Genomic DNA, 56819 nt, shown 5'->3' with positions numbered 1-56819 from the left:
GCCGGGCGCCGGCCCGGACGTACTCGCCGAGCCACTCGGCGCACTTCTCGGCGCTGCCCCAGGCGTAGGCCTGGATGGTCCGCATCTGGTCCAGGGAGCGGCCGTAGTAGTGGCTGATGTAGTGCTCCAGTTCGGCCCTGGCCGCCGACTCGTCGCTGTTCACGGTGACCGTGGCGTACAGCGCGGGGGTGACGGCACCGGCGCCGCGCCCGGCCTCCTCGGCGAGTTCGGCGATACGGCGGCGGGCGCGGCCGTAGGCCTCGACGTCGGGCAGGAACGGCAGCCAGCCGTCGTAGCGGGTGGCGGCGCGGGCGAGGACCTTCGGGGTGTCGCTGCCGGCCAGCCACAGCGGTGGGCCGCCGGCGACGGCCGGGGAGGGCAGCCGGTCGAGGCGCTCGGTCTGCCAGAACCTGCCTTGGAAGTCGTCCGGTTCACCGTCCTCACCGGAGCGCCAGGCGGTGCGCCACAGCGCGGTGATCTCGTCCAGGCGGCCCACCCGGCCCTGGAAGGAGGCGCCGACCGAGGCGAACTCCTCCTCGGTCTCCGGCATCGGGAAGCCCGAGCCGAGGCCGAGGATCAGCCGGTCCGCTGCGACATGGCTGAGACTCGCGACCATGTTGGCGCCGATCAGCGGGTGGCGCAGGGCGGGGGTGAGGGCGGCGGTGCCGACCGCGATGCGCTCGGTGGCCGCCGCGGCGGCGGACAGGACGACGAGCGGGTCCAGGCGGGGGCGGGCGGTGAGGGAGTCCCCGGCCCACAGCGAGTCGAAGCCGAGCGCTTCCGCCTGACGGGCGAAGTCCAGCAACGGGGCCGCCGCGTAAGTGCCGTTGATGGCCTGTTCCCGGGTGGGAAGGAGGATGCCGATCCGCAAGGGCTCGGTGCTCATGGTCAAGTCCCTTTCGGGCATGGGGTGCTGGGTCGGTGTCATACGGTGCTCGCGAGCGGGTTCCGGGCCGGTGCCGTGAGCTGTTCCCGTACCGCGCGGCGCAGGATCTTGCCCGAGGGGTTGCGGGGCAGGGACTCGGCGAAGTGGTAGGTGCCGGGGATCTTGTAGTCGGCGATCCGGCCGCGCAGGGACAGCAGGAGCTCGCGCGGGGTGGCCTTCGTCCCGGGCCGCAGGACGACCACCGCGTGCACGCTCTCGCCCCAGCGCTCGTCGGGCAGTCCGACCACGGCGGCGTCGGCGACGGCCGGGTGCGCGGCGAGCGCCTTCTCGACCTCGGCGGGGTAGATGTTCTGCCCGGCGACGATGATCGTGTCGTTGATCCGGTCGCACAGGTGGAGATAGCCGTCGTCGTCGAGGTAGCCGGCGTCGCCCATGAGCAGCCACTCCCCCACCAGGGTGCGGGCGGTGGCCTCGGGCAGGTTCCAGTAGCCGAGCATCCGGGAGGGGGCGCGGACACAGATCTGGCCGATGGCGCCGGGCGGGAGGGTCTCGCCGTCGGGTCCGATCACCTTGATCTCGTTGCCCGGGCAGGGCTTGCCGACCGAGGTGAGCACGGTGCTGCCGGGGTGGTGCGCCGAGGGCGGCAGGCAGACCGCCACGCTGCCGGTCTCGGTGCTGGCGTAGATCTGCGCGAACTCGCAGCCGAAGGTCTCCAGGCACTGCTTGAGCAACGTCTCGGACATCGGGGCCGCGCCGTACGCGATCTTGCGCAGGGAGGTGAACGCCTCGGGTCCCGCACCGCGTTCGGCCGCCATCGCCTGCAGCATGGCCGGGGCGGCGAAGGTGGTGGTCACCCGGTGGGTGCGGATGAGCCGTACCGCTTCCTGCGGGTCGAACTGCGGCATGATCACGTTGGTGCCGCCGGCGTTGAAGGTGTGCAGGAACCAGCCGATGCCCGCGACCCCGAAGCCCGGCAGGGAGATCAGGCCGACGTCCTCGGGCAGCCAGTCGATCCAGTCGACGCCGCGCTCCTGGCTGGCGTGCGGCAGGGTGAAGAAGCTGCGGTGGGCGAGGACGGCGCCCTTGGGCAGGCCGGTGGTGCCGCTGGTGTAGATCTGGATGACCGCGTCGTCGGGCCCGGTGCCCGGGGTGAGGTCGGTGTCCGGCTGGTTCGCGGCCCAGGCGGGCAGCCCGGCGCCGCGTGCGGGTTCGCCGTCGGCGTCGGTGCCGTCGACGCGGATCACCTTGCGCAGCCCGCGCAGCTGGTGGCGGACGGTGGCCACGGTGTCCCAGAACTCGTCGTCGACGAAGATCAGGGCGGCGCCTGAGTCGCGCAGGATGTGGTCCACTTCGCCGGGCGTGAGCCGCCAGTTGACCGGTACCAGGACCGCGCCCGCCTTGGCGCAGGCGATCATCACCAGGTAGTAGTTCTCCGACTCGCGGCCCAGGTAGGCGATCCGGTCGCCGCGCCGGACACCGCAGGCGCGCAGGGCGTGCGCGGCGCGGTTGCTGTCCCGGTGGAACTTCTCGTAGGTGGTGACGCGGTCCTCGCAGACGATCGCCGGATGGTCCGGGCGGCTGCCGGCGTGGGCGCGGGCGGAGTGGTGGAGCGTCCAGCGCTCCCTCGGTATGCCACTGGAGATGTCAGTCATGGTCGTCTGTCCTTGTCGTCCGTCACGCGGCCGGTGCCGGGACGATCCGCTCGCCGAGGAAGCCGGCGAGCTGCCGTACCGTCGGGTGGTCGTGGGTGAGTGAGGCCGGCAGGGGCAGCCGGAAGGCCTGCTCCAGACCGGACCTGACCTGCTGGGCCATCAGTGAGTCCAGGCCCAGCGACACGAACTCGGTGTTCGGATCCAGTTCGTCGCCCTCCTCGAGGTGCAGCACGGCGGCGACCTTCTCCCGGACCACGGCGGTGACGGCCGTGGCGCGTTCCTCCGGGGTGAGGGCGGCGAGCGCGGCGACGTCGAGGCCGTCGTCGTCCTCGGGGGCCCGGCGGGCCAGGCGGTCGAAGAACAGGTCGCCGGTGACCCGGCCCGCCATGTAGCGGTCCCAGTCGAAGTCGCCCACCACGCGCTGGCCGCGCGGCTGGTCCCAGAGGCTGACCAGGGTGTTCAGCGCCCGGGTCGGCGAGAACAGGTGGACGCCGCCGCGCTCCAACTCCTGGATGAGGACGTCGTTCATGCGGGAGGACATGCCGACCCTGGACCAGGAGCTCCAGTTGAGGGCGAGTCCGGGCAGGCCGCGGCGGGCACGCCAGTCGGCGAGGCCGTCGAGGGCGGCGTTGCCGGCGGCGTAGTGCCCCTGGGCGACGAAGCCGCCGAGCACCGAGGAGACCGAGGAGTAGACGACGAAGAACTCCAGGTCCGGGAAGGCCTGTTCGGTGGCCTCGTGCAGCAGCCAGCCGCCGTACGCCTTCGCCGCGAGCTGGTCCTCGATGGACTCCCAGGTCAGTTCGGAGATCAGCCGCTCGTCGTAGGAACCGCCGGCGGCGTGCACGATGCCGCCCAGGGGACGCGGTCCGGCCTCGATGTGGCGCACCAGCCGGGCGACGTCCTCGGCGCGGCCGAGGTCGGCGCGGACGATGTCGACCTCCGCCTCCTCGGCGAGGCCGGCGAGCAACTCCGCGGCCTCCGGGGCGGGCTTGCCGCCGCGGCTGACCAGCGTGAGGTGCCGGGCGCCGAGCTCGGCCAGTTTCCGGGCGGTGGCGAGGCCGAGGCCGCCCAGGCCGCCGGTGACGAGGTAGGTGCGGTCGTCGCGCAGGCCGGCCGGCTGCCGCTCGGCGGGTTCCTGCCGGGCGGCCGGGTCCTCGGGCAGGGTCACCCAGACCGGGCCGGCGGGGTCGGCGAGGGTGGTGCGCAGCGCCTCGCCGGTCTCGTCGAGTCCGAAGTGGGCCGCGCCGTCGCCGGGTCCGGGCGCCGGGGCGTGCACGACGGCCGTCGCCGGCACGGTGAGCGTGGAGCGGAAGGTGCCGTCGTGGCGGACGAGGACCTCGTCGCCCGGCGCGAAGCCGGTGCCCGCGGCGGCAGCCAGGACCGTGCCGTGGGCGGTGCGGCCGAGCACGGGCGGCGGCGCGGCCTCGCCGTCCTCCTCCTCGGACTCCTCGCGGTCGGCGCGGCCGGTGTCCAGCGCGGTGCGAGCGTCCTCGGCGGTCAGGCCCACCAGACGGACGCGCACCTGGACCTCGTCCTCGGCGGGCGCCCGGCCGGCGACCGGGGCGGGCGCCAGGTCGGACAGGTCGCCGGACTCGGCGGCGCGCAGCTCGAAATCGCCGCTCCAGTTCAGCGCCTCGTCGCCGGCGAGCAGCCGGCGGACGTAGCGGCGGCCGGACCGGTAGGCGATCTGGTACTCGCCGGCGGGCTCGGTGCGCCACTCCTCCAGCAGCGGGGTCAGGCCGCTGCCGGGGGCGAGGTCGACCAGGGTGGTGCGCAGTTGCGGGTACTCGGTGAGCAGCACCCGGCCGAAGCCCCACAGTGTGGCGGCGGCGAGGTGGCCGCCGTCGCCCGCCGGGTCGCCGGGCAGCGCCTGGGCGCCCTGGGTGACCAGCCACAGCCGCGGCGGCCGGGAGAGCCCGGCCGCGTCCAGGACGCCGACCGTGGCGAGCAGTTCGCGGTAGTTGTCCTCGGACTCGGCGCGCAGCCGGTCCACGGACATCTCGCCGGGCCGGGTGCGCCAGACGCGGACGATGTCGGTGACGGTCGGGTCGTCGAGCACGGACTTGAGCTCGGCGGGGTCGGCGAGCCAGGTGACCTTCAGGCCGGGCTCGCCGGCGAGTTCGGCGGCGCGGGCGGCGGCCGGGTCGAGCAGTACGGCGTGCCGCTCGGCGGGCGCGGCCTCGGTCGCGGGCAGGGCCCGGCGGATCCACTCGGGGCGGTGCAGGAAGCGCCGGCGGCCGGTGCGGTCCTCCGGGCGGGCCAGCCGGACGCCGAGGAGTTCGGCGACCGGGTCGCCGTTCTCCAGCAGCAGCACGTCGGCGAGGCGGCGGTCCTGCTCACCGCGGATCCTGGCGAGGACGCGCAGGTCGGCGCCGCGCGGCTTGCGGAAGTGCCGCACGGAGGCGATCTCGCGGGGCACGAACACCGGGCCCTCGGGGTCGAGGACGACCAGCGCCTGGGCGGCGGCCTCCAGCAGTTCCGCCGGGACGTGTTCGACGGCGGTGGCGTCGCGGCCGGTCAGCTCGCCGGAGACCACGCCGTCGCCGTGCCGGGTGACGTGCCGGAGCAGCCGCATGCGGGGGCCCGCGGGGCGGCCGACGGAGGCGAGGTCGGTGTAGATGTCCTCGTCGTCGATGCGCTGCGCGGCCGGGGCGAGGGCGGCGTCCAGCTCGGCCAGCTCCGAGACCGGGACGAGTGCCTCGCGATCGGCGGCGACCACGGCGGTGGCGTGCGGGTTCTCCTCGCCGCCGACGACGGTGAACACCTCGATGTCGGCGCCGCCCCCGGGGCGCGGCCGCCAGCGGGTGGTCAGGGTGAGGGTGGTCTCGGCGGGCAGCTCGAGCGGGGCGAGCAGCGCGAGGTCGCGGAGCGCGGACCGGGCGTGGCCCTGGACCGCGTCCTGCGCTGCGAACAGCAGGTCGACGTAGGCGCCGGCGGGCAGGGTGGCGCGGCCGCCGTCGGCGACGTCGGCGAGCGCGCCGAGTTCCTCGGCGGTGAACTCCGCGGTGAACTCCCGCACCCCGCTGGCGAACCGCTCCTCGGTGCCGAGCAGCAGGTGCCGGGCACTGCCGCCGCCGGCGGAGCGCCGGGGGGTGACGGAGGGCAGCCAGTAGCGCTTGCGCTGGAAGGCGTACGTGGGCAGGTCCACCTTGGTGGGGGTGGCGTGCCCGTCGTGGTAGCCGGCCCAGGAAACGCCGAGGCCGGCGGCGTAGTAGTCGGCGAGCGCGGTCAGGGTGGTGGCCGTCGTGGTGTCGCGGCGGCGCAGGCTGGCCAGCCACACGTGGTCCTCGACGGTGACGCCGCGGCGGGCGAGCGCGGTGAGCGCGGCCTGCGGGCCGATCTCGACCAGGGCGTGCCGGCCGCGCTTGGCGACGGCGCGGATGCCGTCGAGGAAGCGGACGGGTTCGCCGATGTGCCGCACCCAGTAGTCGGCGTTGCCGATCTCGCGGAGGCGGGCCAGGCGCCCGGTGACGTTGGAGATCAGGCTGATCTTCGGCTCGTGGAAGGTGATGCCGTCCAGGGCGGCCCGGAAGTCGTCGTAGACCTCGGCCATCAGCGGCGAGTGGAAGGCGTGCGACACGGTGAGCCGGTCCACCCGGAAGCCCCGGTCGGCGAGGATGCCGGTGACCTCGTCGAGAGCGGCGGTGGCGCCGGAGACGACGGTCTGGTCGGGGGCGTTGACCGCGGCGAGCGCCAGGTCGTCGCGTCCCTCCAGCAGCGGGGCGACCTCGTCGGCGGGCGCGGCGACGGCGGCCATGCCGCCCTCGGCGCGCACCGCCTGCATCAGCCGGGCGCGGGCGGCGACCAGCTTCACGGCGTCGGGCAGGGTGAACAGGCCGGCGACGGCTGCGGCGACGACCTCGCCGATGCTGTGCCCGATGAGCACGTTCGGGCGTACGCCCCAGGCCATCCACTGCTGGGCGAGGGCGTATTCGAGGGTGAACAGCGCGGGCTGGGTGTACTCGGTGCGGTCGATGGCCTCCGGGTCTGCGGCGGTGCCGAGCAGCAGCTCGCGCACGGAGCGGCCGAGGGGGCCGGCGAAGAGGCGGTCGCACTCGTCGACGTGGGCGCGGAAGACGGGCAGCGCCTTGTAGAGGGCGGCGCCCATGCCGGCGTACTGCGAGCCCTGCCCGGTGAACATGAAGGCGGTCTTGCGGATGCCGGTGGGGCCCTCGTGCTCGGCCTCGGCGGCCCGGTCCAGCAGCCGGGTGAGCGCGGCGCGGTCGGCGACCGGGGCGGCGACCCGGTAGGGGTGGTGGGTGCGCGCGACGTTGGAGGTGTAGGCGAGGGCGTCGACCGGCAGTCCGGGCTCGTCGTCGAGGAGCTGCCGGTAGCGGGCGGCCTGTTCGCGCAGGGCGCCGGCGCTCTTCGCGGACAGGGTGAACAGCGGGGCGGCGTACGGGAGTCCGGACTCCTCGCGCGCGGCCGGCTCTGGTGCCTCCTCCAGCACGACGGCGCCGATGGTGCCGGCGAAGCCGAAGCTGTTGACGACGGCCCGCTTCACCTCGGCCCGCCACGGCTCGCACTCGGTGGGCACGCGCAGCGGGTACAGGTCCCAGGGGATGCGTCCCGAGGGGGTGTTGAGGCCCACGTGCGGGTAGACCGTGCCGGAGCGCAGCTGCAGCACGGTCTTGATGACGCCGACGATGCCGGAGGCCGGCTCCATGTGACCGAGGTTGGTCTTCACCGAACCGACCAGCACCGGGCGGTCCTTGGTGTGGGAGTCGACGAACACGTCGCCGATGGCGCCGAACTCGATGGGGTCGCCGAGCGGGGTGCCGGTGCCGTGCGCCTCGACGTAGGAGATGTCCTCGGGGCCGAGGTGGGCGGTGGCCAGCGCGGCGCGGATGACCTTCTCCTGGGCGGGGCCGTTGGGCACGGTCAGGCCGGCGCTGTCGCCGTCCTGGCCGACGGCCGTGCCGCGCACCAGGGCGAGGACGCGGTCGCCGTCGCGCTGGGCGTCCGAGAGCCGCTTGAGGACGACGATGCCGCAGCCCTCGGCGCGCGCGTAGCCGTCGGCGGCCTCGTCGAAGGTCTTGCAGTGGCCGTCCGGGGACAGCATCTGGGCGTTGGAGAACATCACCGGGATGCGCGGGTGGTGCAGGGCGTTGACGCCGCCGCACAGCGCGATGTCGCTCTCGCCGGCACGCAGCGCCTGCACGGCCAGGTGCAGGGCGACCAGCGAGGAGGAGCAGGCGGTGTCGACGCTCATGCTCGGGCCGCGCCAGCCGAGGAAGTACGACAGCCGGCCGGACAGCGGGAACATGGTGATGCCGGAGGCGAGATGGCCGTCCAGTTCCTCGTACGGCAGGGAGTCCAGCTCGAGGGCGTAGTCGATGGAGCTGGCGCCGATGTACACGCCGCCGTTGCCGCGGCGCAGCGGCGCCGGGTCGATGCCCGCGTGCTCCAGGGCCTGCCAGGCGGTCTCCAGCAGCAGCCGCTGCTGGGGGTCCATGTAACGGGCTTCCTTCGGGCTGATGTTGAAGAAGCCGGCGTCGAACAGGTCGATGCGGTCGAGGAAACCGCCGGCCTTCGCGATGATCTTGCCCTTGTCGTCGGGCCCCTCGGGCGTGAACGCCTCGACGTCCCAGCGGTCCCGGGGGATCGGGCCGATTCCGCTGCGACCCTCCCGCAGGAAGGCGTCGAACTCGTCGGGCGAGCCGCTGCCGCCGGGGAACCGCAGACCGATTCCGACGATCGCGACCGGTTCGGGCGCCTGCTCTGATTCCTTACGCGGCATGGAACGACTCCTCAAGCGTCCTGGATTTCCTGGGTCAGGTGGTCCACGAGATGGGCGACCGTCGGCTCGTTGAAGAGCACGTTGACGTTGATCGACAGGTCCAGGAGCTGCTCCAGGCTCTGCCGTATCTCGGTCAGCCGCAGCGAAGTGAGGCCGAGATCGAAATAGCTGATGTCGAGGGGAAGGTCCTCGGACTCGTCCATGAGAAGGACCGCCCGGAATTTCTCCAGGACGATTGACTCGATTTCTTCGGCGAGTTCGCTGCGCGGCAGGTCGCGCAACCGCTGGATCGTGCTGTCGACAGGTGGCATGCGGTCATGCAAGCAGCGCCGGCTGACGCCCCACTGACAGGTCCCGGGGCCGGCGTTGGCCGGATCGGCGCGGTCAGTCGGGTGTCAGCGCCGGGTCAGATTCCGCTGTCAGGCTCGCATTGCTTCAAGAAATCCACACGCCATATCCGAAAGGCTGAAGATGCTTCGCGAAGCCGCGCAGGAGCAGGAGGAGAGTGCTGAGGCACCTTCCGGATTGAAGAGTTACGACCTCTACATCGCGGGCAAGGACGTGGCCGGCGACGGCTGGGTCTACACCGTCAGCGGGCGTTCGCTGCTGGAAGACGTTTTCACGAGCGTCAGCCTGAAGCGCTCCCTGGAACAGGACCCGGAGTCCGAGGCGGCCAAGCACCCCTACGTCGTCGGGCGCTGCGCGATCGCGGACGACTCCGCCATCGACCTGGCCACCCAGGCGGCGGCCGCCGCCGCCCCCGACTGGGCGGCCGTACCGCTGGAGCGGCGGATGCAGCTGGGCACCCGCTTCCGCGAGGAACTGATCAAGCACCAGGACGAGTTCCTGCGCATGCTGGTCGCAGAGTCCCACCCCGTGAAGCTCGCCCGGTGGGAGCTGAGCTGCCTGCTGCAGATCTACGCCCCGGGCTCCCTGCGCTGGTATCTGAAGCAGATGCGGGTGGAGAAGGAGTACAACGGCCGCAAGCTGATCCTGCACCGCCAGCCGGACGGCGTGGTCGCCTTCAACCCGCCGCAGAACGCCCCGCTGCCGAGCGCCGCCCTGTGCGTGCTGGCGCTGATGGCGGGCAACGCCGTGGTGGTGCGGGCGCCGCGCTCGATCGCACTGTCCACCATGTGGTTGCTTCGGGACATCGTCGCCCCGCTGCTGGAGGAGATCGACGCGCCGGCCGGTGTGCTGAACGCGGTGTGCTCCAACCCCAAGCAGACGATGGACCGCTGGATCGCCGACCCGCTGATCGACGACATCTTCTACATCGGCGGCAGCCAGGAGGGCCTGCGCTTCGAGCAGAGCTGCGTGGCGCACGGCAAGAAGCCGATCCTCGAACTCGCCGGCAACGACGGCATCGTGGTCTGGAAGGACGCCGACGTGAAGTGGGCGGCCGAGGCCATCACCGAGTCGTTCTACGGCTCCGGGCAGATCTGCATGGTGCCCAACTACGTCCTGGTCCACCCGGAGCTCGCCGAGACGCTGATCGCCGAGGTGAAGGAGCAGGTCAAGGGCATCAGGCCGGGCCTGCCCGAGGAGGAGGACGTGCTCTTGTCGCCGGTCAGGCGCAGCGAGCGCTTCTTCCGGCTGCTGCGCCAGGCGCTGGACAACGGCGCCGAGCTGGTCACCGGCGGCAACCGCACCGAGGTCGACGGCACGGTGTCGGAGACGGGTGTCTTCCTGCAGCCGACGGTGGTGCGGGTGGACGGCCTGGACCGGGCCCGGACGTACGACGTGGTCCGCGAGGAGACGTTCTTCCCGCTGATCCCGATCGTGGTCCCCGAACGCGACAACGACGACGCCCTGCTGGAGGCCTTCCTGCAGTTCGTCAACAGCAACGACTACGGGCTTCGCAACTCCCTGTGGTCGCGTTCGGACCACATCATCGAGACCTTCGTGCGCCGGGTGGTCAACGGCGGTCTGCTGAAGGTCAACGACTCCCACATCGGCTTCCTGCCGTACCTGCCGAGCCACGGCGGCACCGGCCGCACCGGCGGCGCCTTCGGCGAGGCCAACTACCCGATGCTCAAGACCTCCCACATCCAGGGAGTCAGCATCGCCCGCGACGTGAGCCCGTACGACGCGGTCTTCGGCGCCTGACCGCCTTCGCTTTCGACGTCTTCCGGAGGTTTCCGTTGCGTTCCCTCGATGCTGCCCGGACCGTGTGCGAGCGGTTCCATCCCGGACTGCTCAAGGAGCTGGAGCAGATCCCGTACGCCGAGCGGGAGCAGCCCGGCAGCCCGGTGATCGACCTGTTCCGCATCCACGGCGGGGTGGGCCTGCTCATACCCGAGAGCTACGGCGGCCACGGCGCCGCCCCGCTGGAGGCGCTGCGGGTGCAGCTCGCCCTCGGCGCGCTGTCCCCGTCGCTGGTCGCGGCCGTCTCCATGCACCACTTCACCGCCGCGATGCTGTACTCGCTGGCGGTCAAGTCGGGCCGGCTCACCGACGCGCAGACCGCACTGCTGCACCGGATCGTCCCGGACCAGCAGGTGATGGCCTCCGGCTGGGCCGAGGGCCGGACCGCGCAGAACATCCTGAAGCCGGCCGTGACCGCGCGGCCCGTGGAGGGCGGGTTCCTGCTGTCCGGTTCGAAGAAGCCGTGCAGCCTGGCCCGTTCGATGAGCCTGCTCACCGCGTCCATCGCCATCCACGGCGAGGACGGCGGCGAGCCGGAGCTGGCGCTCGCGCTGGTGCCGTCCGACGCGCCGGGGCTGTCCGTGCACGCGTTCTGGGGCAACGACCTGCTGGCCGGCGCCGAGAGCGACGAGGTCCGCCTGGAGGACGTGTTCGTCCCCGCGGACATGGTGGTCCGGGCCGGTGCCGACGACCCCACCCGCCTCGACGACCTGCAGTCGGCCGGGTTCGTCTGGTTCGAGATGCTGATCTCCGCCGGATACGCGGGCGGTGCCGCCGCCCTGGTCGAGCAGGTGCTGGAGCGGCGGCGGGGCAGTGCCGGGGAGCGCGCCGCGCTCGCCGTGGACATGGAGGCCGCCCTCGCCCTGCTGGAGGGCGTGGCCCGCGGCACCGGCCAGGAGCCCGGCGACGAGGAGTCGGTGGCCCGGGTGCTGGTCGCCCGGTACGCCGTGCAGAACGCGCTGCCGGACATCGTGGCGCGGGCGCTGGAGCTGCTCGGCGGCCTGGACTTCATCGTCAACTCGTCGAGCGCGCAGGTCGCCGCCGCGACGCGGGCCCTGGCCTTCCACCCGCCGTCCCGCATCGCCGCCGCGGAGCCGCTGCTCACGTACTTCGACGGGGGCCCGCTGGTACTGGCGTAGCGCCGCCGAATGCCTCCCGACCCACCCCCACACCCTTGGAGTGAGCGACACGTGACCGTCATCCAGGACTCCCCGGCGCCGGCGCCGGTCTCCGCCGCCGACTACGAGGCGGACATCCTCAACCTCTACCGGGCCCACCTCAGCAAGGGCCGGGCCACGCTGGCCGAGCTGTTCGGCAGCCACATGGAGACGGCGTCCGAGGGCGCCTGGCTCACCACCAGCGACGGCGAGCGCTTCCTGAACGCCGGCGGCTACGGCGTGTTCATCATGGGCGCCCGCCACCCGATCGTCATGGAGGAGGTGGAGCGCCAGCTGCGCACCCACCCCACCGCGACCCGCATCCTGCTGGAGCCGACGGTGGCCCGCGCCGCCGAGTCCCTGGTCTCCGTGATGCCGCCCGGTCTGGACCGCGTGCACTTCGCGCTGTCCGGCGCCGAGGCGGTGGAGACGGGCCTGAAGCTGGCCCGCGCGAACGGGTTCAAGCGGACCATCTCGATGCGCGGCGGCTACCACGGCAAGACCCTGGGCGCCCTCTCGGCGACCGCCAAGGACGTCTACCAGGCGCCGTTCCGCCCGCTCGTCCCCGACTTCCAGCACCTGCCGTTCGGCGACGCCGACGCCCTGGAGGAGGAGCTGAGGGCCCACCCCGGCGAGGTCTGCGTGATCCTCGAGCCGGTGCAGGGCGAGGGCGGTGTCATCATCCCGCCGAAGGGCTACCTCAAGCGGGTCGAGGAACTGGTCCGGGAGTACGAGGGCTTCCTGATCCTCGACGAGGTCCAGTCCGGCTTCGGGCGGCTCGGCGAGTGGTGGGGCGCCGACATCGAGGGCGTCGTCCCGGACGTCCTGCTCACCGGCAAGGCGCTCGGCGGCGGGGTGATGCCGGTGTCGGCGGCCGTCGCCACCCGCAAGGCGTTCCGACCCTTCGACAAGGACCCCTACGTCCACACCGCCACCTTCTCCGGCCAGCCGGTGCTGATGGCGGCGGTGCAGGGCGCGATCCGGGCGGTCAAGGAGGAGCGCCTGGTCACCCGCGCCATGGACCTCGGCGCCCGGCTGCTGCCGCGGATCACCGAGGTCGCCCAGCGCAACATCCCCGAGCTGGTCGTCGAGGTGCGCGGCCGGGGCCTGCTCATCGGCGTGGAGCTCGTCGAGGCCGGACTGGCCGGCGAGCTGCTGATCGAACTGTTCAACCACGGCGTGGTCGCCAACCACTCCATGAACGGCAGCTCGGTGGTGCGGTTCACCCCGCCCGCCGTGCTGGACGACACCGACGTGGACTTCCTCGTCAACTCCTTCGACCTGGCCACCCGCGACCTGATCAAGGGCGCGGCCAAAATGCCGGAAGGCGGTAACTGATCGTGCGGCACGTCGAACTCGATGCCCTGATACCCGCGGAGCAGGCCGAAACGGTCCTGCACGCCGTACGGCGCTGGGAGCGTTTCCCGGACCTGGCGCCCCACGTCAACGCGACCACCGTGCACGCCTCCTACCCCGACCCCAAGGCCTCCTCCAGCTGGGAGCTGCACTTCCGCAGCGGTCTGCTGCGCTGGACCGAGGACGACACGGTGCTGCCGGAGAGCGGCGAGATCCGCTTCGAGCAGTCCGACGGCGACTTCGACTCCTTCGCCGGGAGCTGGTCCGTCCAGCAGTCCGGGGACGACGTCACCGTCCGCTTCGACGCCGACTTCGACTTCGGCATCCCGAGCCTGGAGGGCATCCTCGACCCGATCGCCGAGCGGGTCATCAAGGAGACCGTCGCCTGGGCGCTGACCGGCCTGTTCCCGGGTGTGCGCATCCAGGGCGGCATCGAACTCACCGAACCCGCCGCGGTCGGCGCCTAGCACCCGCGCGAGGAGCTGACCATGGACCAGGCGAACCCCTTCGAGACACCGCGCACGTACTCGCTGCACCGCGCCGAGTACCTGGTGGGTCTCGCCGTCACCACCGGACTGATCGTCTACCACTTCGGCGACATCCGCTGGCTGCCGGCGATCGGACTGTTCCTCTACATCGACCTGATCGGCTACATCCCCGGCGCCATCGCGTTCAAGAAGAGCGGCGGCCGGCCGATCCACAAGGCCTACTACGTCCTCTACAACGTCATGCACAGCCTCATCACGCAGGGCGCGGTTGCCGCGCTGTGGTGCTGGCTGGTCAAGCCGGAGTGGGCACTGCTGGTGCTGCCGTTCCATCTCTTCGGCGACCGGGGCCTGTTCGGCAACTTCATGAAGTCCTTCGCGCTGCCCTTCGAGCCGGTGCGCCAGCAGGGCTACCTGCGGCTGCTGGACGACCTGGGCCTGCCCCACCCCAAGCCGGTCGGGCACGCCATGGACCCGGAGCCGGTCGGTCACGTCCCCGCGCGGCCGGTCGTCCGGGAGACGGAGGCCGTGTGATGACCACCGCGACCGATGTACGCGCCGCCCGGCCGGTCCGCCAGGACCCGGCCGAGCGCCGCCGGGCGCTGTACCACCTGGCGTCCCCGGTGTCGGTGCTGACCACCGGCCCCGAGGACCGGATGCACGGCACGACCGCCAGCACGGTCACCCTCGTGTCGCGCTCTCCGCTGCTGGTCGGCGTGGTGCTGCGGTCGGGTTCGTCGTTCGCCCGGCTGGCCGCCGCCGAGGGCCGGTTCGCGATCAACGTGCTCGCCGGCGACCAGGCCGACGTGGCCCGGCGGTTCGCCGACAGCGGCCGTCCGGACGGTGACGCGGCCTTCGCGGGCCTGGCCTGGACGGCGGACCGGTACGCGCACGCCCCGCTGATCGCGGGCGCGCTCGCCCACTACGTCTGCCGCTTCCACTCCGCGCACGCCGCGGGCGACAGCGAACTGCTGCTCGGCCATGTCGTACGCGCCACGGCCGACCCGGGTCTGCCGCTGTTCAGTTACGCCGGCGGGCTGTTCGCCGGCTCCCTGCGTCCGGCGAAGGAGGCCGCCGCATCATGACCGCACCCGTTGCCCCCGAGGCGGACTGGGACAAGGCGCCCGGTCTGCTCGACGGCGCGAAGGAACTCACCCTCGGCCCCGAGGAGTGCGACCTCGCCTACTGGTTCACCTCGGTGGCCCAGGGAACCCTGCGCGACCGCGGGGCGACCGGCCACCACGAGAACGCGATCACGCCCGACTTCCTGAAGGCGCCCGGCCCGCTGCGCGAGGCACTGGTGCTGGAGTTCGGCTTCCGCGCGCTGGCGGAGGAGCTGGCCACCCGGCTGCTCGGCCACTACGTGTCGATCGCGCCCGGCATCCCCGAGATGGAGTTCTACGCCACCCAGCTCATCGACGAGGCGCGGCACGCCCGGGTCTTCCGGCAGCACCTGGTGGACCTGGGCATCCCGGCGGGCACCCTGCTGAAGGACATCGAGGAGATGGCCCGCGACTACCGCAAGCGGGTCCTGGACCCGGTGGTGGACTTCACCCTGGACATCGTGCGCGACCAGGCCGACTTCCCCGGCGGCGTCGCGGTGTTCGCCATCATCATCGAGGGCGTGCTCGCCCCGGCCGCCGAGCTGAGCGAGCGCAAGTGGACCCCGCTGTCCCCGGCGACCGGCGAGATCTCGCGGGGCACCGCGATCGACGAGATCCGCCACCTCACCGTGGCCAGCACCATCCTGCGCGACCACGTGATCGCACACCCGGAGTACAAGCCGCGGCTGCTGGAGATCCTGCGCTCGGGCGTGAAGCTGTGGGACGAGATCCCGGACCGGGAGTTCGTCATCCACCGCGAGGAGCTGTTCCAGCAGGGCATGTTCGAGCACGCCGACCGGATCGGCGACTACGAGGTCTGGCCGGGCGTGCGGCTGCTCGACACCACCGCCGAGCAGCGCTACGACATGGCCGAGCGGTGGACCGACGAGATGGCCGAGGTCCGCATGAAGTACATGGGCCTGCCCGTCGAGGTCCTCGCCTCGGAGGCCGGCGCATGAGCACCGGGCGGGCCGCGGTCATCACGGGCATCGGCTCGTACGTCCCGCCCAACGTGGTGACCAACGACGACCTGTCGCAGCGGCTCGACACCTCCGACGCCTGGATCCGCTCCCGCACCGGGATCGCCGAGCGGTGCTTCATCACCCCGGGCACCTCCACCGGCGACCTGGCGGTGGAGGCGGGCCTGAGGGCGCTGAAGTCGGCGGGCGACGAGCAGGTCGGGGCGGTGGTGCTGGCCACCACCACCCCCGACCAGCCCTGCCCGGCGACCGCACCGCAGGTGGCGGCCCGGCTGGGGCTCGGGCAGGTGCCCGCCTTCGACGTGGCGGCCGTCTGCTCGGGCTTCCTGTACGGGCTCGCCTCGGCCGCCGGGCTCATCGCGGCCGGGGTGGCGGACAGTGTGCTGCTGATCGCCGCGGACGCCTTCACCACGATCATCAACCCCGAGGACCGCACCACCGCGGTGATCTTCGCCGACGGCGCGGGCGCGGTGGTGCTGCGGGCCGGCTCGGCGAACGAGCCCGGGGCGATCGGCCCGCTGGTGCTCGGCAGCGACGGTGAGCTGAGCCATCTGATCGAGGTGCCGGCCGGCGGCTCCCGGCAGCGCTCATCCGACCGGCCGGTCGACCCGGCGGACCGGTACTTCCAGATGGTCGGCCGGGAGACCTACCGGCACGCGGTGGAGCGGATGACGTCCGTCTCCACCGAGGCCGCCGAACGCGCCGGCTGGCGCCTCGAGGACGTCGACCGGTTCGCCGCGCACCAGGCCAACGCCAGGATCCTGGAAGCGGTGGCCAAACGCCTCGGGCTGCCCGAGGACAAGCAGTTGAGCAACATCGAACGGGTCGGCAACACCGGTGCCGCCTCGATTCCGCTGCTGCTGGCCGAGGCCACCGCCGAGGGCCGGCTCGCCGCGGGCCACCGGGTACTGCTCACCGCGTTCGGCGGCGGGCTGGCCTGGGGCGCGGGCACCGTCGTCTGGCCGGAGCTGCAGACCTTCTGACCGACCGTCAGTAACCCATACCGAATTCAGCGGTACGCGGGGTGCGTACGCCCTTCGAAAGGAACGGACATGCTGGAGCAGCTCAAGGAAATCCTGTCCAACAAGCTCAAGGTGTCGCCCGAGGCGATCACCCCGGAGGCCACCCGCGAGGACATCGAGCTGGACTCGCTCGCCGTGGTGGAGCTGTCGCTGCTGCTGAAGTCCGAGCTGGACCTGGACATCAGCGACGACGACCTCCTGGAGGCCGAGACCGTGGCCGACATGGTCCGGCTCATGGAGGAGCGGAGCGCGAAGGTCTGATGGCCGGCATGGACATCGCCGTCACCGGACTCGGTCTGGTCACCCCGGGTGGGATCGGGGTCGGGCCGAGCTGGGCGGCGGTCTGCGACGGCAGGCCGGCCGCCGCCCTCGATCCGGTACTGGCGAACAACCCCGTACAGATCTCCTGCCGGGTGCCCGGCTTCGACCCCGAGAAGCTGCTCAGCGCGCGACGTGCCCATCGTCTGGACAGGTTCGTTCAGTTCGCGCTGGTCGCCGCGCACGAGGCGGTGGCCGACGCGGGCCTGGACCCGCAGACCTGGGACGGCGCGCGGGTGGGTGTGGTGCTGGGCTGCGCCGACGGCGGGCCCGGCACCGTCGAGGAACAGCACCATGTGCTGCGCGAGCAGGGCGCCGACCGCGTGTCGCCGCTGCTGCTGCCCATGCAGCTCCCGAACATGCTGGCCGGTCAGACGGCCATCGAGTTCGGGGCGACCGGGCCCAACCTGGTGGTGGCCACCGCCTGCGCCTCGGGCGCGACCGCCATCGGGACCGCCCGGGACCTGCTCGCCCTCGGCCGCTGCGACATCGTCCTCGCGGGCGGCAGCGAGGCCATGATCACCCCACTGGTCATGGCCGGGTTCGCCCAGATGGGCGCGCTGTCGAAGCGGCACGACGACCCCGCGTCCGCCTCCCGCCCGTTCGACGTCGACCGGGACGGCTTCGTGGCGGGGGAGGGCGCCGGGATCCTCGTGATGGAGCGGGTCTCGGACGCCCGGGCCCGGGGCGCCCATGTGCACGGCCGGATCATCGGCTACGGCGCCACCGCCGACGCCCACCACATGACGTCACCCCACCCGGACGGCGCCGGCATCGAGGCGGCGGTACGCGCGGCCCTCGCCGACGCCGGGGCCGATCCGGACGACGTGCAGCACGTCAACGCCCATGGCACCTCGACCCCGCTCAACGACCTGTCGGAGGCCCGCATGATCCAGCGGTCCCTGCGCGGGGACCCGCTGGTCACGTCCACGAAGGGAGTCACCGGTCATCTGCTGGGCGCCGCCGGCGCGGTCGAGGCCGCGTTCGCCGTGCTCAGCGTCGAGCACGAGGTCATCCCGCCCGTCGCCAACCTGGTCATGCCCGATCCGCGGATCGAGATCAAGCTGGCCCAGACGGTCACGTCGATGCCGATCGACCTGGCACTGAGCAACTCGCTGGGGTTCGGCGGGCAGAACACGGCCCTGGCGATCGCCCCCGCGTAGACGCCCGCCGGACCCGGTCCGCCCGGCACGTCGCAGCAGCCGTCCGCCGAGAAGTCTCGGCGGGCGGCTGTCCCCGTCCCTCTCCCCTTTCCTCGGAGTCGTCATGTCCTCCAGTGGTTCCCCGCCCGCGTCCGGCCGGCTCGGTACCGGGCACATCCTCTTCCTGATCGTCGCCGCCGCCGCTCCGCTGTCCGCGATGGTCGGCACCGTGCCGCTCGCGTTCGCCTTCGGCGACGGCGCCGGTGTGCCGGCCGCCTTCCTGTTCGCCGGGGTCACCCTGCTGTGCTTCTCGGTGGGGTACGCGGTCAGCGCCCGCCGCACCGGCGGCTCCGGCGGCTTCTACGCCTCCGTCGCCGACGGGCTCGGCAGGCCGCCCGCGGTCGCCGCCGGCTATGTCGCCCTGCTCTCCTACAACTGCGCCACCATCGGCCTCGCGGGCGCCCTCGGCTACTTCACCCAGCTCGTGCTGGCGGCCCACGGGCTGACGGTTTCCTGGCAGTGGTGCGCGGCCGTCGGGCTCGTGCTGATGGCGGTGCTCGGCTACCGGGAGATCGCGCTCAGCGCCCGGGTGCTGGCGCTGCTGATGCTCGGCGAGATCGGGGTGCTGGCAGCGCTGGACGTGGCGATCCTCGCCCGTCACGGGCTGCACGCCCTGCCCACCGCCTCCTTCTCCCCGCACACCGCGGCCGGGCACGGCGTCGGCGTCTCGCTGATGTTCGCGTTCGTCTCCTTCATCGGCTTCGAGTCGGCCGCGCTGTACGGCAAGGAGGCGAAGGACCCGCGGCGCAGCGTGCCGCGCGCCACCTATGTCGCCGTCACCCTGATCGCCGGCTTCTACGCGCTCACGAGCTGGCTGGCGGTCGGCGCGATCGGCAGCGACAACGTGCGCGAGGTCGCGGGCAAGCAGATGGGCGACCTGTTCTTCGTCCTCGGCGACGACTTCCTGGGCAAGGCGGGCAGCACCGGGCTGCAGATCCTGCTGTGCACCAGCCTGTTCGCCGCGACGCTGGCCCTGCACAGCGCCGCCGGACGGTACGCCCAGGTCCTCGCCGGGGACGGCCTGCTGCCGGGCGCGCTGGCCGCCGAGCACTCCCGGCACCGCTCCCCGCACCGCGCCAGCCTCGCGCAGAGCGCGCTGACCGCGGTGGTCGTGGCCGGCTTCGCCGTCGCGGGCCTCGACCCGTACGCCGACCTGACCACCAGCATGCTCGGTCTCGGCACCCTGGGCATCGTCGCCCTGCAGGCGCTGGCCGCGCTGTCCGTGCTCGGGCTGCGGGTGCGCACCGGCACCGGGCACTGGTGGCGGGAGACCGTCGCCCCGCTGCTGGGCTTCGCCGGTCTCGCCGCCTCGGTGTGGCTGGTGGTCGGCAACTTCGACATGCTCACCGGCTCCCCGTCCGAGGTGATCGCCGCGCTGCCCTGGCTGCTGCCGCTGGTCGCCGCCGGCGGCCTGCTGTACGCGACCCGGCTGCGTTCGGCGCACCCGGTGCGCTACCGCCTGCTCGGCACCCGGCACACCGCCGACCCCGTCCCGGCCCCCTCCCCCGCCCTGTCAGGAGACCGTCATGCACGATCCCAGTGAGCTGATCGAGGCCGGCGAGGACGCCGTACGGCGCCTGGCCCGCCGCCGCCACGACCTCGACCTGGACGCCCTCGGCACCGCGCTGCGCGCCCGCTCGGCCGCGCAGTCCGAGGTGACCCGGCTGCGTACCGAGCTGAACCGCACCGCCAAGGCCCGCCGTTCGGGGCCGCCCACGGAAGGCGAGAAGGAGGCCGCCCGCGCGCTGCGGGCCGAGGTGCAGCAGGCCGAGGCCACCGCCCGGACCGCCGCCGCCGGGCTGACCGAGCTGCTGCTCGGCATACCCAACCTGCCGCTGGACGCCGTACCGGACGGCGACTCGGAGAAGGAGGCGGTGGAGATACGGCGCGGCGGCCCGGCCCCGCGTCCGGCGGCCGGTGCCCGGCACCACGCCGAGATCGGCGAGGCCCTCGGCATCCTCGACTCCCCCGCGGCGGCGCGGCTGTCCGGCGCCCGGTTCAGCGTCGCGCACGGCGCCGGGGCCCGCCTCGAGCGGGCCCTCGGCGGCTTCTTCCTCGATCTGCACACCCAGGAGCACGGCTACACCGAGCAGTCGGTGCCGTTCCTGGTCAACCGGGACACCATGACCGGCACCGGGCAGCTGCCCAAGTTCGAGGAGGACCTGTTCCGCACGAAGGTCGCGGACCGGGAGCTGTTCCTGATCCCCACGGCCGAGGTGCCGCTGACCAACCTCGTCGCCGGGCAGCTCCTGGACGCGCGCACGCTGCCGTACGCCTTCACCGCCCGCACCCCCTGCTTCCGCGCGGAGGCCGGGGCCTACGGCCGGGACACCCGGGGCGTGCTGCGGCTGCACCAGTTCGAGAAGGTGGAGCTGGTGCGGATCTGCGCGCCGGAACAGGCGCAGGAGCAGCTCGAGCTGATGGTGGGGCACGCCGAGGAGTGCCTGCGCCGGCTGGAACTGTCGTTCCGCACCGTCCTGCTGCCCGCGGGCGACATGGGCTTCTCGGCCCGGATGACGTACGACATCGAGGTGTGGCTGCCCGGTGGCGGCGCGTTCCGGGAGATCTCCTCGGTGTCCGACTGCGGCACCTTCCAGGCCCGCCGCGCCGACATCCGGGTGAAGCGGGCCGACGGCCGCAAGACGCCGGCGGCCACGCTGAACGGCTCGGCGCTGCCGATCGGGCGGACGGTGGCCGCGCTGCTGGAGCAGGGCGTCCAGGACGACGGCTCCGTGGTCCTGCCCGAGGCGCTGGTGCCGTACACCGGCTTCCGGCGGATCCTGCCGGGTGGCGCCACGGAGTGACTCCACGCGAAAGGGGCGGGAGCCGAGGACCGGTCCTCGGCTCCCGCCCCTTTCGGCGGTTCAGGCGCCCATCATGTGCACCCCGCCGTCCACGTGCACGATCTCGCCCGTGGTCCGCGGGAAGAAGTCCGACAGCAGCGCGACCACACCGCGTGCGGCCGGCTCCGGGTCGGTGAGGTCCCAGCCCGCCGGGGCGCGCCGGGTGGTCCACACGTCGGCGAGGTCCGCGAAGCCCGGGATGGACTTGGCGGCCATGGAGCGCAGCGGCCCGGCGGCGACGAGGTTGCAGCGGATGCCGCGGTCGCCGAGGTCCCGCGCGAGGTAGCGGCTGGTGGACTCCAGGGCGGCCTTGGCGACGCCCATCCAGTCGTAGTGCGGCCAGGCGACGGCCGCGTCGAAGGTGAGGCCGACGACCGAGCCGCCGCGCGGCTGAAGCAGCGGCAGGCAGGCCGTGGTCAGCGACTTCAGGGAGTACGCCGAGACCTGCACGGCCGTCGACACGTCCTCCCAGGTGCCGTCGAGGAAGGAGAAGGCACCCTGGGGGCCGTAGGCGATGGAGTGCACGACGCCGTCGAGGGAGTCGGTGTGCTCGCCGATCCGCTCGGCGAGGCCGTCCAGGTGGCCCTGGTCGGTGACGTCCAGTTCGATGACGGGGGCGGGCTTCGGCAGCTTGCCCGCGAACCGCTCGATCAGGGAGAGCCTGCCGAAGCCGGTCAGCAGGACCTCGGCGCCCTCCTCCTGTGCGATCCGGGCCACGTGGAAGGCGATGGAGGCGTCCGTGACGACGCCGGTGACCAGGATCCGCTTGCCCGCGAGGATGCCGCTCATACCGCCGGCACCCCCTTCGGCAGCGCGCCGACCAGCGGGGAGTCGTGGTCCTGCGGGCCGACGGCGGCGCCGCCGCCGGGCGAGCCGAGACCGGCGAAGAAGGCGGCGTTGGACGCCGCGTGGTCGTCGCCCCACTCCTCGGGCATGTCGTCCTGGAAGTAGATGGCGTCGACCGGGCAGACCGGTTCGCAGGCGCCGCAGTCCACGCATTCCTCGGGATGGATGTACAGGGCGCGGCGGCCCTCGTAGATGCAGTCCACGGGGCACTCGTCGACGCAGGAGCGGTCCTTGACGTCGACGCAGGGCAGTCCTATGACGTAGGCCATGCTCAACTCCTCGGATTGACGGACGGGTTCACTTGACCGGGACACCGGTGGTGCGCTCGCCCAGGGTCAGCACGGTGACGGCGAGTACGGCCATGGCGGCGGCGATGACACTGAACAGGGCACCCGCGCCGTGCCCCTCCAGCACCGGCAGCAGCACGAACGGCAGTGCCGCGGCGCTGAGTTTGGACAGCGAGTAGGCGGCGCCGGAGGCGGTGGCGCGGATCACGGTGGGGTACTGCTCGGACAGGTACACATGGCTGACGCTGGAGAAGACGTTGCTGAACAGGGTGTAGGCGAAGCCGCAGACCACGATCAGCGCGGCCGATCCTGCGTAGGCGAAGCCGAGTCCGGCGACCACCATCGCGCCCGCGGAGAGGGCGACCAGGGTGCGGCGCTCCAGGCGGTCCACGACGGGCAGGACGAGCGCGGAGCCCACCGGATAGCCGAGGAAGGACAGCGCGGTGAAGCCGAGCCCCGCGACGATGCCGTAGCCCTTGGCGGCGACGATCTGCGGGGCGAGCGTGCCGAAGCCGTAGTAGCCGACGACCGACAGCACGCAGAACAGCCACAGCACGAGGGTCCGGCGGCGCATGCCGGGGCGCAGGACGTCCCGCAGCCGGGAGTCCCCGGCGGGCGGCTCCGGTTCGGCCGCCGCGGGCTGCTCCAGGACCAGGCCGCGGCCCGCGGCCTCCGCCTCCATCCGGGCGACCAGCCGCTCCGCCTCCGCGGTCCGGCCGGCCGAGGCCAGCCAGCGCGGGGACTCGATGAGCTGCCGGCGCAACACCCACACCACGGCGGAGCCGAGCGCGCCGAGCACGAACAGCCAGCGCCAGCCGGCCACGCCCAGTGGGGTGAGCGGGACCAGCCACAGCGCGGCGAAGCCCACCGCGGGCACTCCGCAGAAGGCGAGGGTGTAGGCCCAGGCGATGAACCGGCCGCGCTTCCTCGCGGGCAGCACGTCGGCCAGGTAGCAGTCGGACAGGGCCTGTTCGGCGCCGATGCCGACACCGGCCAGGAACCGGGTGACGATCAGCCAGGTGGCGTTCGGGGAGAACGCGCCGAGCAGCGAGAAGACCGAGTAGATGGCGAGGTTGATCAGGAAGGCCCGACGCCGGCCGAACCGGTCCGCGATCCGGCCGAGCGTCAGGGATCCGATGAACTGGCCGACGAACACGGAGGCCAGGACGAGTTTGAGCGAGGTCGCGCCGAAGGCGAAGTCGCTCTGCAGCACCTTGGCGATGGTGCCCGAGAGGTTGTTCTCGAAGGTGTCGAAGAACAGGCCGACGCCGATGACCGCGGTGAGTCTGCGGTGCAGGGGAGTGATCGGCATGCGGTCCAGGCGGGCACCGATCGGGGCGGGAGCGGTGACGTCACCCACCGCCGCGGTGGTCTGGGACATGGGGCTGGCTCCTTAGGGAACTCCTGGGGACCGGTGGTGCGTCGCTCCCGGGAAGGGAACCGCCCGGGCCGCCGACGGGCCCGGGCGTGCGGCCCGGGGGCCGGGGCGTGGGGGAATGGACGGTGCGGGACGGGTGTGGGGGCGTGGGGGGATGTGGGGTGGGTGGGGGTCGCCGGCCGGGATCAGGCCGCTTCCACGGCCCGGCGCCGGATCTGCTCCTCCACGTCACCGCGCCGCACCGGCGCGCTGACCTCGTGCAGGAAGGAGGCGACCTCGCGGTACGAGGCCCAGAACCCGACCTCGTGGTACGGCACTCCGCGCTCGGCGCAGTACTCCATGGTCAGCTCCCGGGCGCGCCCCAGGTTCTTCTGCGGCATCGCCGGGAACAGGTGGTGCTCGACCTGGTAGTTGAGACCGCCGTAGAGGAAGTCGATCAGCAGGCTGGGCCGGATGTTGCGGGAGGTGAGGACCTGGCGCTCCAGCCAGTCCAGGGTCTCCGCCTCGCCGTCGCGCACCTGCATGCCCTTGTGGTTCGGGGCGAAGATCATCCCGAAGTAGACGCCCAGCGCGGCGTGCTGGACCACGATGAAGGCGACCGCGAGCACCGGGGACAGGACGGTGAAGACGAGGCCGAGGTAGACGGCGGTGCGCAGCAGGATCAGGAAGGTCTCCAGCACGGGCCGCTTGGTCTTGCCCTGGACGATGGACAGGACGGCCGTCCGGAGCATCTTGAAGCCCTCGAGCACGAGCAGCACGAAGAACAGCACGCTCTGGTAGCGCACGACGAACTTCTGGGTGCCCTTGCGGGTCGGGTACTGCTTGATGTCGAAGATGGCGGTGCGCCGGCCGATGTCCGGGTCCATGTCCAGGTGGTTGGGGTTGCTGTGGTGCCGGTTGTGGTGGTTGACCCACCAGCCGTAGCTGACCCCGTTGACCAGGTTGGCGTGGACGTATCCGACCGCGGAGGCGGCCTTCTTGCTGCGGAACATCGCCTTGTGACCGGCGTCGTGCCACATGAACGCCGACTGGCCGCCGCACAGGCCCATCCACACGGCCGTGAGGAGTTGCCACCAGGAGTCGCCCAGCTCGAAGAAGGCGGCGAACCCGATCAGCAGCAGGGTGGTGTTGAGGGCCAGCTTGCCCACGTAGTAACGGGGGTCGAGGTCCAGCAGACCCTCGGCCTTGACCCGTTTGAGCAGCTCGGCGAAGGTCGCCGAGGCACCGGTGCGCTGCCCGGCGCCGGCGCCTCCACCGGCGGCCAGGGCCGCGGCTTCTTGTATGTGCGGACGCTGCATGCGTTGCTCTCCTTGGGAGAAGTGCCCGGATCGGGCGGCGGCGCCGCTGCCCCGCGGACCTGCGGGCGCCGCGAGTCGACAAGGCTCCCGCGCGGGTCACCGTCGCGGGATGGGCCCTGTCGTCGAACTCCCGGCGTGCGCCCGGAGGGCGACGGCAGGGCCCCGCTTCGCCCGGCGGGCCCGGCGACGGGAGCACAGTGCGGTACTCCCGGTCCGGACCGCCGGGCGAACGTGTGTCCAGCGTTCCGTGGAGCGCTGATGTGGCACTGATACCGGTCTGACCGGGTGTGCTCCGGCCCCCGCCGGCGCGCCCGGCCGCGGCTCAGGCGGCCGCCTCGGTGCGCAGGCGCTCGTCGAGGGCGCGGACGGCCGCGTCGGCGGCCTCGGCGACCGACTCGTCGTCGGGTGCGCCGATGACGGCCATCAGCTGCTCGACCGTGGCGTGCTGGAGTTCTTCCGTGGACTGGCTCATCTCGGTGTCCTCTCGTCGTTCCCGGTGGCGGGTCAGAAGGCGTTGCAGGCGCGGAAGACGTGCGCGAAACCGGGCAGCGAGGCCTGCGGCCCGTCGAAGGCGACGTACTCCGGGATCAGCACGTCGGGGGCCCACTTCTGCTTGTACGACAGCTGGGTCTGCGCCGGGTACAGGGCGGCACCCTCGGCCCACAGGGCGTGCATCAGCCACTGGAACGCCGGGCTGTACCCGTCGAGTTCGTGGCTCGCGTCCAGGCCGGTGAACGGCGTGAACCCGAAGTGCAGCCACTCGACGCCCTCGGCCCGGAACACCTCGATGGCGTGCGCGTTGATGGCCTCCATCAGGCCCGGGGAGCCCTCCGGGACACGGCGGCTGAGGTCGTGCATCCAGCCGGCCCGGCTGCCGTAGACCGGCGAGTACGAGATGTACGCGACCGGGGCGCCGTCGATGGTGCCGACGAAGAGCCGGCGGTGTTCCTGGGCGTCGCCGCCGATCTGGCCGACGAGGAACTCCAGTTGCTGGGCGCCGCCCTTGGAGCCGAGCCAGGCCCGGTCGATGGTGGCGATGGCGTCGGCCACGTCGGCCGCGTCGACCTCCTGGATCTGCAGGCCGTTGCGGAGCGCGCGGGAGATCTTGTTGCGGAGCTGCATGAACTTGGTGCCGCGCAGGGTGAACTCGCCGAGGCTCACCGCCCAGGAGGCGCCGACCTGGTTGACGGTGAAGCCGAGCCGGGCGTACCGCTCGGCGTCGGCGCGCTGGAGCTGGATGCCGACGAGCCGCAGCCCCTCGTCGCGGACGTGAGCGCGGAAGGCGTCGAGCAGGGTGCCGTAGTCCTCCTCGGCGGCGAAGGGGCCGCCGAGCTGGACGGCCCAGCGGCCGGTGCGGCGGTACACGATCACACCGTCCGTGCCCGGGACGGTGAAGATACTGTTTCCGCTGTTGAGGGCGAGGAACGCACTCGCGTTCTCGCTCCCCGTGTGGGCGCGTATCGCGTCCAGAACCGGGCTGTCCGTGACGGTTTCGGTGGTGGTGGCGGTCATTCCCGTACCCCTTTCGGGAGCGTTTTCCATCGAAGGGAGTACAACACCGGAAGGACGTCCGGGAAAAGAGCAGAAAGGAATTCATTGCCTACGTCAGAAGCGTGTCAGCTTTCCGTCAGCGCAGGGTGCCAATGTTGTTCCCGTGAACGGCACGGGAAACCGGGCCGGTAACACGGAGAGGTGCCCGGAGTGGCTGATCGGGGACCTGGCGCACGCCTCGAGGTCGGGCCGGCGACGGTCCGCGCAGGTTCGAATCCTGCCCTCTCCGCCAGAGTCCGGAATTTTGCACGGGGGAAAACGAATTGCTGATCCGGCACGCGAATCGCCTGTATCCCCCTCCGGTGCCGCGCCAATGGCGGCACGGCACCGGATGCCCCTGAACCGCCGGCCGCCCCCCGTCCCGGCGGAGCAACCGCCCCGGCGGGACGTCCAGGAAACAGACGCCCGCCGGGGCGCGGCGCATTGGGTCATCCGGTCTTTCACCGCAGCACCACCCCAGAAAGAAACAACCTTCGCCAGGAATTTTCACCAAAGGGGGGAAGACATGCTGAGGTTCTCCATTCTCGGCGCACTGCAGATACTCACCGCCGCCGGCCCGGCGGACATCTCAGGCGACCTGCAGCGCACGTTGGTGCAGACGCTGCTGGTCAGCGAGGGCCAGCCGGTGTCCGGGGAGGGTCTGGCCGAGGAGATGTGGGGGGACGCCGTCCCCGACAACCAGGCCAACGCCCTCCAGGCCCATGTCAGTCGGCTGCGCCGCAGGCTCCGCGACCTGGAGCCGGACCGGCCGTCGTCCCGGCTGACGATGCACCCCTCCGGCTACCGGCTGTGCGTCGGCGAGGGCGAGCTGGACGCGGCCGAGTTCATCAGGGCGGTACGGCTGGCCGAGTCGGCCACCGCCGCCGACGCGGCGCGCACCGCGCGGCTGCTCGCCGACGCGCTCGGGATGTGGCGCGGCCCGGTCTTCGGCGGGTTCGCCGGCGGAACCCTGTGCCAGCTCGCGGGCGCCCGCTACGAGGAGTACCGGATGCGCGCCATGGAGCTGCGCTTCGACGCCGAACTGCGGCTCGGCCGCCATGCCGCCGTGCTCGCCGAGCTGACCGAGGCGCACACCAACCACCCGCTGCGGGAACGGTTCTGCGAGCAGCTCATGGTCGCCCTGTACGGCTCCGGCCGGCAGGCCGACGCGCTCGACGTCTTCCACCGGATGCGCCGCCACCTCGACGACGAACTCGGCATCCAGCCCTCCCCCGCCCTGCGCCGGGTCGAGCACGCGATCCTCTCCCACGACCCGGCCCTGACCGGCGACGCCCGCCTCCAGCCCGTCTGAAGCGTCCGCGCCGCGTAGCCGCGTAAGCGGTCCGTCAGTCCCCGGTCAGTCCGCATTGCCACGCTCGACGGGCGAGTGGAATCACGGAATCACCACGCCCCTACCCATGGAGGGGGAGACATGAGGTCCCAGGTCGAGGAACTGGCCGGCATACGCGAGCGCGTGCTCGCCGGTCCCAGCGAGAAGGCGACCGCCGCCCAGAAGGCCAAGGGCAAGCTCACCGTGCGCGAACGCATCGGCCTGCTGCTCGACGACGGCTCCTTCCACGAGGTCGAACCGCTGCGCCGGCACCGGGCGAGCGGTTTCGGCCTGGAGACGAAGAAGCCCTACACCGACGGTGTCGTGACCGGCTGGGGCACGGTGGAGGGCCGTACGGTCTTCGTCTACGCCCATGACTTCCGGATCTTCGGCGGCGCCCTGGGCGAGGCCCACGCCACGAAGATCCACAAGATCATGGACATGGCCATCGCGGCCGGCGCGCCCCTGGTCTCCCTCAACGACGGGGCGGGCGCCCGCATCCAGGAGGGCGTCACCGCGCTCGCCGGCTACGGCGGCATCTTCCGGCGCAACACGAAGGCCAGCGGTGTCATCCCGCAGATCTCCGTGATGCTCGGCCCGTGCGCGGGCGGCGCCGCCTACAGCCCGGCGCTGACGGACTTCGTCTTCATGGTCCGCGAGACCTCGCAGATGTTCATCACCGGACCGGACGTCGTCAAGGCGGTCACCGGCGAGGAGATCACCCAGAACGGGCTCGGCGGCGCCGATGTGCACGCCGAGACCTCCGGCGTCTGCCACTTCGCCTACGACGACGAGGAGACCTGCCTGGAGGAGGTGCGCTATCTGCTCTCCCTCCTGCCGCGCAACAACCGCGAGACCCCGCCCGCCGCGCCCTGCGACGACCCGGCCGGCCGGCGCTGCGAGAGCCTCGCCGACCTGGTGCCCGCCGACGGCAACCGCCCGTACGACATGACCCAGGTCATCGAGGAGATCGTCGACGACGGCGAGTACCTCGAGGTGCACCAGCGCTGGGCGCGCAACATCATCTGCGCGCTGGCCCGGCTGGACGGCCAGGTCGTCGGGGTCGTCGCCAACCAGCCGCAGAGCCTGGCCGGCGTGCTGGACATCGAGGCGTCCGAGAAGGCCGCCCGCTTCGTGCAGATGTGCGACGCGTTCAGCATCCCGATCGTCACCCTGCTCGACGTGCCCGGCTTCCTCCCGGGTGTCGGACAGGAGCACGGCGGCATCATCCGGCACGGCGCGAAACTGCTGTACGCCTACTGCGACGCCACCGTGCCGCGCATCTCCCTGATCCTGCGCAAGGCCTACGGCGGCGCCTACATCGTCATGGACTCCCAGTCGATCGGTGCCGACCTCACCTACGCCTGGCCCACCAACGAGATCGCCGTGATGGGCGCCGAGGGCGCGGCCGGCGTCATCTTCCGCCGCCAGATCGCCGAGGCCGACGACCCGGAGGCCCGCCGGGCGGAGCTGGTCAAGGAGTACAAGGCCGAGCTGATGCACCCCTATTACGCGGCCGAGCGAGGCCTGGTGGACGACGTGATCGACCCGGCCGACACCCGCCGCGTCCTGATCGGCGCCCTGGCGATGCTGCGCACCAAGCACGCCGAGCGACCCGCCCGCAAGCACGGCAACCCGCCCCAGTGACGGAGGTCCCATGAGCGCGTCCCCCACTCCCCCCATCCGCGTCGAGAAGGGCCAGGCAACCGACGAGGAGCTGGCCGCCCTCGCGGTGCTGCTGCTCAGCCGCACCGCTCTGGCCGGGGCCGGCACCGAACCCGGCTCCCCGGGCACGACCTCCTGGCGCCCGCACGCCTACCACGCCCCGCACAGCTGGCAGCGGGCCTGAGCCGGCGGCCACCGAGTCCCCCCGCGGCCCGGTACGCCCGGACCGCCGGGGGGCGCGCTCAGTCCTGGACGAGCTTGACGTCCTGCTGCCGGACGGCGTGGAAGTAGGGCATCGGCGCCAGGCCCGAGGGCCGCAATTCCAGGAGGGTGGCCTCGACATGGGCCGCGCCGGCCCTGAGCGGCTCGGCACCGGCCCTGTGCGACGCCTTCCCGGACCCGGGAGACGCCTTCGCCGCCTTGCCGGACGCCTTTCCGGCCTTGCGCGACGCCTTCCCGGACTTGGCCGGGGCCTTGCCGCCCTTGCGTGACGCCCTCCCGGACTTGGCCGCCTTCTTCCCGGCCTCGTGTGCCGGCTTCCCGGCCCCGGCCGACGCGCTCCCGGCCCCGGGGGACGTCTTCTCCGCCTCGGCCGACGCCTTCCCGGTCGTGATGGATGCCGTGCCGCTGTTCGGCGCCTCCGTGTCGGCCCTGCCGGTGTTCGCCCAGTGGTGGTCCTCGCCGTCGCACACGGCACTGGTGCCGCCGACGGCGTACTTGACGCCGGGGTCGGTCCGGGTGACCGAGGAGCTGACGAACACCGGTCCGCTGCTGCCGATGCAGCGGTAGGTGCCGGAGAGGGTGATGGTGCCGTCGGCGGCGATCCGGCCGGTGGCGTCGACGGTGAGGTTCTCGGTCGGATCGGCGCCGGCGGCCGGTGCGGCGACGGCGCACAGCAGCGCGGCGGCGCCGAGGCCGGCGGCGAGGGCGGGGCGTACGGGCATGGGGGATACCTCCCGGTCACGGGGTGTGGGGGTTCCACTCGTACCCGGCGGTCCGGGGGCCCGCCGTGACCGTCACCCCTTCGGTGGCGCGTCACCCGGCAGCACCGCGAACCCGTCCAGCTCGACCAGCGCCCGCTCGTCCCACAGCCGTACGACCTGGACGACCGCCATCGCCGGATAGTCGCGGCCCGCCGACTCCCGCCAGATGCTGCCCAGTCGGCGGGCCTGGGCGCGGTAGCCGGCGACGTCCGTGGTGTAGACGGTGACGCGGGCGAGGTCGGCCGGCGTACCGCCGGCCGCGCGCAGGGCGGTGAGCAGATTGGTGAGGGCCCTCTCGAACTGCTCGGCCAGCGTGTCGCCGGTGACCTCGCCGTCGCCGTCGAGGGCGGTCTGGCCGGCGAGGAACACCAGCCGGGTGCCGGTCGCGACGACGGCGTGCGAGAAGCCCGTGGGCGGGGACAGCTCGGGCGGGTTGACGCGCTCGGTGCTCACCGGGCCTCCCTCTCGGGCCGGGTGGCGTACAACTCCTTGGCGATGATGCCCCGTTGCACCTCGCTGGCGCCCTCGTAGATCCGCGGCGCGCGCACCTCGCGGTAGAGGTGTTCCAGCAGGTGGCCGCGGCGCAGCGCGCGGGCGCCGTGCAGCTGGACGGCGGCGTCGACGACGTACTGCGCGGTCTCGGTGGCCAGCAGCTTGGCCATCGCGGCCCGGCCCGGCACATCGGCGGCGCCCTCGTCGTACGCCGTCGCCGCCGCGTACACCATCAGCCGGGCCGCCTCGGTGCGCAGGGCCATCTCGGCGACCTGGTGGGCGACCGTCTGCAGGTCCCGCAGCTTGCCGCCGAACGCGTCGCGTCCGCCGGTGTGCTCGATCGTGGCGTCGAGCGCCGCCTGGGCCATGCCGACCGCGAAGGCGCCGACACTGGGCCGGAACAGGTTGAGGGTGCCCATGGCGACGGCGAAGCCGCGGTCGGGTTCGCCGAGCACGTCGTCGGGGGTGACGGGGACGGCGTCCAGGTGCAGGGCGCCGATCGGGTGCGGGGAGAGCATCTCCAGCGAGGACCCGGTGAGGCCGGGCCGGTCGGCGGGGAGCAGGAAGGCGGTCACACCGCGGGCTCCGGCGCCGGGCGTGGTGCGGGCGAAGACGGTGTAGAAGTCGGCCTCGGGGGCGTTGGAGATCCAGCACTTCTCGCCGGTGAGCCGCCAGCCGGAACCGCGGTCCGGTTCGGCCGTGAGGGCCAGGGCGGCAGCGTCGGAGCCGGCCCCCGGCTCGCTCAGCGCGAACGCGGCCACCGCGCCGCCCTCGGCCACCCGGGGCAGCCAGCGTTCGCGCTGGGCGGCGGTGCCGTGGGCGTGCACCGGATGGGCGCCCAGCCCCTGGAGGGCGAGGGCGGTCTCGGCCTCGGTGCAGACCTGCGCCAGCGACTCGCGCATCAGGCACAGGTCCAGGGCGCCGGAGGTGAACAGGCGGGCGAGCAGGCCGAGTCGGCCGAGTTCGGCGAGGAGGGCCCGGTCGACCCGGCCCGGCTCCCCCTTGTCGGCGATCGGGCGCAGCCGTTCGGCGGCCAGGGTGCGCAGCTCGGCGCGCCAGGCGGTCCGCTCCGGTCCGAGTGAGAATGCGGGCACTGCCGGTCCTCCCTCCGGGGCGGGCCGGCGATGACCCTCCCGTCTTCCACCGACGGTATCGCGCACAGTTGACTGTCGTCACCAACACGATACGCTCCAGTTGCGAGCGCAGTCAGGACGCCCGTCTCGACGCCGTCAGGCAAGGGGGCGCACCGCCATGAACGTCTCCGCCCATGTCGACACCTTCACGCGCGACCATCTTCCGCCGCCGGACGAGTGGCCCGAGCTGCGCTTCGACCTGGCGGAGCTGCGCTACCCCGAACGGCTCAACTGCGCCGCCGAGCTGCTCGGTCAAGGCGACCCGGACCGGCCGGTCTTCCACACGCCGGACGGCCCTTCGTGGACGTACGGCGTGCTGCGCGCCCGCGTCGACCGGATCGCCCATGTCCTCACCGGCGAGATGGGCGTCGTACCCGGCAACCGGGTCCTGCTGCGCGGGCCGACCACCCCCTGGCTCGCCGCGTGCTGGCTCGCCGTGCTGAAGGCGGGCGCGGTGGCGGTCACCGTGCTGGCCCAGCAGCGGCCGCACGAGCTGGCCACGATGTGCGAGATCGCCCGGGTCCGGCACGCGCTGTGCGACATCCGGGCCGTGGACGATCTGGCGAAGGCCGGGATACCGGGCCTGCGCATCCTCGCCTACGGCGGTGAGGCGCCCGACGACCTGCTGCGCCGCCCCGCACCGGACACCCCCTTCCCGGCGGTCGGCACCGCCGCCGACGACGTCGCCCTGATCGCCTTCACCTCGGGCACCACGGGCCGTCCGAAGGGGTGCATGCACTTCCACCGGGACGTGCTGGCCGTCGCCGACACCTTCTCCGCGCACGTGCTGCGGCCCCGGCCCGACGACGTGTTCACCGGCAGTCCCCCGCTCGGCTTCACGTTCGGACTCGGCGGTCTGGTGATCTTCCCGATGCGGGCGGGCGCCAGCGCGCTGCTGCTCGAACAGGCGGGGCCGCGCCAGTTGCTGCCGGCCGTCGCCGGGCACCGGGTCTCGGTGCTGTTCACCGCGCCGACCGCGTACCGCGCGATGCTCGAGGCGCTGGACGGCCATGACGTCTCGTCGCTGCGGCGCTGCGTGTCGGCCGGCGAGAACCTGCCCGCGGCCACCTGGCGGGCGTGGCACGAGCGCACCGGGCTGCGCATCATCAACGGCATCGGCGCCACCGAACTGCTGCACATCTTCGTCTCGGCCGCCGACGAGCGGATCAGGCCCGGCACCACGGGAGTGCCGGTCCCGGGCTGGCAGGCGCGGGTCCAGGACGCCCACGGCGACCCGGTGCCGGACGGCGAGCCGGGACTGCTGGCCGTGCGCGGCCCGGTCGGCTGCCGCTATCTGGCCGACCCGCGGCAGCGGGAGTACGTGCGCGGCGGCTGGAACGTCACCGGCGACACCTACGTCCGTGAGAGCGACGGCTACTTCCGCTATGTGGCCCGCGCGGACGACATGATCATCTCGGCCGGGTACAACATCGCGGGACCGGAGGTGGAGGAGGCCCTGCTGCGCCACCCCGACGTGGTCGAGACGGCGGTGGTCGGCCGCCCCGACGAGGTGCGCGGCCAGGTGGCGGTGGCCTACACGGTGCTGCGGGACGGGGCGGCGTGCGACCCCGAGCCGCTGCGCGCCTTCCTCAAGGCGGAGCTGGCGCCCTACAAGTGCCCGCGCGAGTTCGTCTTCCTCGACGCGCTGCCCCGCACGGCCACCGGCAAGCTGCAGCGGTTCCGGCTACGCACCGCCGGTGACCGGCCGTGACACCGACGACCTAAAATGATCAACGTGACCGAGCAGCACGCCCCCAGGTCCCTCATCGTCACGCTGTACGGCGCGTACGGCCGCTTCATGCCCGGCCCGGTGCCCGTCGCCGAGCTGATCCGGCTGCTGGCCGCGGTCGGGGTGGACGCGCCGTCCGTCCGTTCCTCGGTGTCCCGGCTCAAACGCCGCGGGCTGCTGCTGCCCGCCCGGACCCGGACCGGCTCCGCCGGGTACGAACTCTCGGCCGAGGCACGCCAGTTGCTGGAGGACGGCGACCGCCGTATCTACGCGACCGCTCCCCCCGAGGACGAGGGCTGGGTCCTGGCGGTGTTCTCCGTGCCCGAGTCGGAACGGCAGAAGCGGCACGTCCTGCGCTCCCGGCTGGCAGGCCTGGGCTTCGGCACGGCGGCGCCCGGGGTCTGGATCGCCCCGGCCCGGCTGTACGAGGAGACCCGGCACACCCTGCGCCGCCTGGCCCTCGACCCGTACGTCGACCTCTTCCGGGGCGAGCACCTCGGCTTCGCCGCCACCCCGGAGGCCGTCACCCGCTGGTGGGACCTGACGGCGATCGCCAAGGCGCACGAGGGCTTCCTGGACGTCCACGCGCCCGTCCTGCACGCCTGGGAGCGGCGCACCGGCACCCCGCCGGAGGAGGCCTACCGGGACTACCTGACGGCCCTGGACTCCTGGCGGCACCTGCCCTACACCGACCCGGGCCTGCCCGCCCGGCTGCTGCCCGCCGACTGGCCGGGGGTCCGCTCGGCGCGGGTGTTCCGGGGGCTGCACGAGCGGCTGCGCGAAGCGGGGGCCGAGTTCGTGGGGGCGGAGTCCGTGGGGGCGTGAGCCCGGCGGGTCAGAAGCGCCGCAGCCGTATCGCGATGCCGTGCCCGACCGCGAGGTAGAGCACCGCGGGAAGGCCGTAGTCGAGCAGTACCCGGAGGTTCTCCGTGTCCATCGTGAAGATGTCCTGCGACCACCAGGCCAGCGCGTCGGCCACGCCCTCCACGAACCCCACGAAGACGTTCGCGTGGTTGGCCTCCAGCAGGTACAGCAGGATCCACAGCCCCAGGAACGCCGCCGCGACGTCGGCGACGGTGTGGATGACCAGAGCGGTGCGCCGGGTGCCCGAGCCGTCACCGCGGCGCTGCCGGCCGGGGCCGGCGGGCCGGTAGGCGGGCTCCGCGTACTGCGGTTCCGGGGCCGGGGAGCCTCCGTAGCCGTATCCGGGGGGCTCGGGCAGGGGCCTGGTGTCGTTCATCGCGGTCTCGGTCTCTCTCGTCTCCGGCACGGACCAGCCGAACGTAGCCAGCCGAAGCGGAACAAGCGGTTCAGGAACCGTGCGAATCACGTGGAAGGCGTGTGACCGTGCCGCGCGGCTCCTCCTCGCCGCCCCGATCACCGTCCGCCGAGCGACAGCCGGGGTTTCGGCGCGTCCGTGCGGCCGGTCTGCGGTCTTCTGCTGCCCGCCCGGTAGGGGGCGGGCCAGGCCACGCCGGGCCCCTCGTAGCCCTGCTCGGCGGCCGCGTGCAGCGTCCAGTGCGGGTCGTACAGGTGCGGCCGGGCCAGCGCGCACAGGTCCGTACGCCCGGCCAGGATCAGGGAGTTGACGTCGTCCCAGGATGAGATCGCGCCGACCGCGATCACCGGGATGCGGACCTCGTGCCGGATGCGGTCGGCGAACGGCGTCTGGTACGACCGCCCGTACTCCGGCCGCTCCTCGGCCACCACCTGCCCGGTGGAGACGTCGATCGCGTCGGCGCCGTGCGCCGCGAAGGCCCGGGCGATCCCGACCGCGTCCTCGGCGCCGGTGCCGCCCTCGGCCCAGTCGGTGGCGGAGATCCGCACGGTCATGGGCCGTTCGTCCGGCCACACCGCGCGCACGGCGTCGAAGACCTCCAGCGGGAACCTGAGCCGGTTCTCCAGCGAGCCGCCGTAGGCGTCGGTGCGGTCGTTGGTGAGCGGGGAGAGGAATCCGGAGAGCAGATAGCCGTGGGCGCAGTGCAGTTCGAGCAGGTCGAAGCCGGACCGCGCGGCCCGCCCGGCGGCCGCGGCGAACTCCTCCCGGACGTCGGTCAGCTGGGCGCGGGTGAGGCCGCGCGGGATCTGGCCGCCCGGCTTGTAGGGCAGCGGGGAGGCGGCCACCAGCGGCCAGTTGCCGTCGGGCAGCGGTTCGTCCATGCCCTCCCACATCAGCCGGGTGGAGCCCTTGCGGCCGCTGTGGCCGAGCTGGACGCCGATCGCGGTGCCCGGCGCCCTGTGGTGCACGAAGTCGGTGATGCGCCGCCACGCCTCGGCCTGCCGGCCGGTGTAGAGCCCGGCGCAGCCGGGGGTGATCCGGCCCCGCTCGCTCACGCACACCATCTCGGTCATCACCAGGCCGGCCCCGCCGAGCGCGCGGGCACCCAGGTGGACCAGGTGGAAGTCGCCGGGCACGCCCTCGTCGGCCGAGTACATGTCCATGGGCGACACCACGACCCGGTTGCGCAGGGTCAGTCCGCGCAGCCGGAACGGGGTGAACATGGGGGGCGTGCCCGGCGGGCAGCCGAACTCGCGCTCGACGGCACCGGTGAAGTGCGCGTCGCGCAGCCGGAGGTTGTCGTGGGTGACCCGGCGGCTGCGGGTGAGCAGGTTGAAGGCGAACTGGCGGGACGGCTGGCCGAGGTAGCGGTCCAGGTTCTCGAACCACTCCAGGCTGGCCCGGGCGGCCCGCTGGGTGGAGGCGACGACGGGCTTGCGCTCCTCCTCGTAGGCGGCCAGCGCGCTGGGCACGTCGGGCTGTTCCTCGACGCACGCGGCCAGCGCCAGCGCGTCCTCCACGGCGAGCTTGGTTCCGGAGCCGATGGAGAAGTGGGCGGTGTGGGCGGCGTCGCCGAGGAGGACGACGTTGCCGTCGGACCAGCGCTCGTTGACCACCGTGCGGAAGGTCGTCCACGCCGACTTGTTGGAGCGCAGAGGCCGCCCGCCGAGGGCGTCGGCGAAGACCTTGGCGCAGCGCTCGACGGACTCCGACGGCTCGGCCCCGTCGAATCCGGCCGCTCGCCAGACCTCCTCGCGCATCTCCACGATCACGGTGGAGGAGCCGGCCGCGTACGGGTAGGCGTGCAGTTGCATCACCCCGTGCTCGGTCTCGGCGATCTCGAAGCGGAACGCGTCGAGGGCGAAGTCGGCGGCCAGCCAGATGTAGCGGCAGCGGTGGGCGGTCACCCGGGGCCGGAACGCCTGGGCGCGAGCGCCGCGGGTGGTGCTGTGGACTCCGTCGGCGGCGACGACCAGGTCGTACTCCTCGGCGAGCCGGGCGGCAGGCGGCGCCCCGGTGCGGAAGCGGAGGTCCACACCAAGGGAGCGGCAGCGCTCGTGCAGGATCTCCAGCAGCCGGCGCCTGCCCAGTGCGGCGAAGCCGTGTCCGCCGGAGGTGTGGCGGGTTCCCCGGTGGACGATGTCGATGTCGTCCCAGCGGACGAAGTCGCGCCGCAGGGCCTCGTAGACCACCGGGTCGGCGTGCTCGATGCCGCCCAGGGTCTCGTCGGAGAGGACCACGCCGAAGCCGAAGGTCTCGTCGGGGGCGTTGCGCTCCCAGACGGTGATCTCGCGTGCGGGATCGAGCCGTTTGAGCAGCGCGGCCGCGTAGAGCCCGCCGGGGCCCCCGCCGGTGATCGCCACGCGCAGGGGGCGGCCGGCCATCGCGGCTACCTCCCCCGCCACTTCGGCGGCCGCTTCTCCTGGAAGGCGGCGTGGAACTCCGCGTAGTCCTCGCCGTTCATCAGCAGCGCCTGGGTCGAGGCGTCCAGCTCGACCGACGCGGCCAGCGGCATGTCCAGTTCGGCCGTGAGCAGCGCCTTGGTCTGGGCGTACGCCAGGGCGGGTCCGTCGGCCAGGCGGCGGGCCAGCTCCAGCGCCGTCCGGTCCGTGTGGCCCTCCTCCGCCGGCACGCTGATCAGGCCGATCCGCTCGGCCTCCGCCGCGCGCACCGGTTCGCCCAGCATCAGCAGCCGGGTCGCGTGGCCGAGCCCGACGACGCGGGGCAGCAGATAGGCCGCGCCCATGTCGCCGCCGGAGAGGCCGACGCGGGTGAAGAGGAAGGCGAACCGGGCCGAGGGGTCCGCGACGCGGAAGTCGGCCGCGAGGGCGAGCACGGCGCCGGCGCCCGCCGCCACGCCGTGCACGGCGGCGATCACCGGGAAGGGGCACTCCCGGACCGCCCGGACCACCTGCCCGGTCATCCGGTTGAAGTCGAGGAGCTGGGCGGTGTCCATGGACAGGGTGGCGCCGATGATCTCGTCCACGTCGCCGCCGGAGCAGAAGCCGCGGCCCTCACCGGCCAGCACCAGGGCGCGGGCCGACCGCTCCCGGGACAGCTCGGCGAGCAGGTCGCGCAGGTCGGCGTAGGCGCCGAAGGTGAGGGCGTTGAGCTTGTCGGGGCGGGCGAGCGTGACGGTGGCGACTCCGTCGTCGAGCTGGACCCGCAGGTGCTCCCACCTGGAGGTGCGGGCGGCGGAGCCGGTGAAGGGACTCATGACGTGCGGCCTCCTAGAGGGGGCGGTGCCTCACGTTGCTGCGGTGGTGCCTCACGGTGCGGTACCCCATGAAGCTATCACCTGTTTGTGACTGTCGTCACGATGCCGCGACAAAATGCCGCGGGACGGCCGGGTCCCGTCACACGCGTCACCGGTCGTCCACAGCCGCGTAACAGTGGGCCCGGCGGGGCGAGGCGGGGCGTCCGTGCGGGTAGGCCGCCGGTGGCGGGGCGGAGCGGCCCCGCACGGTGCCCTTCGACGGCCCTCGCGGCCGGGCCCCGTACCATTTCCACGGTTGAAAGCAGGACAGCCTGCTCCATGAACGGACTCGCCTTGTACGAACGCCCCACCGAATCGGCCTCCTGGCGCATCGCGCTGCCGCACACGACCGCGGCGGTGCCCGTGGCGCGCGCCCTGGTCCGGTCGGCCCTGGCGGAGGTGGAGCACACGGCCGACAGCGACACCGCCGAGCTGCTGACGGCGGAGCTGGTGGCCAACGCGGTGGAGCACACCGCCGGGCGCGGCCCGATCGAGCTGGTGGTGGAGCTGCGGCCGGGCGGCTGTCAGGTCGAGGTGCACGACCCGGACCCGGCGCCGCCCGGGCATCTCACCCGTCCGGTGATCGAGGAGCCCGACCCCTGGCAGGAGGGCGGGCGCGGGCTGCTGCTGATCCGCGCCCTCAGCTCGTCCTGCGGTCACCGCCCGACCGCTTCGGGCAAGGCGGTCTGGTTCAGACTGCCAGTGATTCCCGGTCAGCGGCGTCCCGCGTGACCTCGGGGGAAGCCTGGGCCAGTGTGGAGTGCCGGCGCCCGTAGACGGCGTAGACCGCCAGGCCCACGGCGAGGAACACCGCGAACTGGATCCAGGTCCGCCAGCCGGTCTCGTACATCAGGTACAGGCAGAAGGCGACGCCGAGCAGCGGTCCGACCGGGTAGAGCGGCACCCGGAAGCTGCGGCTCAGGCCGGGCTCGCGGCGGCGCAGGGCGATCACCGCGATGTTGACGACGGCCATGATCGCGAGCGTGCCGATGGTGCAGAGGTTCATCACGGCGTCCAGGGAGGCGAAGGCCGCCGGGACCGCGAAGACGACCGCGACGATCAGCGTGCCGGCCACCGGGGTGGAGGTGCGCGGCGACACCTTCTCGAAGACGCGCGGGATCAGGCCGTCCCGGGACATCGACATCAGGATGCGGGTCTGGCCGTACATCACGGCGAGCACCACGGAGGCGATGGCGACGACCGCGCCGAAGGCGATGACACCGCCGCCGATGGCGGAGCCGGTGACCTCGTTGACGACGTACGACAGCGCGGCGGGCCGGCCGGCGACCTGCTTGCCGCCGATGGCGCCGATCGCGGCGAGCGCGACCGCGCAGTAGAGCAGGGTGACCAGGCCCATGCAGACGAGGATCGCGACGGGGATGTCCCGGCGCGGGTTCTTCGCCTCCTCACCGGCCGTGGTGATCGCGTCGAAGCCGATGTAGGAGAAGAAGGCGGCGGTGGTGCCCGCGCCGATGCCGCCGAGGCCGGCCGGGGAGAACGGGGTCAGGTTGCCGTGCTTGAAGGCGCTGTAGCCGACGGCGCAGAAGGCCAGCAGGACGACGAGCTTCACCGCGGCCATCGCGGCGGTCGCCCGGGCGCTCTCCCGCACGCCGCGCACCAGCAGCACGGACGCCATGGCGATGACGATCACGGCGGGCAGGTTCACGATCCCGCCGTCGCCCGGCCCCGCGGACAGCGCGGCCGGCAGTTGCAGGCCGGTGAGGCTGTGCAGGAGCTCGTTGACGTACTCGCTCCAGCCGACCGCGACCGCCGAGATGGAGACGCCGTACTCCAGCAGCAGGCACCAGCCGACCAGGAAGGCGGTGGACTCGCCGAGGCCCGCGTAGGCGAAGGAGTACGAGGAGCCGGAGACCGGGATCGCGCCGCCCAGCTCGGCGAAGGAGAGCGCGGTGAAGACGCAGGTGATCGCGGCGAGGACGAAGGAGATGACGACGGCGGGGCCGGCCTGGGCGACGGAGTCGGAGAGGCCGACGAAGATGCCGGTGCCGACGATGGCGCCGACGCCGAAGCAGATGAGCTGGAAGAGGCCCATCGTGCGCTTGAGGCCGTGGCCCTCGCGGTCGGCGCCGGACTCGGCGACGAGCAGTTGCGGGGATTTGATGCGGTGAGCGGGCATGGGGGGTGGTGCTCGTTTCTGGTGGTGCGGGCGCCCCGGTGGGGGCGCGGCGGCGGCCGGGAGGGGGTGGTCCGGGCCGCCGTTCAGGATAAGGCCTGGTGAAGCGGGTGGGGCAAGTGTCCGAGCGGAGGCGGCGGGTCAGGCGAGGGTCGCGACCAGGATCGCCTTGATGCTGTGCAGCCGGTTCTCCGCCTCGTCGAAGACGACCGAGTGGGCGGACTCGAACACCTCGTCGGTCACCTCGAGGGAGGTCAGACCGTGGGTCTCGAAGATCTCCTGGCCGACCTTGGTGCCGAGGTCGTGGAAGGCGGGCAGGCAGTGCAGGAACTTCACGTCCGGGTCGCCGGTGGCGCGCAGGACGTCCATGGTCACGGCGTAGGGGCCGAGGGCGGTGATCCGCTCGCCCCAGACCTCCTTGGGCTCGCCCATGGAGACCCAGACGTCGGTGGCGACGAAGCCGGCGCCCGCGACGCCCTCGGCGATGTCCTCGGTGAGGGTGATCCGGGCACCGCTGGACTCGGCCAGCTCGCGGGCGCGGTCGACGATCTCCTGGGCGGGCCAGTAGGACTTCGGGGCGACGATCCGCACGTCCATGCCCAGCAGGGCGCCGGTGACCAGGTAGGAGTTGCCCATGTTGAAGCGGGCGTCGCCGAGGTAGGCGAAGCTCGTCTCCCGCAGCGGCCGGGTGCTGTGCTCGGCCATGGTGAGCGCGTCGGCCAGCATCTGGGTGGGGTGCCAGTCGTCGGTGAGCCCGTTGTAGACGGGCACACCGGCGTGCGCGGCCAGCTCCTCGACCTTGGCCTGGCTGTCGCCCCGGTACTCGATCGCGTCGAACATCCGGCCGAGGACGCGGGCGGTGTCCTTCACGGACTCCTTGTGCCCGATCTGCGAGCCGGCCGGGTCGAGGTACGTCGTGGTGGCACCCTGGTCGGCGGCGGCGACCTCGAACGCGCAGCGGGTGCGCGTCGAGGTCTTCTCGAAGATCAGCGCGATGTTGCGGCCGCGCAGGTACTGGGTCTCGGTCCCGGCCTTCTTCGCCGCCTTCAGCTCCGCGGCCAGCTCGACCAGGCCGCGGAACTCGGCCTCGGTGAAGTCCAGCTCCTTGAGGAAGTGGCGCCCGGCGAGGGCGGTCGGGACAGTCGCCATGGGGGCGCTCCAGGGGTACGGGTACGCGGACTACTGGAAGTCTATACGACCTTCCACATTTCTATACAGGAGCCCGCTCCACCGGGCAGCTCATGCATCGCGGCCCGCCCCGGCCGCGCCCCAGCTCGCTGCCCGGGATCTCGATCACCTCGATGCCCTGTTTGCGCAGGTGGGTGTTTGTGGTGGAGTTGCGTTCGTAGGCGATGACGACGCCCGGTTCGACGGCGAGCACGTTGCAGCCGTCGTCCCACTGCTCGCGCTCGGCGGCGTGCACGTCCTGGGTGGCGGTGAGCACCCGGATCTCGCCGAGCCCCAGCGCGGCGGCGATGGCGCGGTGCATGTGCTCGGGCGGATGGTCGGTGACCTTGAGCTCCCGCTCCCCGTCGCCCGGCTGGATGGTGTACGAGCGCAGCATGCCGAGCCCGGCGTACTGGGTGAACGTGTCGCCGTCGACCATCGTCATCACCGTGTCCAGGTGCATGAAGGCCCGCCGCTTGGGCATGTCGAGCGCGACGATGGTGTGCGCGGAGCCCGCGGCGAACAGCTTGTGCGCCAGCATCTCCACGGCCTGCGGGGTGGTGCGCTCGCTCATGCCGATCAGGACGGCGCCGTTGCCGATCACCAGGACGTCGCCGCCCTCGATGGTGGAGGGGTAGTCGGCCTGCCCCCGGGACCACACATGGAACGTTTCGTCACGGAACAGCGGGTGGTGCCGGTAGATCGCCTCGAAGTGCACGGTCTCCCGCTGCCGGGCCGGCCGGCGCATGGCGTTGATGGAGACGCCGTCGTAGATCCACGCCGAGGTGTCCCGGGTGAAGAGGTGGTTGGGCAGCGGGCGGAGCAGGAAGTCGTCCAGGTCCATGACGTGGAAGCGGACGGAGGCGGGCTCCGCGTGCCCGTCCAGGAACTCCCGCTTGGTCATGCCGCCGACCAGAGCCTCGGCAAGCTCGCCGGAGACCATCCGGTCGAAGGCGGCACGCAGGTGGCCGGTGGCGAGCGGACCGTACTCCTTCTCGTCGAAGACGCGGTCCAGGACGAGGGCGCGGGCCTCCGGGATCTCCAGGGTCTCGGTGAGCAGGTCGCCGAAGAGGTGGACGGCGACCCCCCGGTCGCGCAGGACGTCCGCGAACCCGTCGTGCTCGGCGCGCGCCCGGCGCACCCACAGCACGTCGTCGAAGAGCAGGGCGTCCTTGTTGCTGGGGGTGAGCCTTTTGAGCTCGAGGTCGGGCCGGTGCAGGATCACCCGGCGGAGCCGCCCGGCCTCGGAGTGGACGTGGTATGCCATGCCTCCATCCTGGCCACAGCTGCCCGCCTTCACGCTCTTCTCGGCCGTTTCCGCCTCTTCCTGTTTTCGTCCCTCGGACGAGAAAGACGGTCCGGAGCCCTCAGATCGCGGTGCAGGGCACCGGCCAGCGGCCGACGCGCGGGGGCAGGGCCACCGCGCGGCCGTCGGCGACCCGCACCAGCCGCTCGGCCGCGAGCAGGTCGACGGCCGCCCGCTGCACGGGGTCAAGCGCGTCCAGCGCAATGGGCTCCACGAGGAGGTCGAAGGCGGCGAGGAGGTCGGGGTGGTCGAGGGTGAGCCGGACCGCCTGCCCGGGCTCCCTGCGGTCCATGACGGTGACGAAGCCGGGGCCGCGCCGGTGGTAGAGGGCCCCGGGGGCGGGGTCCGCCGGGTCCGCCGGACCGTTGACCGCGCCGGACTCGGACACGCGGACCGGTTCGCCCCAGGTGGGGAGAGAGACATGGGTGGCGCCGTCGCGGAAGAGCAGGCCCAGGCCGAGGGCGTGCTGGATCCAGTCGTCGAGGGCACCGGCCGGCACGTCGTGGCCGTCCCCGGTCAGCAGCCGGTGCAGGGCGGGGACGGTACGGCCGTCCTCCAGCCGGCGCAGGGCCCCGGCCCGCCAGCCGGTGAAGCGGTGGACGGCGGCCGGCCGGCCGTGCCGCCGGTCGTGCACCAGCAGTTCCGCGCCGTCCTCCTCGAAGAGCAGCCGGGAGTGCGCGTGGCCGGCCCGCCACTCGGCGACCGCCGCTTGGAGCCGCCGCTCGGCCGGGCCCGCGAGCCCCGCGTCGTCGGTGTCGAAAAGGTAGACCAGATCGGCGAGTTCGGCCTCGGGAAGGTCGTAGACGTGCTGGTACATCTCGGCCGGGCGGCGCTTCGCGAAGCCCAGGGCCGGATCGGTGAAGTGGGGGCTGAAACGCTCGAGCTGGATGCGGTGGGCGCCGCTCGGCGGCTGGAGGTGCACCAGCGCGGGGAGTTGGTCCACGACGGCGTCGTAGTCGGCCGCCGTCTCACCGGGGAAGCCGTAGAGGAGGTTCCAGGAGCAGGTCAGCGCGTGGTTCTCGCACTCGCGCAGGGTGCGGACGTTGCGGGCGCCGGTGACGCCCTTGTCCATGAGGTCCAGGACCCGGCTGCCCAGGCTCTCGATGCCGGGCTGGATGTGCACGGTGCCCGACTCGCCGAGGAGCCGGAGCTGGGCGGGGGTGAGGTTGGACTTGACCTCGTAGTGCATCCTCAGGTCCCAGCCGCTGCCGGCGGCCCGGGGCAGGAAGTCGCGGAAGTACGCCATGTCGATGATGTTGTCGACGGTGACCACGTCGAGGAGGCGGTGGCGGCGGACCAGCCGGGCGGTCTCCGCCCACAGCCGCTCTCCCGGCTTGGCGCGGAACGCCATGGCGGAGCCGTTGAGACCGCAGAACGTGCAGTGGTGCTTCTCGCCCCACCAGCAGCCCCGGGCCCCCTCGACCACCAGTTTCGGGTGGACGAACTCCCGCACCGGGGAGGCGTCGAGGGCGGCCTGCCACTGGTCGTAGTCGGGCGAGGGGATGTCGGCGGGTGCCACGGTCCGCCGGGTCTCGGCGTTGGCCCGCGCCACCGGGCCGTCCCACCAGCACACCCCGGGGACATCGGCGGGCGCGGTTCCCTCGTCGAGGTGGCGCAGCAGGGCCGGGAAGGCGTACTCGGCCTCGCCGCGCACCACGTGGTCGACGAAGGGATGGTTGCGGTGCAGCGCGTGGCCCATGGGGCCGTCGCAGTTGCTGCCACCGAAGACGACCGTCAACCGGGGCCGGTGCCGCTTGAGTTCCCGGGCCAGCGCCAGTGAGGCCACGTTCTGCATGAACGTGGTGGTGAACCCGACGACGTCCGGCTCGGCCGCCAGGATCTCCGCGGCGCAGTCGGCGACGAACGCCTCCGCGTACGGGCGCATGGCGACGGCGGTGTCCACGGGTACGTCCCGGGCGTCCGCGTACTCCCGCAGCCGGGCCAGGCCCCAGGCGGGGTCCTGGTACAGGACCCCGGAGAAGACCCAGTCACCGAGGCCGTGGAAGATCGCGTCGCTGCCGACCGACACGTAGTCGCCCGGCCGCAGCCGGCCTCCGGACCGCTCCAGCAGGAACTCGGCCCAGCGCAGCGAGCCGTGGAACTCGGTGACCTCGTCGGCCGGGCGGGTCCGCCGCACCAGCCGGTTCAGCAGGCCCAGTTGCAGCGAGGGCAGATCCAGCGGATGCCAGGGCATCGTGACCAGGTGGACGCGCATGGTCAGCGGGTCGGCCGCTTCTCCAGGATGGCCGGCCGGCGGTCGGTGCTCCGGTCCTCACGGACCACGACCTTCTTGATCTCCACGTCTCCTGCTCCTCCGCATCCCGGCGCGGCGCGAACACCCCTGTGCCGCACGGCCGTCCACCATATGGACAGTTGTGTGTGCGGCACAAGGGCATTCTGTGACGGTCCGTGGCCCGTCGGCTCACAACCGGGGGTCGACGGGCTCCGACTCCAGGGCGAGCACCCCGAACACCGCCTCGTGCACCCGCCACAGCGGCTCGCCGTCCGCGAGCCGGTCCAGCGCCTCCAGGCCGAGGGCGTACTCGCGGATCGCCAGCGACCGCTTGTGGCCCAGGAAGCGGGACCGCAGGCGGGCGAGGTTGTCCGGGCGCGTGTACTCCGGGCCGTAGATGATCCGCAGATACTCGCGGCCCCGGCACTTGACGCCGGGCTGCACCAGCCGGCCCTCACCGTCACGCACCAGCGCGCCGAGCGGCTTGACGACCATGCCCTCGCCGCCTCGGCCGGTCATCTCCAGCCACCAGTCGACACCGGCGCGGACCGACTCGGCGTCGCCCGTGTCGACGTACAGCCGCCGGGTGGTCTGCAGCAGTCCGGTGCCGTCGTGCTCCACCATCCGGTCGATCAGGCCCAGTTGCTCGTCGTGCGGGAGCGCGGCGAGGCTGCGGCCCTGGACGGCCAGGATCTGGAAGGGCGCGAGCCGGACCCCTTCCAGGCCGTCGGTGGTCCAGCAGTAGCGGCGGTAGGCGTCGGTGAACGCGGCCGCGTCCGCGGCCCGCCCGCGCTGGCGGTCCAGCAGCCCGTCCACGTCCGTGCCACGGGCCGCGGCGGCCTCCAGGGCGGCGAGGGCGTCCGGGAACACCGCGCCGGACGCGGCGCCGACCGCGGCGTACTGGCTGCGCAGCAGGCCCGAGGCCTTCAGCGACCACGGCATCAGCTCGGCGTCCAGCAGCAGCCAGTCCGTGTCGAGTTCGTCCCAGAGGCCGGCCTCCGAGACGGCCGAGCGCAGCCGGCCGAGGATCTCCTCGGTCACCACCCCGTCGTCGAAGAAGGGCCGTCCGGTACGGGTGTAGAGGGACCCCGTGGGTCCGTCGACCCCGAACCGCGTGCGGGCCCTCTCCGCGTCCCGGCACACCAGGGCGACCGCGCGCGAGCCCATGTGCTTCTCCTCGCACACGACCCGCGCGACTCCGGCCGCCGCGTACTGGGCGAACGCCTCGGCCGGGTGCTCCAGGTAGCCGTCCAGGTGCGAGGTGGCCGTCGGCGCCATGGTCGGCGGCAGGTACGGCAGCAGGCGCGGGTCGACCGCGAAGCGGCTCATGACCTCAAGGGCCGCGGCCGCGTTGTCCTCACGGACCGCGACCCGGCCCGAGTGCCGGGTCTCCACCACCCGGCGGCCGTGCACGTCCGCCAGGTCCAGCGGCCGTCCGTCCTGCCCGCCGGGCGCCTCGCTGCGCAGCGGCCTGGCGGGCTCGTACCAGACCCGCTCGGCCGGTACGTCGACCAGCTCGCGCTCCGGCCAGCGCAGCGCGGTCAGCTTGCCGCCGAACACCGCGCCGGTGTCCAGGCAGATGGTGTTGTTCAGCCAGGTCGCCTCCGGCACCGGGGTGTGCCCGTAGACCACGGCGGCCCGGCCGCGGTAGTCCTCCGCCCACGGGTAGCGGACGGGAAGCCCGAACTCGTCGGTCTCGCCGGTGGTCTCCCCGTACAGGGCGTGCGAGCGCACCCGCCCGGAGGTGCGGCCGTGGTACTTCTCGGGCAGACCGGCGTGGCAGACGACCAGCCGGCCGCCGTCGAGGACGTAGTGGCTGACCAGGCCGTCCAGGAAGCGGCGCACCTCGGCCTTGAACTCCTCGCTCTCGCCCGCCATCTGCTCGACGGTCTCGGCGAGCCCGTGGGTGTGCTGGACCTTGCGGCCCTTGAGGTAACGGCCGTACTTGTTCTCGTGGTTGCCCGGCACGCACAGCCCGTCGCCGGACGCGGTCATGGACATCACCCGGCGCAGCACGCCCGGGGTGTCCGGGCCGCGGTCGACCAGGTCGCCGACGAACACGGCGGTACGGCCCTCGGGGTGCACGCCGTCGGCGTAGCCCAGCTTGGCGAGCAGGGCCTCCAGCTCGGCCGCGCAGCCGTGGATGTCGCCGATGATGTCGAAGGGGCCGGTGAGGTGGGTCAGGTCGTTGAAGCGCTTCTCGGTGACGACGGTGGCGCCCTCGACCTCCTCCGCCCCGCGCAGGACGTGCACCTTGCGGAAGCCCTCGCGCTCCAGGTGCCGCAGCGAGCGGCGCAGTTCGCGGATGTGCCGCTGGATGACCCGGCGGGGCATGTCGGCGCGGTCCGTGCGGGCCGCGTTGCGCTCGGCGCACACGTCCTCCGGCACGTCCAGCACGATGGCGATGGGCAGCACGTCGTGCTTCCTGGCCAGTTCGATCAACTGCCGGCGGCCGTCCTGCTGCACGCTGGTGGCGTCGACGACGGTGCGGCGGCCGGCGGCGAGCCGCTTGCCGGCGATGTAGTGCAGCACGTCGAAGGCGTCCCGGGACGCGCTCTGGTCGTTCTCGTCGTCGGAGACCAGGCCGCGGCAGAAGTCCGAGGAGATCACCTCGGTCGGCTTGAAGTGCCGCCGGGCGAAGGTGGACTTGCCGGAGCCGGAGGCGCCGACGAGGACGACGAGGGAGAGGTCGGTGACGGGGAGGACCCGTCCCGTGGGTGTCTCGGTCATGCCGCCTTCGCCTCCTTCTCGGCCTTCTCGGCGCTCTCGTTCTCTTCGGCCCTCTCGGCCTTCTCGGCCTTCTCGGGCTTCTCGGGCTTCTCGGACTGCTCCGTCCTCGTGCGGAAGACGGCCATCTGGGTGGGCGGCCCGACCTCGGGGTCGTCCGGCCCGACGGGGACGAATCCGACCTCGTACCCGTGCCGTCCGGCCACGGCAGCCGCCCAGGCGCGGAACTCCTCGCGGGTCCACTCGAAGCGGTGGTCGCCGTGCCGGACGTGTCCGGCGGGCAGTGTCTCCCAGCGGACGTTGTACTCGACGTTCGGGGTGGTCACGACGACCGTGCGCGGACGGGCGTGCCCGAACACGGCGTACTCCAGGGCGGGCAGCCGGGGCAGGTCGAGGTGCTCGATCACCTCGCTGAGCACGGCCGCGTCGTAGTCCTTGAGTCGCTTGTCGGTGTAGGCGAGCGAGCCCTGGACGAGGTTCACCCGGGCCGCCTGCCGCTCCCCCATGCGGTCCAGCTTGAGCCGGCGCGAGGCGATGGTGAGCGCCCGCACCGAGACGTCGACACCGACGATCTCGGTGAACCGCACGTCCTTGAGCAGCTCCTGCACCAACTGGCCCTGGCCGCAGCCCAGGTCGAGGACGCGGGCGGCGCCGGCCTCGCGCAGGGTGGCGAGGATCGCCTCGCGCCGCAGCACGGCGAGCGGAGCCGGCTTCTCCTCGTCCTCGGCCCCGGTGTCCTGCGGGACCGCGTTGTCGATCGCCTCGACCTCGCTGTCGTCGGCCTCGGCCAGCCGCACCAGCTCCAGCCGCTCCATCGCCTGCCGGGTCAGCGACCAGCGGCGGGAGAGGTAGCGGCTGGTGATGAGCTTCTGCTCCGGGTGCGTGGGCAGCCAGCCCTCACCGGCGCGCAGCAGCTTGTCGACCTCGTCGGAGGCGACCCAGTAGTGCTTGGCGTCGTCGAGGACCGGCAGCAGCACGTAGAGATGGCGCAGCGCCTCGGCGAGGGTCAGCGTCTCCGACTCCAGGGCGAGCCGGACGTACCGCGAGTCGCCCCACTCCGGGAACTCGGCGTCGAGGGCGACGGGTTCGGCGGTCACCGCCCAGCCCAGCGGCTCGAACAGCTTCCGTACGAGGTCCGGGCCGCCGCGGGCGGGCAGCGCGGGCACCTCGACGCGCAGCGGCAGGGGTGCGGCGGCCCGCTCCGGGCGGGCCTTGCACACACCGCGGAGGGCGCTGGAGAAGACGCCGCTGAGCGCGACCGCGAGCAGCGAGGAGGCCGCGTAGGGGCGGTCGTTGACGTACTGCGCGAGTGCCGCGTCGGGCGCTCCGCCGCGGCCCCTGCCCTTGCTCCGCCGCACCAGCGCGACCGTGTCGACCTCCAGCATCAGCGCGGCCGTGCAGCGCTCGGCGTCCGCCTGTGGGTAGAACACGTGCGCGGTGCCGTAGGAGGTCGAGAAGGTCTGCGCCTTGTCGGGATGCTTGTGCAGCAGGTACCCGAGGTCGGTGGCCGGGTGGGCGGCGTCGCCGCGCGTGGAGATCGTCAGGAACACGTGTCCGAGTCTCCCCGCTGCCGCACTCCGCCGACCAGTGGTTTTCCGGGACGGAACGGCCCCTCCGCCCGGTTCGGGGCGGAGGGGCCGCGCAGTGCCGCGGAGGCGGGGCAGGGGCCCCGGCTCAGGAGAGCTGGGTCTGGACCTGGGAGGAGATCAGTTCCAGGTGGTCCAGGTCGTGGAGGTCGAGGATCTGGAGGTAGAGGCGGGTGGAGCCGGTCTCGGCGTAGCGGCCGATCCGGTCGACCACCTCGGCCGGGGAGCCGGCCAGGCCGTTGGCCTTCAGTTCGTCCACCTCACGGCCGATCGCGGCGGCCCGGCGGGTGACTTCCTGGTCGTCCCGGCCGACGCACACCACCAGCGCGTTGGAGTAGGTCAGGGCGCCGGGCCCGCGGCCCGCCTCCTCGGCGGCGGCGCGCACCCGGCCGAACTGCCGCTCGCTGTCCTCGACGGAGGCGAACGGGATGTTGAACTCGTCGGCATAGCGGGCGGCGAGGCGCGGAGTGCGGGTGGCGCCGTGGCCGCCGATGAGCACCGGGATCTTCGGCTGGGCGGGCTTGGGCAGCGCGGGCGAATCGGTGAGGTCGTAGTAGGTGCCGTGGAAGTCGAAGGTCTCGCCGGCCTTGGTGGCCCACAGACCGGTGACGATCTCCAGCTGTTCCTCCAGGCGCGCGAACTTCTCCTTGGGGAACGGGATGCCGTACGCCTTGTGCTCCTCCTCGAACCAGCCAGCACCCAGGCCCAGTTCGACCCGGCCGCCGGACATCTGGTCGACCTGGGCGACCTGGATGGCGAGCACGCCGGGCAGGCGGAAGGTGCCGGCCGTCATCAGGGTGCCCAGGCGGATGCGCTTGGTCTCGCGGGCCAGGCCGGCCAGCGTGATCCAGGCGTCCGTGGGGCCGGGCAGGCCGTCCACGTTGCCCATCCGGAGGTAGTGGTCGGAGCGGAAGAACGCGTCGAAGCCAAGGTCCTCGGCGGCCTTCGCCACGGTGAGCAAGGTGTCGTACGTGGCCCCCTGCTGGGGCTCGGTGAAGATTCGAAGGTCCATACACCCATCCTGCACGGCCCCGGCCCCGGCGGCCTCATCGGTACCGCCGGGCACGGCCGTCCCGATCAGGTGAATCCCGTGGTCGCGGGCGCGGCGTCGGTGCGGTCCGGCCGGTCACACACCGGACGGGCTGTCCTTGGCGCCCTCGGGTAACGCCTCCACCCGTGCGGCCAGTTTGCGCAGCATCTCCAGGACCCGGTCCCGGGACTCGTCCGCCGCGTCGATGGCCTCCATGCACTGCCAGTACGCCGTCTCGTCGGCGGCGGAGCTGGCCATGCCGACCAGTGCCATGCCGACCTCGCCCAGCAGGCCGCCGAGGCAGAGCAGGGTCAGCCGGGCGTCGTCCAGCTCGGTGAGCTGGGCGGCTCGCAGATCACCCGGGTCGAGTTCCGGGGCGTCCAGGACGCCGCAGCCCCGGCCCGCCAGTTCGGTCAGGCCCAGTGCCTCGCCCCGCAGCTCCGGCGGACCGGACACCGCGAGGCGGCTGCCGATCGCCTGGGCCAGGGCCTGCGCCTGCCACACCTCGGCCATGATCTCGGGCCGGTCGGCGCCCTGGGCCAGGGCCCGCCTGCTCGTCCCGATGAGTCGCACCGCATCCATGCGCTGCCCCCGTCCAGTCCGCCGTGCGTCCTCGCGCGCCCGCGTGAACTCACCTGTTCACTACCCAGAGTGAGGGAGCCTGAGACGTAAAGCCAGAGATGGGCGGGAAATTGTGGACAACAATTCGGATTCGGGACGCCCTCTGACTCCGTAGAGTGATAGCGGAGGATGGCACTCCGTCAGTCGGCGGAGTCCGGCCCCGGGGCCGGGAAGCGCTCCTCGTTGCGGTCGATCTTGGCGGACAGGGCGGCCAGCGGGTCGACGCCCAGGACCTCGCAGAGCTGGAGGAGATAGGCGAGGACGTCGGCGACCTCGTCCCGCACCCGGTGCGCGGTGCCCGGGTCGTCCATCACCCGGGCCGACTGCTCCGGCGTCAGCCACTGGAAGATCTCGACCAGTTCGGAGGCCTCCACACTGAGCGCGGCCACCAGGTTCTTGGGGGTGTGGAAGGGCTGCCAGTCGCGCGCGGCGGCGAACTCGGCCAGTCGGCGCTGGAGTCCGGCCAGGTCGGGGTGTTCCGTCACGGCCTCAGGTGTACCACGGTGACCCCCTCGGTCCCCACGGCCCAGGAGGCGTCGCTGACGGCGCCCACGCAGCGGATGTGGCCCCGTTCGCCCATCCGGGCCGCCGTCCGCAGCAGCGCGCGCCGCTGGGCCGGGTCGAGGCCGCGGTCGAAGCCGTCGGTGAGCACGGTGAGGGTGCGCAGCGCGTCGGGCACCTCGCCGGGTGTGTCCACGGCCAGCACGCCGGGCCCGGTCAGCAGCACCAGCGCCAGCGCGACGTAGCGCAGTTCCCCGTCACCGAGCCGGGCCAGCTCGGTGCGGAGGCCGTCGCCCCGGTCGAGCAGCGCCCGCACGGTGCCGTCGGCCAGCGGCTCGGGGACCAGGTCGGCCACCGGGCCGGCGCAGCCGCCGCGCAGCGCCTCGACGAGCAGGGCATGCCGGCGGCCGCATTCGGACCGGGTGCGCCACAGCACGTCGGCGAGGTTGTCGCAGCCGGGAAGGAGCCGTCCTGATCCGGTGGGGACGGGTGCGCGCATGCGCTCGGGGCGCGGGTCGCAGGGGAAGACCGAACGCAGGGCGACGACCATCTGCTCGGCGGCGGCGAGCACCCGCCGCTGCCCGTCGGTCTTGCCGGCCACCCGCAGCGGCAGCAGCGGGGTGCCGAGCCGGTCGTCGGGCAGTGGGGCGCGGGTCACCGGGGAGGCGCCCGCGGTGTGCCAGGCGGCCTGGACGGCCCGGCGGCCCGGGTCGCGCAGCGCGGTCTCCAGCAGGACCACTCCGTCCGCCGTCAGCCGTTCGCCCACGATCCGCAGCTCCGGTTCGGCCTGTACGGCGACGTCGAGCCGGACCGGCCCTTCGGCGCCGTCGGCCGTGCAGCCGATGCGGAACCCCCGGCGCCGCTGCGCGTCGGGCCGCGCCCGCTCCGGCACCCAGGCCACCGGCTCCGGGAACACCTCGCCGAGCGGTGCCCCGCCGCCGAGCCGGGCGAGCGCCTCGTACGCCGCGAGCGCGGTCGACTTGCCCGATCCGCTGGGTCCGGCGAACAAGGTGACGGCGCCCAGCGGGAACGCGGCGCGCCGGTGCCCGGCGAAGGCGGACAGCCGCAACTCGGTGACGCGGGCGCGCACGTCGGGCGAGCCGAGGGACCGCTCCCCCGCGCCGCCCGCGAACGGCCCGCCCCGCCCCGGAACCCTGGGCGACTCCTCCAGGACGGCGGGCGGCGGACCGAGGGGCTCGGAAGGGGGTTCCAGGGGTCCGGAGGGCGGCGGGAACCCGGTGGACACGGGAGGGAGGGCCATATGCGGACGGTAGGCCTCCGCCGGGACGGCGAACCGTTTTGCCCGCCGCACCTTCCTACGATCGGGGGACCAGCCGCACCCCGCGCGGCGGCCTCAGCCGCCGGCCATCCCCGCGCCCTCCATCAGCCCGCTGACCTCGGTGCCGGGCGGCGTCAGCAGGAAGACGTTGCGGTCGACCCGGTGCATCCCGCTACCCAGGCCGAATACGACACCCGTGCTGAAGTCGAGGACGCGTTTGGCGACGTCGCCCTCCGCGCCGGACAGGTCCAGCAGCACCGGCACCCCGGCCATCAGCGTCTCGGCGACCTCCCGGGCGTCCGCGAAGACGTTGACCCGCAGGACGACGAACCGGCGCCGCGTCTCGGTCTCGGCGTCCGGCAGCGAGCGGTGGCGCACCGCGGACGGCCAGGCGTCCCGGCCCCGCAGCGGCACGACCTGGGCGAGCCCCTCCCACTGTTCATCGGTGACGTCGTAACGGCTCACCGGCTCCACCTGACCTGACTCGCACCCAATGCCTGCACCGGCCAATTCTTACGCCAAGTCACCCGTTCAGCCCAACAGCGACACACTGCGCGACCGCTCACGCGTCCTGTTCCATCCGGCACATGTACGAATAAAACCCCTTCTTACCACCCTCACACCGGTCTCTTCATGTCGTTCCCCGCCTCGCTCACCGGCCGCCACTAGCGTCCGGTGCCGTGCACTTGGCAGAAACACAGCAGGCGGCACCCGGGCGGTGGACGCGGCCGGCGATGTCCACCGTCCGGGGACGTCCCGCCGACGACCTCCACGGGCCCGCGCAGTGGCACCGGGTCCTGACGTTGCTCGCCGATGTGAGCCTCTTCATCGGGACCCGGCCACTGTGGACACAGGCGGCGACCCACAACCTCTTCCTCGTGGCGGTCGTCTCGCTCTGCTACGTCTCGATCCTGACCGGCGGGGTCCTCGCCCTGACGGTCCGCCGGACGCGCTCGCTGGCCCGCCTCGACCTCATGGTGCTGCTGACCGCCCTCACGCTCACCGCCTGCGCCTGGTGGCTGAACCACGCCGGCGGCGACGAGGCGGTCCTCACCGCCCAGGCCGCCCGGGAACTGGCCGCCGGGCACCCGGTGTACGGGCAGCCCTGGCCCTGGCTGTTCCACGGCCCGAACGTCGCGCTGACGCCGACGATGGACGGGGGTTACGACCTCACGTACGGCTATCCCCCGCTCGCCCCGCTGCTGGCCGCCCCCCTGCTGTGGGTGGGCGGCGGCGGCGCTCCGGCGACGGCCGCGGCGACGATCGCGCTGCTCACCGGCGCGGTGCTGCTGTGGCGGCTGCTGCCGGTGCCCTGGCGCTCGGCGGCGACGATGGCGTGCCTGGGCTTCGGCTTCCTGCCGGCGTACGCCCGTTCGGGCTATCCGGCGATCCCGGCCATGGTCCTGCTGATCCCGGTGGTGGTGGGCTGGCCGCGCATCGGCAGGGGCGGCCGGCTCGGCACCCCGGGGATCGCGCGGGCCGTGTGCCTGGGCGCCGCGTGCGCGACCCAGCAACTGCCCTGGTTCGTGGCGCCGTTCCTGCTGGCCGGCATCCACGCGGTGCGCCGCGGTGAACTGGGCGGGCGCGCGGCCACCGCGGTCTGCGCGCGGATCCTCGGGATCGCCGCGACGACATGGCTGCTGATCAACACGTACTTCATCGTGCACGAGCCGGGACCCTGGCTCGACGGCGTCGCACTGCCGCTGACCCAGGGCGCGGTGCTGCACGGCCAGGGCCTGGTGGACGTCTCGCTGTACTTCACGCACGGCAGCGACCACCTCGCCTGGTACGGCCACGCGAGCGCGCTGCTCGCCGCGGCGCTGCTGGCGCTGTACGTGCTGTTCGTACGGCGGCTGGGCCCGGCGGCGACCGTGCTGCCCTGGTGCGCCTTCTACGTGGCGACCCGGTCCCAGGACGGCTACTACCTGATGATGACCCCGCTGTGGCTCGCGGTGGCGGTCACCGTGCCCCTTTCGGACTTCGCGAACGCGTGGCAGCCGCGACCCCGGTGGCTCGCCGGCCCGCGCCGCCGGCCCGCGCTGGCCGGCGCGGCCGCCCTGCTGGTGCTGCCCGCGCTGGTGAGCGCGGCCCTCGCGGCGACGGGCCGGCCACCGCTGCGGATGGACGTGACGGCGGCGCGGCGGGCCACGGCGCAGTCGCTGTCCACGCTGAGCCTACGGGTGACCAACTCCGGGGACACCGCGCTCACCCCGCACTACATGCTCACCACCAGCCACGGAATGAGCCGATACTGGTCCCTGACGCGCGGTCCGGCCACGATCGCCGCGCACACCACGGCGGCCGTCGAACTGCGCGCGCCGTCCGGCAGGTTCGCGCTGCCGGCCACCGCGGGCTCGAAGCTCCGCCTGCGCGCCTTCACGGGGGACCCGCAGACGCTCTCCACCCGGGACCTGCGGCCGGCCGAGCTGGGCCGCGGAGAGCCACCCGAACGGTAGGAAACCGGACGGCCGGGTCCGGGCGAGGTGCAGGTCACAGCCGCAGAGAGGGAAACGTCACAGCCCTCGCTCTGCTGTCACATGAGCACCCTGCCCTAGCATCCGAGCATGACGGTCCTGCCTGACGACGGGCTCTCACTGGCCGCCGAGTTCCCTGACGCGACACACGAGCAGTGGCACCGCCTGGTCGAGGGTGTGCTGCGCAAGTCGGGCAAGGAAGTCTCGGGCGCGGCAGTTGAGGACGCCCTGTCCACGACACTCGAGGACGGGCTGCGCACCCGGCCCCTGTACACCGCGCGCGACGGCGCGCCCGACGCCGGCCTGCCCGGCTTCGCCCCGTATGTGCGCGGCGGCCGCCCCGAGGGCAACACGGCCGGCGGCTGGGACGTACGGCAGCGGCACACGGCGCTCGGCGGCGGCGCCGACGGCGCGGTGCTGGCCGACCTGGAGAACGGCGTCACCTCGCTGTGGCTGGTGCTCGGTGAGGGCGGCATCCCCGTCTCCGAACTGGGCCGGGCGCTCGACGGGGTGTTCCTCGACCTCGCGCCGGTCGTCCTGGACGCCGGCCGCGACACCGAGGCGGCCGCCGAGGCGCTGCTGCGGCTGTACGAGGAGAAGGGCGTCGACCCCCAGGCGGTGCGCGGCGGCCTGGGCGGTGACCCGCTCGGCCACGAGGCCCGCACCGGCACCCCGCTGGACCCGGCCCCCTTCGCCGCCCTCGCCGGGCGCTGCGCCGGGACGTACCCGGGCCTGCGCGCCCTGACCGTGGACGCGCTGCCGTACCACGAGGCGGGCGGTTCGGCAGCGCAGGAGCTGGGCGCCTCCCTCGCCACCGGCGTGGCCTACCTGCGGGCGCTCACCGAGGCCGGGCTGCCGGTCGAGGCGGCCTGCGGCCAGCTGGAGTTCCGCTACGCGGCCACCGCCGACCAGTTCCTGACCATCGCCAAGCTGCGCGCGGCGCGCCGGCTGTGGGCGCGGGTCGCCGAGGTGGCCGGGGCGCCGGGCGCGGGCGCGCAGGTTCAGCACGCGGTGACCTCGCCGGTGATGCTGACCCGCCGCGACCCGTGGGTGAACATGCTGCGGGCGACGGTGGCCACGCTGGCCGCCGGGGTCGGCGGCGCCGACTCGGTGACCGTGCTGCCGTTCGACCACGCGCTGGGCCTGCCGGACGCCTTCGCCCGCCGTATCGCGCGCAACACCTCCACGATCCTGCTGGAGGAGTCCCACCTGGCCCGGGTCATCGACCCGGCGGGCGGCTCCTGGTACGTCGAGCGGCTGACCGAGGAACTCGCCCAGGCCGCCTGGGCGTACTTCCGGTCGATCGAGCGGGACGGCGGCCTGGCCGCGTGCCTGCGCTCGGGCCGGATCCGCACGGACCTGGCGACGACCTGGGCGGAGCGCTCCAAGAAGCTCGCCAAGCGGCGCGAACCCATCACCGGCGTCAGCGAGTTCCCCCTGCTGGGCGAGAAGCCGGTGGTGCGTGAGCCGGCGCCCGAGCCGCCGTCCGGCGGACTGCCCCGGGTGCGCCGCGACGAGGCGTTCGAGGCCCTGCGGGCCCGCTCCGACGCCCACCTGGCGGCGACCGGCTCGCGGCCGAGGATCTTCCTCGCCGCCCTCGGCTCGCCCGCCGAGTACACCGCCCGCTCGACGTTCGCCGCGAACCTGTTCCAGGCCGGCGGGA

47 protein-coding genes and 1 tRNA gene (2 of these 48 cut by a window edge) are annotated in these 56819 nt (G+C 72.9%); 21 read left to right on the top strand and 27 right to left on the bottom strand.

Features of this window, described 5'->3' with window-relative positions:
- The 4 genes in view from ACZ6B1_RS24565 to ACZ6B1_RS24550 are tightly spaced (at most 38 nt apart) and all read right to left on the bottom strand, a layout consistent with a single transcriptional unit that may run on beyond the window.
- A protein-coding gene (locus tag ACZ6B1_RS24565) for an LLM class flavin-dependent oxidoreductase (RefSeq protein ID WP_468781671.1) crosses the window boundary here: on the bottom strand, window positions 1-886 show its 5' portion. 116 nt of this gene lie to the left of the window's left edge; only the first 886 of its 1002 coding nucleotides appear in the window; its start codon is at window positions 884-886; its stop codon lies beyond the left edge, outside the window.
- A 38-nt stretch (window positions 887-924) separates the two neighbouring features.
- Window positions 925-2538 carry a fatty acid--CoA ligase gene (locus tag ACZ6B1_RS24560; protein WP_468781669.1) on the bottom strand — a complete coding sequence of 538 codons (1614 nt, stop codon included), beginning with the start codon at window positions 2536-2538 and terminating at the stop codon, window positions 925-927.
- Between the two features lie 22 nt (window positions 2539-2560).
- The gene (locus ACZ6B1_RS24555; RefSeq protein WP_468781667.1) at window positions 2561-8278 is read right to left on the bottom strand and encodes a type I polyketide synthase; all 5718 of its coding nucleotides are present in this window, start codon (window positions 8276-8278) and stop codon (window positions 2561-2563) included.
- 11 nt (window positions 8279-8289) lie between these two features.
- The gene (locus ACZ6B1_RS24550; RefSeq protein WP_468781665.1) at window positions 8290-8589 is read right to left on the bottom strand and encodes an acyl carrier protein; all 300 of its coding nucleotides are present in this window, start codon (window positions 8587-8589) and stop codon (window positions 8290-8292) included.
- Between the two features lie 160 nt (window positions 8590-8749).
- On the opposite strand from ACZ6B1_RS24550, the gene ACZ6B1_RS24545 reads away from it, so the two are divergent.
- The 12 genes from ACZ6B1_RS24545 to serS all read left to right on the top strand — a co-directional run bounded on the left by ACZ6B1_RS24545 (window position 8750) and on the right by serS (window position 20853).
- Window positions 8750-10387 (top strand): aldehyde dehydrogenase family protein, encoded by a 1638-nt coding sequence (locus ACZ6B1_RS24545; RefSeq protein WP_468781663.1) that lies wholly within the window; start codon window positions 8750-8752, stop codon window positions 10385-10387.
- Between the two features lie 35 nt (window positions 10388-10422).
- Window positions 10423-11565, top strand: coding sequence for an acyl-CoA dehydrogenase (locus ACZ6B1_RS24540; RefSeq protein ID WP_451206464.1), 1143 nt, complete (start codon window positions 10423-10425; stop codon window positions 11563-11565).
- A 51-nt stretch (window positions 11566-11616) separates the two neighbouring features.
- The gene (locus tag ACZ6B1_RS24535) at window positions 11617-12921 is read left to right on the top strand and encodes an aspartate aminotransferase family protein (RefSeq protein ID WP_468781661.1); all 1305 of its coding nucleotides are present in this window, start codon (window positions 11617-11619) and stop codon (window positions 12919-12921) included.
- Window positions 12922-12923: 2 nt separating this feature from the next.
- Complete coding sequence (locus ACZ6B1_RS24530; RefSeq protein WP_468781659.1) at window positions 12924-13406, top strand: type II toxin-antitoxin system RatA family toxin; 483 nt, start codon at window positions 12924-12926, stop codon at window positions 13404-13406.
- Window positions 13407-13427: 21 nt separating this feature from the next.
- Window positions 13428-13958 carry a hypothetical protein gene (locus ACZ6B1_RS24525; protein ID WP_250404339.1) on the top strand — a complete coding sequence of 177 codons (531 nt, stop codon included), beginning with the start codon at window positions 13428-13430 and terminating at the stop codon, window positions 13956-13958.
- On the top strand, window positions 13958-14509 hold the full coding sequence (locus ACZ6B1_RS24520; protein ID WP_468781657.1) for a flavin reductase family protein: 552 nt from the start codon (window positions 13958-13960) through the stop codon (window positions 14507-14509). Before ACZ6B1_RS24525 ends, ACZ6B1_RS24520 begins: the two co-directional genes overlap by 1 nt.
- A complete protein-coding gene (locus ACZ6B1_RS24515) occupies window positions 14506-15486 on the top strand; it encodes a ferritin family protein (protein ID WP_468781655.1) in 981 nt (326 codons plus the stop codon). Before ACZ6B1_RS24520 ends, ACZ6B1_RS24515 begins: the two co-directional genes overlap by 4 nt.
- Window positions 15483-16490, top strand: a complete 1008-nt coding sequence (locus tag ACZ6B1_RS24510) for a beta-ketoacyl-ACP synthase III (RefSeq protein ID WP_468781653.1) — start codon at window positions 15483-15485, stop codon at window positions 16488-16490. The genes ACZ6B1_RS24515 and ACZ6B1_RS24510 overlap by 4 nt, the downstream gene beginning before the upstream one ends.
- A gap of 69 nt (window positions 16491-16559) precedes the next feature.
- Window positions 16560-16790 (top strand): phosphopantetheine-binding protein, encoded by a 231-nt coding sequence (locus ACZ6B1_RS24505; RefSeq protein ID WP_046422004.1) that lies wholly within the window; start codon window positions 16560-16562, stop codon window positions 16788-16790.
- Window positions 16790-18010, top strand: a complete 1221-nt coding sequence (locus ACZ6B1_RS24500; protein WP_468781651.1) for a beta-ketoacyl-[acyl-carrier-protein] synthase family protein — start codon at window positions 16790-16792, stop codon at window positions 18008-18010. Before ACZ6B1_RS24505 ends, ACZ6B1_RS24500 begins: the two co-directional genes overlap by 1 nt.
- Before the next feature lie 103 nt (window positions 18011-18113).
- Complete coding sequence (locus tag ACZ6B1_RS24495; protein ID WP_468781649.1) at window positions 18114-19592, top strand: APC family permease; 1479 nt, start codon at window positions 18114-18116, stop codon at window positions 19590-19592.
- Window positions 19576-20853, top strand: coding sequence for a serine--tRNA ligase (gene serS, locus ACZ6B1_RS24490; RefSeq protein WP_468781647.1), 1278 nt, complete (start codon window positions 19576-19578; stop codon window positions 20851-20853). The genes ACZ6B1_RS24495 and serS overlap by 17 nt, the downstream gene beginning before the upstream one ends.
- Before the next feature lie 60 nt (window positions 20854-20913).
- On the opposite strand, the gene fabI is transcribed toward serS, so the two are convergent.
- The 6 genes from fabI to ACZ6B1_RS24460 form a co-directional block, all read right to left on the bottom strand.
- Window positions 20914-21681 carry an enoyl-ACP reductase FabI gene (fabI, locus tag ACZ6B1_RS24485; RefSeq protein ID WP_468781645.1) on the bottom strand — a complete coding sequence of 256 codons (768 nt, stop codon included), beginning with the start codon at window positions 21679-21681 and terminating at the stop codon, window positions 20914-20916.
- Window positions 21678-22007 (bottom strand): ferredoxin, encoded by a 330-nt coding sequence (gene fdxA / locus ACZ6B1_RS24480; protein ID WP_468781643.1) that lies wholly within the window; start codon window positions 22005-22007, stop codon window positions 21678-21680. The genes fabI and fdxA overlap by 4 nt, the downstream gene beginning before the upstream one ends.
- A 28-nt stretch (window positions 22008-22035) precedes the next feature.
- Window positions 22036-23406: an MFS transporter gene (locus tag ACZ6B1_RS24475; RefSeq protein WP_468781641.1), complete on the bottom strand. Its 1371-nt coding sequence runs from the start codon at window positions 23404-23406 to the stop codon at window positions 22036-22038.
- A 182-nt stretch (window positions 23407-23588) separates the two neighbouring features.
- On the bottom strand, window positions 23589-24701 hold the full coding sequence (locus ACZ6B1_RS24470; RefSeq protein WP_468781639.1) for a fatty acid desaturase family protein: 1113 nt from the start codon (window positions 24699-24701) through the stop codon (window positions 23589-23591).
- Between the two features lie 322 nt (window positions 24702-25023).
- Complete coding sequence (locus ACZ6B1_RS24465) at window positions 25024-25173, bottom strand: hypothetical protein (protein ID WP_390051973.1); 150 nt, start codon at window positions 25171-25173, stop codon at window positions 25024-25026.
- Between the two features lie 32 nt (window positions 25174-25205).
- Window positions 25206-26213, bottom strand: a complete 1008-nt coding sequence (locus ACZ6B1_RS24460; RefSeq protein WP_468781637.1) for a DUF2156 domain-containing protein — start codon at window positions 26211-26213, stop codon at window positions 25206-25208.
- Between the two features lie 174 nt (window positions 26214-26387).
- On the opposite strand from ACZ6B1_RS24460, the gene ACZ6B1_RS24455 reads away from it, so the two are divergent.
- The 4 genes from ACZ6B1_RS24455 to ACZ6B1_RS24440 all read left to right on the top strand — a co-directional run bounded on the left by ACZ6B1_RS24455 (window position 26388) and on the right by ACZ6B1_RS24440 (window position 29410).
- A tRNA-OTHER gene (locus ACZ6B1_RS24455) sits at window positions 26388-26484 on the top strand.
- A 273-nt stretch (window positions 26485-26757) separates the two neighbouring features.
- Complete coding sequence (locus ACZ6B1_RS24450) at window positions 26758-27543, top strand: AfsR/SARP family transcriptional regulator (protein WP_468781635.1); 786 nt, start codon at window positions 26758-26760, stop codon at window positions 27541-27543.
- A gap of 120 nt (window positions 27544-27663) precedes the next feature.
- Window positions 27664-29208: an acyl-CoA carboxylase subunit beta gene (locus ACZ6B1_RS24445; protein WP_468781633.1), complete on the top strand. Its 1545-nt coding sequence runs from the start codon at window positions 27664-27666 to the stop codon at window positions 29206-29208.
- A gap of 10 nt (window positions 29209-29218) precedes the next feature.
- On the top strand, window positions 29219-29410 hold the full coding sequence (locus tag ACZ6B1_RS24440; RefSeq protein WP_199212386.1) for an acyl-CoA carboxylase epsilon subunit: 192 nt from the start codon (window positions 29219-29221) through the stop codon (window positions 29408-29410).
- A gap of 58 nt (window positions 29411-29468) precedes the next feature.
- On the opposite strand, the gene ACZ6B1_RS24435 is transcribed toward ACZ6B1_RS24440, so the two are convergent.
- The 3 genes from ACZ6B1_RS24435 to ACZ6B1_RS24425 all read right to left on the bottom strand — a co-directional run bounded on the left by ACZ6B1_RS24435 (window position 29469) and on the right by ACZ6B1_RS24425 (window position 31795).
- Window positions 29469-30170, bottom strand: a complete 702-nt coding sequence (locus ACZ6B1_RS24435; RefSeq protein WP_468781631.1) for a DUF6299 family protein — start codon at window positions 30168-30170, stop codon at window positions 29469-29471.
- 72 nt (window positions 30171-30242) lie between these two features.
- Window positions 30243-30662: a RidA family protein gene (locus tag ACZ6B1_RS24430; protein ID WP_468781630.1), complete on the bottom strand. Its 420-nt coding sequence runs from the start codon at window positions 30660-30662 to the stop codon at window positions 30243-30245.
- Complete coding sequence (locus tag ACZ6B1_RS24425; protein ID WP_468781628.1) at window positions 30659-31795, bottom strand: acyl-CoA dehydrogenase family protein; 1137 nt, start codon at window positions 31793-31795, stop codon at window positions 30659-30661. Before ACZ6B1_RS24425 ends, ACZ6B1_RS24430 begins: the two co-directional genes overlap by 4 nt.
- Before the next feature lie 157 nt (window positions 31796-31952).
- Between ACZ6B1_RS24425 and ACZ6B1_RS24420 the strand changes: the two genes are divergently transcribed.
- Together ACZ6B1_RS24420 and ACZ6B1_RS24415 are read left to right on the top strand one after the other, a co-directional pair.
- Window positions 31953-33545, top strand: a complete 1593-nt coding sequence (locus ACZ6B1_RS24420) for an AMP-binding protein (RefSeq protein WP_468781626.1) — start codon at window positions 31953-31955, stop codon at window positions 33543-33545.
- 15 nt (window positions 33546-33560) lie between these two features.
- The gene (locus ACZ6B1_RS24415) at window positions 33561-34388 is read left to right on the top strand and encodes a PaaX family transcriptional regulator (RefSeq protein ID WP_468781624.1); all 828 of its coding nucleotides are present in this window, start codon (window positions 33561-33563) and stop codon (window positions 34386-34388) included.
- A 10-nt stretch (window positions 34389-34398) separates the two neighbouring features.
- Here ACZ6B1_RS24415 and ACZ6B1_RS24410 read toward each other — a convergent pair whose 3' ends face one another.
- From ACZ6B1_RS24410 to ACZ6B1_RS24400, 3 genes are all read right to left on the bottom strand, one after another.
- On the bottom strand, window positions 34399-34803 hold the full coding sequence (locus ACZ6B1_RS24410) for a hypothetical protein (RefSeq protein WP_468782089.1): 405 nt from the start codon (window positions 34801-34803) through the stop codon (window positions 34399-34401).
- Between the two features lie 137 nt (window positions 34804-34940).
- Window positions 34941-37226 carry a bifunctional salicylyl-CoA 5-hydroxylase/oxidoreductase gene (locus ACZ6B1_RS24405; RefSeq protein ID WP_468781622.1) on the bottom strand — a complete coding sequence of 762 codons (2286 nt, stop codon included), beginning with the start codon at window positions 37224-37226 and terminating at the stop codon, window positions 34941-34943.
- Window positions 37227-37231: 5 nt separating this feature from the next.
- Window positions 37232-38059, bottom strand: coding sequence for an enoyl-CoA hydratase family protein (locus ACZ6B1_RS24400; protein ID WP_468781620.1), 828 nt, complete (start codon window positions 38057-38059; stop codon window positions 37232-37234).
- 318 nt (window positions 38060-38377) lie between these two features.
- On the opposite strand from ACZ6B1_RS24400, the gene ACZ6B1_RS24395 reads away from it, so the two are divergent.
- Complete coding sequence (locus ACZ6B1_RS24395) at window positions 38378-38830, top strand: ATP-binding protein (RefSeq protein WP_468781618.1); 453 nt, start codon at window positions 38378-38380, stop codon at window positions 38828-38830.
- On the opposite strand, the gene ACZ6B1_RS24390 is transcribed toward ACZ6B1_RS24395, so the two are convergent.
- The 11 genes from ACZ6B1_RS24390 to ACZ6B1_RS24340 form a co-directional block, all read right to left on the bottom strand.
- Window positions 38790-40235, bottom strand: a complete 1446-nt coding sequence (locus ACZ6B1_RS24390; RefSeq protein ID WP_468781616.1) for an amino acid permease — start codon at window positions 40233-40235, stop codon at window positions 38790-38792. The two genes, ACZ6B1_RS24395 and ACZ6B1_RS24390, sit on opposite strands and share 41 nt — an antisense overlap.
- A gap of 138 nt (window positions 40236-40373) precedes the next feature.
- The gene (argF, locus tag ACZ6B1_RS24385; RefSeq protein ID WP_468781614.1) at window positions 40374-41381 is read right to left on the bottom strand and encodes an ornithine carbamoyltransferase; all 1008 of its coding nucleotides are present in this window, start codon (window positions 41379-41381) and stop codon (window positions 40374-40376) included.
- A gap of 61 nt (window positions 41382-41442) precedes the next feature.
- Complete coding sequence (locus ACZ6B1_RS24380) at window positions 41443-42666, bottom strand: arginine deiminase (RefSeq protein ID WP_468781613.1); 1224 nt, start codon at window positions 42664-42666, stop codon at window positions 41443-41445.
- Window positions 42667-42766: 100 nt separating this feature from the next.
- Entirely contained in the window at window positions 42767-44920 is a 2154-nt protein-coding gene (locus ACZ6B1_RS24375) for a RiPP maturation radical SAM C-methyltransferase (protein WP_468781611.1), read from the bottom strand.
- A 207-nt stretch (window positions 44921-45127) separates the two neighbouring features.
- Complete coding sequence (locus ACZ6B1_RS24370) at window positions 45128-47668, bottom strand: polynucleotide kinase-phosphatase (RefSeq protein ID WP_468781609.1); 2541 nt, start codon at window positions 47666-47668, stop codon at window positions 45128-45130.
- Complete coding sequence (locus ACZ6B1_RS24365; RefSeq protein WP_468781607.1) at window positions 47665-49215, bottom strand: 3' terminal RNA ribose 2'-O-methyltransferase Hen1; 1551 nt, start codon at window positions 49213-49215, stop codon at window positions 47665-47667. The genes ACZ6B1_RS24370 and ACZ6B1_RS24365 overlap by 4 nt, the downstream gene beginning before the upstream one ends.
- 124 nt (window positions 49216-49339) lie before the next feature.
- Complete coding sequence (locus ACZ6B1_RS24360) at window positions 49340-50263, bottom strand: LLM class F420-dependent oxidoreductase (RefSeq protein WP_468781605.1); 924 nt, start codon at window positions 50261-50263, stop codon at window positions 49340-49342.
- 114 nt (window positions 50264-50377) lie between these two features.
- Entirely contained in the window at window positions 50378-50863 is a 486-nt protein-coding gene (locus ACZ6B1_RS24355; protein ID WP_468781603.1) for a DUF6099 family protein, read from the bottom strand.
- Between the two features lie 179 nt (window positions 50864-51042).
- Window positions 51043-51387: a nucleotide pyrophosphohydrolase gene (locus ACZ6B1_RS24350; RefSeq protein ID WP_468781601.1), complete on the bottom strand. Its 345-nt coding sequence runs from the start codon at window positions 51385-51387 to the stop codon at window positions 51043-51045.
- A complete protein-coding gene (locus tag ACZ6B1_RS24345) occupies window positions 51384-52664 on the bottom strand; it encodes an AAA family ATPase (RefSeq protein ID WP_468781599.1) in 1281 nt (426 codons plus the stop codon). Before ACZ6B1_RS24345 ends, ACZ6B1_RS24350 begins: the two co-directional genes overlap by 4 nt.
- 93 nt (window positions 52665-52757) lie before the next feature.
- The gene (locus tag ACZ6B1_RS24340; protein ID WP_199212371.1) at window positions 52758-53147 is read right to left on the bottom strand and encodes a cell division protein SepF; all 390 of its coding nucleotides are present in this window, start codon (window positions 53145-53147) and stop codon (window positions 52758-52760) included.
- 269 nt (window positions 53148-53416) lie between these two features.
- On the opposite strand from ACZ6B1_RS24340, the gene ACZ6B1_RS24335 reads away from it, so the two are divergent.
- Both ACZ6B1_RS24335 and ACZ6B1_RS24330 read left to right on the top strand, forming a co-directional pair.
- Entirely contained in the window at window positions 53417-55138 is a 1722-nt protein-coding gene (locus tag ACZ6B1_RS24335; protein WP_468781597.1) for a hypothetical protein, read from the top strand.
- 108 nt (window positions 55139-55246) lie between these two features.
- On the top strand, window positions 55247-56819 hold the 5' portion of the coding sequence (locus ACZ6B1_RS24330) for a methylmalonyl-CoA mutase family protein (RefSeq protein ID WP_468781595.1). The gene runs 245 nt beyond the window's last position; only the first 1573 of its 1818 coding nucleotides appear in the window; it begins with the start codon at window positions 55247-55249; its stop codon lies beyond the right edge, outside the window.

Source organism: Streptomyces sp. NPDC041129 (genome assembly GCF_055592265.1).
The sequence above is the reverse complement of the archived record's forward strand: the minus strand, read 5'-3'. Positions and strand labels throughout refer to the sequence as shown.

Excerpts from the sequence above, each read along its gene's own strand:
- ACZ6B1_RS24410 (WP_468782089.1), bottom strand. The coding sequence starts at position 34,803 with ATGAACGACACCAGGCCCCTGCCCGAGCCCCCCGGATACGGCTACGGA.
- ACZ6B1_RS24335 (WP_468781597.1), top strand. The coding sequence starts at position 53,417 with ATGTCCACCGTCCGGGGACGTCCCGCCGACGACCTCCACGGGCCCGCG.
- ACZ6B1_RS24355 (WP_468781603.1), bottom strand. The coding sequence starts at position 50,863 with ATGGATGCGGTGCGACTCATCGGGACGAGCAGGCGGGCCCTGGCCCAG.
- ACZ6B1_RS24515 (WP_468781655.1), top strand. The coding sequence starts at position 14,506 with ATGACCGCACCCGTTGCCCCCGAGGCGGACTGGGACAAGGCGCCCGGT.
- fabI (WP_468781645.1), bottom strand. The coding sequence starts at position 21,681 with ATGAGCGGCATCCTCGCGGGCAAGCGGATCCTGGTCACCGGCGTCGTC.
- ACZ6B1_RS24520 (WP_468781657.1), top strand. The coding sequence starts at position 13,958 with ATGACCACCGCGACCGATGTACGCGCCGCCCGGCCGGTCCGCCAGGAC.
- argF (WP_468781614.1), bottom strand. The coding sequence starts at position 41,381 with ATGGCGACTGTCCCGACCGCCCTCGCCGGGCGCCACTTCCTCAAGGAG.
- ACZ6B1_RS24360 (WP_468781605.1), bottom strand. The coding sequence starts at position 50,263 with ATGGACCTTCGAATCTTCACCGAGCCCCAGCAGGGGGCCACGTACGAC.
- ACZ6B1_RS24435 (WP_468781631.1), bottom strand. The coding sequence starts at position 30,170 with ATGCCCGTACGCCCCGCCCTCGCCGCCGGCCTCGGCGCCGCCGCGCTG.
- ACZ6B1_RS24545 (WP_468781663.1), top strand. The coding sequence starts at position 8,750 with ATGCTTCGCGAAGCCGCGCAGGAGCAGGAGGAGAGTGCTGAGGCACCT.
- ACZ6B1_RS24475 (WP_468781641.1), bottom strand. The coding sequence starts at position 23,406 with ATGTCCCAGACCACCGCGGCGGTGGGTGACGTCACCGCTCCCGCCCCG.
- ACZ6B1_RS24495 (WP_468781649.1), top strand. The coding sequence starts at position 18,114 with ATGTCCTCCAGTGGTTCCCCGCCCGCGTCCGGCCGGCTCGGTACCGGG.
- fdxA (WP_468781643.1), bottom strand. The coding sequence starts at position 22,007 with ATGGCCTACGTCATAGGACTGCCCTGCGTCGACGTCAAGGACCGCTCC.
- ACZ6B1_RS24560 (WP_468781669.1), bottom strand. The coding sequence starts at position 2,538 with ATGACTGACATCTCCAGTGGCATACCGAGGGAGCGCTGGACGCTCCAC.
- ACZ6B1_RS24445 (WP_468781633.1), top strand. The coding sequence starts at position 27,664 with ATGAGGTCCCAGGTCGAGGAACTGGCCGGCATACGCGAGCGCGTGCTC.
- ACZ6B1_RS24550 (WP_468781665.1), bottom strand. The coding sequence starts at position 8,589 with ATGCCACCTGTCGACAGCACGATCCAGCGGTTGCGCGACCTGCCGCGC.
- ACZ6B1_RS24555 (WP_468781667.1), bottom strand. The coding sequence starts at position 8,278 with ATGCCGCGTAAGGAATCAGAGCAGGCGCCCGAACCGGTCGCGATCGTC.
- ACZ6B1_RS24390 (WP_468781616.1), bottom strand. The coding sequence starts at position 40,235 with ATGCCCGCTCACCGCATCAAATCCCCGCAACTGCTCGTCGCCGAGTCC.
- ACZ6B1_RS24500 (WP_468781651.1), top strand. The coding sequence starts at position 16,790 with ATGGCCGGCATGGACATCGCCGTCACCGGACTCGGTCTGGTCACCCCG.
- ACZ6B1_RS24510 (WP_468781653.1), top strand. The coding sequence starts at position 15,483 with ATGAGCACCGGGCGGGCCGCGGTCATCACGGGCATCGGCTCGTACGTC.
- ACZ6B1_RS24395 (WP_468781618.1), top strand. The coding sequence starts at position 38,378 with ATGAACGGACTCGCCTTGTACGAACGCCCCACCGAATCGGCCTCCTGG.
- ACZ6B1_RS24345 (WP_468781599.1), bottom strand. The coding sequence starts at position 52,664 with ATGGCCCTCCCTCCCGTGTCCACCGGGTTCCCGCCGCCCTCCGGACCC.
- ACZ6B1_RS24420 (WP_468781626.1), top strand. The coding sequence starts at position 31,953 with ATGAACGTCTCCGCCCATGTCGACACCTTCACGCGCGACCATCTTCCG.
- ACZ6B1_RS24470 (WP_468781639.1), bottom strand. The coding sequence starts at position 24,701 with ATGCAGCGTCCGCACATACAAGAAGCCGCGGCCCTGGCCGCCGGTGGA.
- ACZ6B1_RS24525 (WP_250404339.1), top strand. The coding sequence starts at position 13,428 with ATGGACCAGGCGAACCCCTTCGAGACACCGCGCACGTACTCGCTGCAC.
- ACZ6B1_RS24380 (WP_468781613.1), bottom strand. The coding sequence starts at position 42,666 with ATGGCATACCACGTCCACTCCGAGGCCGGGCGGCTCCGCCGGGTGATC.
- ACZ6B1_RS24505 (WP_046422004.1), top strand. The coding sequence starts at position 16,560 with ATGCTGGAGCAGCTCAAGGAAATCCTGTCCAACAAGCTCAAGGTGTCG.
- ACZ6B1_RS24450 (WP_468781635.1), top strand. The coding sequence starts at position 26,758 with ATGCTGAGGTTCTCCATTCTCGGCGCACTGCAGATACTCACCGCCGCC.
- ACZ6B1_RS24400 (WP_468781620.1), bottom strand. The coding sequence starts at position 38,059 with ATGAGTCCCTTCACCGGCTCCGCCGCCCGCACCTCCAGGTGGGAGCAC.
- serS (WP_468781647.1), top strand. The coding sequence starts at position 19,576 with ATGCACGATCCCAGTGAGCTGATCGAGGCCGGCGAGGACGCCGTACGG.
- ACZ6B1_RS24415 (WP_468781624.1), top strand. The coding sequence starts at position 33,561 with ATGATCAACGTGACCGAGCAGCACGCCCCCAGGTCCCTCATCGTCACG.
- ACZ6B1_RS24460 (WP_468781637.1), bottom strand. The coding sequence starts at position 26,213 with ATGACCGCCACCACCACCGAAACCGTCACGGACAGCCCGGTTCTGGAC.
- ACZ6B1_RS24405 (WP_468781622.1), bottom strand. The coding sequence starts at position 37,226 with ATGGCCGGCCGCCCCCTGCGCGTGGCGATCACCGGCGGGGGCCCCGGC.
- ACZ6B1_RS24370 (WP_468781609.1), bottom strand. The coding sequence starts at position 47,668 with ATGACCGAGACACCCACGGGACGGGTCCTCCCCGTCACCGACCTCTCC.
- ACZ6B1_RS24440 (WP_199212386.1), top strand. The coding sequence starts at position 29,219 with ATGAGCGCGTCCCCCACTCCCCCCATCCGCGTCGAGAAGGGCCAGGCA.
- ACZ6B1_RS24375 (WP_468781611.1), bottom strand. The coding sequence starts at position 44,920 with ATGCGCGTCCACCTGGTCACGATGCCCTGGCATCCGCTGGATCTGCCC.
- ACZ6B1_RS24465 (WP_390051973.1), bottom strand. The coding sequence starts at position 25,173 with ATGAGCCAGTCCACGGAAGAACTCCAGCACGCCACGGTCGAGCAGCTG.